Raw genomic sequence first — 57671 nt, 5'->3', positions numbered from 1 at the left:
TCGTATGGAGAGAGTGCCGCGGTCGCCTCGAGGTGCTTCTGGTGCACCGCCCCCGGTACGACGACTGGTCCTTCCCCAAGGGGAAGGTCGAGCGCAATGAGTCGGTGCGCACCTGCGCGGTGCGGGAGGTCGCCGAGGAGACCGGCGTGCGGATCGCGTTGGGCCAGCCGCTGGAGACCGTCCGCTACAAGATGTCCGACGGGCGGCGCAAGCGCGTCTACTACTGGGCGGCGCGCGAGTTGGGCGCCGATGAGCCGGGTGCGCGCGCCCGCGCCGCGGTGACCCCGGCGTCGGCCCGCGAGATCGACGGCGTGGCGTGGGTGCGCGTCAAGAAGGCCCGTAAGCAGTTGACGCATGCGATGGACCGCGATCTGCTGGGCAGCCTGGTGGACCTGTGGGAGGACGGCAAGCTCGACACCTGGACCTTCGTCCTGGTGCGCCACGCCCGTGCCGTCAAGCGCTCGGTGTGGAGTCGGCACAGGCCGAAGAGGGTGCGGGACAAGGAGGCCGACGAGGCCACTCGTCCGCTCACGCACGACCAGGGCGAGGTCCGTGCGCGCGCGCTCGTGCCGGTGCTGGCCGCCTACGGCGTCGGGCGGGTCGTGTCCAGTCCGTGGCGGCGTTGCGTGGATACGGTGGCGCCCTACGCGGAGGCCGCCGGGCTCGACGTCGTCGCGGAGCCCGCTCTCACGGAGCTGGCGCACGCCGAGTCGCGCAAGGCCGCCAGGAGGGTCGTCTCCGACGTGCTGCGCCGCCGGGACGCGCCGGTGGCCCTGTGCACTCATCGGCCGGTGCTGCCGTCCGTCATGGAGGTGATCTCCCGGCACGCGCCGGGCAAGCTTCTGCGCTCGGTCCCCGACCGCGATCCGTGGCTGAAGACGGGGGAGATCATGGTGGTGCATCTGGCGCGGCGCCCGCGCGGCAGGATTCGCGCCGTGGCCATCGAGAAGCAGCGGCCGGTCCTGTCCGAGGGGCGCTGACGGGCCGCTCCGGCCGGGACGGGCCGGAGACGGGCCGGCGGCTTCGGGGGAGACCCCGAGATCGGTCGAGTTCCGCGTCGAGATCGGTTCAGTTCCGGCTCGAGATCGGTCGTACGGGCGGCCCGCTCTCGTCGTCGGCTCATCACCGCTCCGCGTGCCGTCGAATCTCGGACGGCGTGCGGAGCGCCGCGATCGGCCTCTCCTCGCACAAGGTGGGAGGCAGGACTCGGCGCAGCCTGTCGAGGAAGGCCTCGCCGTCGGCCACCTGCGCCGGCGTCGCCCGCTCCACGTGGGCCCCGGCGTCCTCCATCGCCGCCTGACGCCGGTACTGCGCCGCGAGCACGGCGTCGCCGTCCTCCAGGTACTTGATCTCGCCGTCGATCTCGTAGACGAGCATGAGGACCCGCCAGCCGAGGTCCGCGTAGAAGGTGCCGATCCCGGTGAGAACGGGCATCTGCGGTTGCGGCGCCGTGATCCCGCCGATGAGGCACAGCCTGCGGGCCTCGGTCTCCCATACGGATTGGCTCCACGGTGTCGCGGCCATGACGACGGCGCGCGCCCGCCGCACGCCCCGCTCGCGCGGCCGGGCGTCGAGTCGTTCGAGCAGAGCCTCGCGGAACTCCGCGGCCCCGGCGTCGATCTCGTGGCGACGGTTCCAGGGCCTGTCGCCGGCTCCGGCCGCGATCGCGAAGAGCGAGTCGACGACGGCGAGCCCGCGGTCGGGCGGGAGGAATCGGGCGCAGTCCTCGGCGGTGCGCTCCAGCGAGGTGACGCGCAGGCCGTCGAGCTCGACGACGTCGGACTCGGAGAGCTCGTAGCGGTGCCGGACGAACGGTCGGGTCCCGAGCGCTCGACGGTGGTCGCGCGGCCCGAGCTCGCGCGAGGTCGGCCGGTTGGCCGGACGCCTCCGGGAGCCGCGTTTGAGGCCGGCGGCGTTCCAGCTCACGACGAGGTGGACGGCGGCGGGCTCGTGGAGCGCACGCCCTCCATGGAGGAGCGCGGCGGTCTCAAGGGCGATGACGCCGTCGAGCCTCTCCCTGCGGACTGCGCGCAGGAGGACCTCGCGGATGTCGCGACGAGTGGAGAAGACGGGGGCGTCGGGAGCGGCCGGCACGTAGGTGCTGCGGCGTACTCGCTGAAGCTCACCGGTGGCGAGACGATGCTCGATCTCATTCGGAGTGGGGCGGTCCTGAGAGGACCTCGGGGCGGGGCGCATCATCGGGCTCATGCTTCGAAGGTGCCCGACGACGGGGGATTGCGCCAGACCTCGACGCCGGCCTGTGGATAACTGCGGTCTCCAGACGGGTTATCCACAGACCCGTGCCGTGGTGCGACCGATCTCGGTGCGGAACCGGACCGATCTCGACGCGGAACTGAACCGATCTCGGCGTGCGACTCGGCCGGTCAGCCGGCGATGAAGCTGCCCATGAGGCGCGCGATCGCGTACACCGGGGCGCCCAGCGCCAGGATCGGCACGATCGCGCTCGCCACCGCGGCGCGCCCGCCCGGCACCCAGCGGTGCGTCCACAGCACGCGGTTCGAGGCCGCCATGAGCACGCCCGCCACGAAGCCGACGATCACGCACGCGGCGGCCGACTGGAGCTCCCGCTGAAGGCCGACGTGGCTCGGCCCGAAGAAGCCCACCGCCGCCAGGACGCCTCCGGCCACGCCGGCCACGAGCGCGGGAACCGTCAGGGTCAGCGCCTCCAGGACGGTGGCCCGCACCTCGAGCACCGTCAGCAGCGCCCCGGAGAACAGCGCCAGCGCGCAGGGGACGATGACCGCCGGATCGGCCAGGCCCGGGGCGAGGGCGCACCAAGCGGCGCCCGAGACCATGATGAGACTGCCCGCGACGGTGGCGGACAGGTCCTCCACGAGCTCCCCGCGACCGTCCTGACGAGCCATCTGGGCGAGGAAGGCCGCCAGCACGCTGAGCGCCATGACCACGCCCGCGGCCCCGTAGTCCCCGCGCAGGGCGACGACGACGGCCGCGGTCAGGCCGGTCAGGGCGACGATGCTGGTGGCGCCCTGGTCGTGCTGGGAGCGGACGAGGGCGGGCCAGCCCTGCGCGGTGAGCGGCACGAGCAGGCAGATGACGATGAGGCGCACCCACGTCGGCAGCGCGGCGGAGACCGCCAGCAGAATGGGGACGATGCCGGCCATGGCCAGACGCGTCCAGGCCGGGTCGACCAGCCCGGGCTCGATCGGCCGGTGCCCGCCGCGGCGGGTGCCGTACGCGCCGTGCTGCGTCGTCGCCTCGAGCGGCGACACGGTGCCCGGGGAGAGCGGGGAGGCGGGAGCGTCCTGGATGTTCACGATAGGCATCGTCCCACACCTGATGCACGAGCATGTGGTTCACTGACATCCCGAACCCCGGCGGAGCGCGGAAGGAGTCCGGAGCATGCGCGTCATCATGTTCACCCGCGAGAGTGATGTCGCCGTTGTCCTCCCGTCGGCGTCCTTCCTCGACTCCCATGTCGAGTGCCGCCCTCCCACGCCCGCCTGCTACGGCGCGATCGATGACGCCGACGTCGTCATGATCGATGCCCGCGGGGACCTCATGCGGGCACGGGCCCTGTGCCAGTTGCTGTCCGGACCGATCGACTGCCCTCCGATCATTCTGGTGATGGAGGAGGGCGGCGCCGCCGTCGTCCAGCCCGACTGGGGCGCCGCCGACTTCGTCATGGCCGATGCGACCCCGGCCGAGCTGTCCGCGCGCCTGCGGCTGCTGCGCGCCCGGGTGATCGCTCCCGCGCCGGTGGGCGACGATCAGATCGAGGTCGGCGACCTCATCATCGATGTGACGGCCTACACGGCGCGTATCCGCGGTACGATCCTCGACCTGACCTACAAGGAGTTCGAGCTGCTGAAGTACCTCGCCCTCAACCAGGGCCGGGTGCTGACCCGCGAGGTGCTTCTGCACGAGGTGTGGGGAGAGGACTACATCGGCGGCTCGCGCACGGTCGACGTCCATGTCCGCCGCCTGCGCGCCAAGCTCGGCACCGAGCACGATCACCTCATCGGCACGGTTCGCAACGTGGGCTACCGCCTCGACGCCCCGGACGAGGGGTAGGCGGCGGGAGTCTCGGCGCGAGGATCGACGACGCTGCCCCAGCGTCCCGGACGAGAGGCGGGCGGGACGGGCGCCGCGCCTGGTGGGGCCCGCCGCCCGGAGCGTGACGCGCCCGCCGGGTTGCGCGCTCAGCGGACGGCCGCGATGGCCTCAAGGCTCCTGATGCCGCCGATGCCGCCGTCGTCCGACGAACCGCGCGTCCGGTCGACGACGCGTCCGGGGCGGCCGACTTCCGGCGGGCGGCGAGGCACCTGTACCCTGGGATCGACGTCGGGCCGCGACGGGCCCCGGGCTCCACCTGAAGCCGCCGCGAGCGGCATACGCGCCGACTGGCGCTCTCCGGCCCGACGTCCCCCTCAGTCGGTCCGGCGCCGTCGCGGCCGCCGCAGTCTCCGTGCGTCGAGTCGGTCATTCCTGCGCGAGTCCGACGCCGCCGCCGTCCGACTCGCGCAGGAATGACCGACTCGTGGTTCCGGCGCCCGCCTGCGCCGCCGTCGCCGTCATTCGCGACTGCCGTAGTCTGCGACCATGGCTTTCACGCTTCCCGACGACCTCGCGCCCGAGATCTACCCGCTGGCCTGGCTGGTCGGCACGTGGCGCGGCTACGGCGTCCTCACCTACGGCGAGACGGTGCCCGAGCAGGCCGTGGTCCAGGAGATCACCTTCGATCACGACGGCGGTCCCTACCTGCGCCAGGTCACGACGATCTGGACCGTGGACGCCACCCGCTCCCAGGATCTCGACTTCGAGACCCCCGGGCTCCAGGGCGCCTCGCGTCTGACCCCGGCCCGGATCTGGGCCACCGAGACCGCCTACTGGCGGCCGGTCGGGCAGGAGGCCCCGGACGCCGGCGGCACGGACGACGCCGGTGACGCCGACGGGGTTGCCGGGACCGGCGACTCCGTCGCCGCAGGCAGCGCGGATGGCATCACGGGCGGCACGGACGCCGCTGCTCACACGTCGTCGAGGACCCCCGTCACCCGACTCGAGCTCGTCTCGGCGGACCCGGCCGGGCACGTCGCCGTGTGGGAGGGCTGGATCCAGGGGCCGCGCGCCCAGATCGGCACCCAGGCCGTGGGACGCACCCGCACCGCCGCCCCGGTCACCGAGATGACCCGCATGTTCGGGCTCGTGGGCGGCGACCTCATGTGGACTCAGGACATGGCGGCCTTCGGGGTCGAGGAGCCGACGACGTACGCCTCGGGACGGCTGGGTCGTGTCGAGGCCCCCGGGCCCTCCGATGGCCCCGAGACCGACGGGCCCGCCTGATGCGACGCTCCCCGCTGCTGGATCGCCCCGGCGCCTCGCCCAACGCCGAGGGCGACCCCGACGAGCTCGTTCCCGCCCACTACGGCGACCCCTTGCGCGAGCAGGGCCTCCTGGAGTCCGGCGCCGGGGTGACCGCCCTGGCCCGCGATGTCGTCGCCGTGACCGGCCCGGACCGCCTGAGCTGGCTCACGACCCTGTCCAGCCAGGCGCTCACGGGCCTGACGCCCGACGACGGCGGCGTCGAGACGCTCCTCCTGGACGCCCGCGGGCGCATCTCCCACGCGCTCGCCGCCCTCGATGACGCCGAGACGCTCTGGCTCGTCACCGAGGCGGGACGGGGCCCCGCACTGGTCGAGTTCCTCGAGCGCATGCGCTTCATGCTGCGCGTCGAGGTGGTCGTGCGCGAGGACGTCGCCGTGCTGGCGGCCATGGGGGACGGCCCGGCGCGGTTGGAGGCCGCGGCGCGCGAGGCGCTCGGCGCCGCCGACGCCGCCGACGCCGCCGACGCCGGTGCCCCCGGTCCACAGGTCGATGCCGCCGACGCCGCCGGCCCACGGGGCCACGCCGCCGACGCCGCCGGTCCACGGGGCGACGCTGGTGCGCCTGGTCCACGGGCCGATGCCGGTGCCCCCGACCCCGATGCATCGACTCCGGGACCCCGGCAGGACTCGCGGGCCCCGTCGGCACCGTCGGACGGCCCGGTCCCGCTGGACGCGACGCCGGGGGCCCCCGCCGCCGCTCGCCCGGGCGTGTGGCGCGACCCGTGGCCCGGTGTCGTCGAGGGCGGCACCAGCTACGACGTCGGGCTCACCCGCCCCCACCCCGGCTCGACCTATCGGGCCGGCTTCGTGCTCGTGCCCGTCGAGGCCGTCGGCGCCGTCGTCGATGCCTTCCTGGCGGCCGCCCCCGGGCGCGGTCCGGCGGGGTCGTTGGCCTGGGAGGCGCTGCGCATCGAGGCGGGACGGCCCCGGTGGGCGCGCGACGTCGATGAGCGCGCCATCCCGCACGAGCTCGACTGGCTGCGCACCGCCGTCCACCTGACCAAGGGCTGCTACCCGGGACAGGAGACGGTCGCCCGCACCCTCAACCTGGGGCGACCACCGCGTCGTCTGACCATCCTCCAGCTGGACGGGCTCGCCGGCCGGTTGCCCGCGCCGGGGGCCGTCGTGAGGCTGGGGGAGCGGGCCGTGGGGATCGTGACCTCGGTGACGCGGCACCACGACTACGGACCGATGGCCCTGGCCCTGCTGCGCCGGGGCGTGCCCGCCGACGCCGCACTCACCACTGATATCGCGGATGCGGCGGATATCGCCGACGCGGCTGAGGGGTCTGAGAGATCTGACGCGGTTGAGGACCCCGAGGGCCCTGCCGGGGACGACGCCGGGTCCCGCCGCGGGGCCGCGGCGACCACGCGCGTGGACGCCGTTCAGGAACTGCTCGTCTCCCCCGAGGGCAAGGCGCAGGCCAGTCCGGCCCGGCGACCGGGGGCTGGACTGCGCAGGGGTCTGCTGCACTGAGTCCGGTGACGTCCGCCGGGGCTCACTGAGCTCGCCGGGTTCGCCGGGCTCACTGAGCCCTCCGGGGCTCGCCGGGACCTCTCAGTTCCTCCTCACGATGCGCTGTCGGGCGACCGGTAGAGTGACATCGTGATTCCTCTCCTCCTCGCCGACCACTATCTGGCTCTGGCCGTGACCTGGATCTGGCGCCTCGCCCAGGTCGTCGCCGTCGTCCTGGGCGCCTGGGCCCTCGTCAGCACCCTCCGGCGCCCCGATCAGCACTTCGTCGCCGCGGACAAGCGCACCAAGGGATTCTGGCTCGCCGTCAATGCCGCAGGACTGCTGGTCGTCGTGCTCATGGGGATGAGCTCGATGTTCGGCCTGCTCGGCGTGGTCGCGAACGCCGTCTACCTGGCGGACGTCCGCCCGGCCCTGGACTACTACAAGCCCGTGCGGGTGCGGGTGCGCATCCGCAGGCGCGGCCCGGACGGCCGGGGACCCGGCCGCGCGAACGGCGGGCGGCGCTGATGCGCGCGGTCCTCCAGCGGGTCGCACGCGCGGCGGTGCGTGTCGACGGTGAGGACGGACCGGTGACCGTCGGGGAGATCACCCGGCCCGGTCTGCTCGCGCTCGTGGGGGCCACGCACGACGACGGTCCCGCCCAGGTCGCCACGGTTGCGCGCAAGATAGCCGAGTTGCGCCTGTTCGACGGCCCGGGCGAGGACGGCGGCGCCCCGGGGCATGAGGTCTCCGTCACCGACCTGGGTGCGCCGGTGCTCGTCGTCTCCCAGTTCACGCTGTACGCGGACGTGCGCAAGGGGCGGCGGCCCTCCTGGAACGCGGCGGCGCCGGGCCCCGTGGCCGAGCCGCTGGTGGGCGCCGTCGTCCGGGCGCTGCGCGAGCGCGGCCTGGAGGTGGCCACCGGGCGCTTCGGAGCCCACATGCTCATCGACATGGAGGCCGACGGGCCGGTGACGGTGCTCGTGGAGGCGTGAGGCGCGGGGTGGTGAGGAGGCCGACGGTGCGGTGCCGGGGCCGACGGGCCGGTGACGGTGCTCGTGGAGGCGTGAGGCGCGATCCTTCCGCCCGCTCGCCGCGGACGGTTGGACGGGGCGACGCGTGCTGAGCCTCATGCTGCCGCCGTCGGTGATCGGCTGCGAGATCAGGGGCGATGCCGCCGAACCGCTCTTCCCGCAGGAGCGGTCGTACCTGGAGCGGGCGGTGGAGGGGCGGCGCGCCGAGTTCGCCACGGTGCGCCTCTGCGCGAGACGGGCGCTGCGCGGGCTGGGCCTCGACCGTCCCGTCATGGTTCCCGGCCCGCATCGCGAGCCCTCCTGGCCGGACGGCGTGGTCGGGGCCATGACTCACTGCGAGGGCTACCGCGCGGCCGCGGTGGCCTGGGCGCGGGATGCGGACGCCATCGGGATCGACGCCGAGCCGAACGGTCCGCTGCCGTCGGGGGTGCTGGACATGGTGGCCTCCCGCGAGGAGCGGGAGCATGTGCGAGGCCTGTGCCAGGGGCGTCCCGGCCTCGCCTTCGACCGTCTGCTGTTCAGCATCAAGGAGAGCGTGTACAAGGCCTGGTTCCCCAGAGAGCGGAGCTGGCTCGGATTCGAGGACGCCGAGGTCGGGATCGATCCGGAGGGGGCCTTCGTCGCCCGGGTGCCGCTCGGCGAGGCGGACGACCTGCGGCTGGCGGGCCGGTGGGAGCTGTCGGACGGAGTGCTCGTCACGGCGCTGGTCGTCCCGGCGGGGTGCTGGCGCGCGGGCGTCCGGATCCCCCTGTAGGCCCCTCTCGGACTGCGCATCCTGCCCGGCCCGATGGCGTGCGGGCGCCCGGATCCTCCGCGGATCACCGAGCCGCTCCCGTCGCTCGGCTGATCGTCCTATCCGATCCCTCCGCTCCGCCCGAACCCGACCACTGGGTGAACAGGCATTGACAGGCCGTTAAGACAGGTTATACACACCTGACGAATAGCGAACGAAGGGTACGAGAATGGGACTCAAGGACCTGCTGCAACCGGTTCGCGGGATGCTCGTGGTCGGCACGGCTCTTCAGGCGGTGGGGGCCGTGGTCGGCCTCCTCCCGATGGTGGCGATCGTCGAGCTCGTCGACGTCCTCGCGATTCGAGGGGAGCCGGGGCGCGCATGGACGTGGGTGTGGGTGGCCGTCGGCGGTTTGGCGCTGCGGATGGTGCTCGTCGGCGGTGGCGTGACGCTCAACCACTTCGCCGACTCCCGATTCGGCTCCGAGCTGCGCATGGGACTGAGCCGTCAACTGGCCCGCATTCCCATCGGGGAGGCCCAGGCCCGCTCGTCGGGCGAGGTCAAAAGGCTGATCACCGATGATGTGGCCGCCATGCACACCCTCGTGGCCCACGCCGTCGGGGACATGGCGGTCACGATCGTGACGGCGGTCGCCGCACTGGTCGCCCTGCTGCTCTACTCCTGGCCGATGGCGCTGCTCGCCCTGGTCCCGGTCCTCGGATTCGTCGTCGCCTTCGGCGCGATGATGGGCAAGGCCGTCTCCCAGTTCGACGACTACGACCGGGCCAGGACGCGAGTCAACACGGCGACCGTCGAGTTCGCGCGCGGAATCGCCGTGGTCAAGACCTTCGGTCAGGTCGGCCGGGCCTCCTCGCAGTACCACGCGGCGGTCGACGACTACGCGACGTTCTTCGGCCGTTGGATGGGGCCGATGATCAATGCCTCCGCCGCTGGCCTCGCGATCGTCGCGACGCCGACCGTGCTGGCCGTCATGGCATGCGGGGGTCTGCTGTTCATGAGGCTGGGGTGGACCGACATCATCGGTCTCGCCGCGGGGCTCGTCTTCGGCGTGGGCCTGGCGGTCCCGCTCACGCAGATGGAGGCCTACGGGGTCAAGCTGCGCAGCAGTCGGGAGGCCGCCGACCGGATCGGGAGCTTCCTGTCGATCGGGCCCATGAGCGTTCCCGCCGAGCCGAGGGCGATCCAGGGGCGGGGCGTGCGGATGCGTCAGGTGTCGATGCGCTACCGGGAGGACGGCCCCGAGGTCCTGTCCCGGGTCGATCTGACGCTCGAGCCGGGAACGGTCACCGCACTGGTCGGCCCCTCTGGAGCGGGCAAGTCCACCTGCGCCAGCCTCGTCCCGCGGTTCTGGGACCCGACGTCCGGAGAGGTCGTGGTCGGTGGCACCGACGTGCGCCAGGCCGATGCGTCGGCCCTGTACGACGCCGTCGGGTTCCTGCTCCAGGGCAAGGGCCTGGTGCCGATGAGCGTCGCCGACAACATCCGGCTCGGGCGTCCCGACGCCACTCGGGCCGAGGTGGAGGAGGCCGCCGCGCTCGCCAACGTGCATGATCGGATCATGGCCCTGCCGCACGGCTACGACTCGGTGATAGGGCGCGACGCCTCCTTCTCCGGCGGGGAGGGGCAGCGGATCGCGGTCGCGCGCGTGCTTCTGCACGATGCACCCGTCCTGGTCCTGGACGAGGCGACATCCTTCGCGGACCCGGAGAACGAGGTCGCGCTCCAGCAGGCCCTCGCCCACGCGGCTCGAGATCGTGATGTGCTGGTCATCGCTCACCGGCTGTCCACCATCGCGCACGTCGATCGCATCATCGTCCTGGAGGGCGGACGCATCGTCGAGAGCGGCCGCCACGAGGAGCTGCTGTCGGCCGGCGGTCTCTACCGCCGTCTGTGGGAGACCCAGCACGCACCGGATCCGGGTGGTGGAACGGGCGCCGATGACGGGGCGGCGGCCAGTGGATCGGAAGAGGGGGCCCAGTGATGACCGGCGTGTTCTCCACCATCGTCCGTCTGACGCACGGTCGGGTTCGGCTCCGGCCCTTCCTGGCCCTGGCGATCGCCTTCGCCGTGGCGCAGGGGTTGTCCTTCCTCGCCGTCATCCCGGTGGTCGAGGCCGCCATCGACCAGGACTGGGGGCGGGCCGGGAGTGCCGTCGCCGTCCTGGCGGGCCTCGCGCTCCTGTCGGCCCTGCTGTTCTTCTTCCAGGCGCGCAAAGGGTACAACACCTCCCTGATCCTCATGCGCGCCCTGCAGCACCGTCTCGGGGACCACGCCGCGCGTCTCCCCCTGGGCTGGTTCGACCGCGCCCGGGCCGGTCAGCTCGCGCAGCTGACCTCCAAGAGCGCCGAGGACGCGGGCGCGGTCACCTCGCACCTGCTCGAGCCGATCATCGCCGCTGTGGTCAGCCCGCTCACGGTTGTGATCGGGCTGCTGCGGTGGGACTGGCGGGTCTCGCTGGCCGGTGCGGCCTTCATCCCGATCGCGGTCCTGGTCGGATGGCTGGCCCCGCGGGTCACCGCGCGGGTCGATGCGCGTCTCGACCGCGACGCCGTGGACGTCAACGAGCAGGTGATCGACTTCGCCCTCGCCCAGCCTCTGCTGAGGTCCTCCGGCCGCGGCGTGGGGACCTACCCCCCTCTGGACGAGTCGCTCGCGCAGTACAGCCGCACCCATGACCGCGGGATCCGGATGACGATTCCCGGCATGCTCTTCAACACCATCGCGGTTCAGCTGTGGCTCGTGCTCCTGGTCGTGGTCACGCTCTCCGTGACCCTGGGGGCGGAACCGACGGCATTGCCGGGTGCCGTGGCGATCGGTCTGCTGATCGCCGCGGTGCGGTTCGTCGATCCGTTGACCGAGCTGTCCGAGCTGGCGAACGCGCTGCGCGGGGCCAACGACGCGCTGGCCCGGATCGCGGAGGTCCTGGACACCGTGCCGCTGCCGGAGCCCGAGAGGCCGGCGGTCGTCGCCGACCGGGACCTGGAGGTCGAGTTCGACGACGTCGGCTTCCGCTACACCGAGGATTCTCCCGAGATTCTCACGGACCTGTCATTCAGCGCCCGCCCGGGCACGATGACGGCCCTCGTCGGCCCGTCGGGCGCCGGGAAGACCACCATTCTGCGGCTACTGGCCCGTTTCTACGATGTCAGCTCCGGTGCCGTGCGCCTCGGTGGGGTCGATGTGCGGGATCTGGGGTCGGATGCCGTGATCGACCGCGTGGCGATCGTGTTCCAGGACGTCTATCTGTTCGAGGGGTCGATTCGCGACAACGTGCGGCAGGGGCGCCCTGACGCGAGCGACGAGGAGGTTGAGAGGGCGATCTCCCTGGCGCGCGTGACCGAGATCGGTGAGCGCCTTCCCGAGGGCCTCGATACGCAGGTCGGCGAGGGCGGCGCAAGACTGTCCGGCGGCGAGAGGCAGCGGGTGTCCGTGGCCCGAGCACTGCTGAAGAACTCTCCGATCGTCCTGCTCGACGAGGCGACTGCGGCTCTGGACGCCGAGAACGAGGCCGCCCTGACCGATGCCTTCTCCGCCCTGGCGCGCGGGCGGACCGTGATCGCCATAGTCCATCAGTTGGAGACGATCCGGGGCGCCGATCAGATCCTGTTCGTCGACGAGGGCCGGATCGTCGAGTCCGGCGATCATGCTCGCCTGATGGCTCAGGATGGCAGGTACGCGAGATTCTGGCGGGCCAAGAGGAAGGCGGTCGGCTGGAGGCTCGACGGCGGCGCCGAGCGGGAGGCCGGGTAGGAGGAGGGCCCGGGGCGCGGCGCCGCCGTCGGACTCGCCCGGGGGGTCATACGGAATGCGCAGAGGCTGCGCATCCGCCGGGGGAATTCGCTGTTCGGTTACGGATCGATCACGTGCTTGACTCTCGGAAGAAAAGAGAATTAGGATGGCCTTACATAAATGATGGTGATCATGTTCATGGAGGTTTCCGTGTGAGAGTGGTTCGCTGATTCTGGTGCAGGGGAGCGCGTTCTCCTGCGTGTCCGGCGGTTGATTCATATTCTGCGGGGTGCTGCGTTCTGCGAACGGCGCCGGCCGCTATTCTGCCGCACTATTCGCGACATATAATTGTTCGTAATCGTCCTCTATCGAACTGTATCAGTCTTATATTCGTGCAGCGTCCCCCGTCGGGACCGCGGCAGGCGGAGTCGGGGCGCAGGACGTCCCGGAATGGCGGTCGCGCTGCTCCTCGGCTTCCAGCGATGCTGATCGCCGGTGTCGTGCGCACGATGTGTTGTCCCGGTTTCAGCGAGCGCCCGCGGCGAGCCGATGCCGTGTCGCCGACCGGGCTTGTGCGGAGCACGTTATCGCTCTTCATCTCCGGGCCGTGCCGTCGTGCTCCCGGCAGGCCCGCTCTCTCCTGGCCCGAGCCCCCTGAACACATGTCCCTGACCCGATAGGAGAAACATGATGGCCGACTCGACCGATCGACTCGTGCCGCCCTCCGCGCCGTTATCGCTGGATATGGTGCGCGATGATCTTGCTGAGGCGATGGGAATCGCTCCGAGCAGCATGTCGCTCGAGGATGATCTCATAGGTCTTGGTCTGGATTCGATTCGCGCCATGCGTCTGGTCGGCAGATGGCGCAGGCGGGGCGCCAGTATTCGTTTCGCCGACTTCGCCACGTGCACGACGCTGGCCCAGTGGTGGGCGGTTATCGACGCGGCCCGCCCCGATGATCCGCCGGCGCCTTCCGCCGGGGTGCCGCGATCCGTTGGCGGGCTTTCCGACGGGGCCGGCGGAGAGCCCGGCGAGGGAGGCCTCCGCCCCGTGGAGGGCCCGCCGGTGGACGAGTCGGCCCCCTTCCCCCTGACGCCGATGCAGCACGCGTACTGGGTCGGCCGGAGCGACGACCAGGTGCTCGGTGGTGTCGGTTGTCACGCCTACCTGGAGTTCGACACGGAGGAGAGGATCGATCCGGCTCGGCTCGAGGCCGCGGGGCGGGCGCTCGTCGCCCGGCACGGTATGCTGCGCGCCCGCTTCCTCGAGGACGGAACCCAGCGTATCGCCGAGGATGACGCCTGGCCGGGCGTGAGAGTCCATGCGGTGCAGGGTCGGCACGAGCTCCTCGAGCTGCGGGAGCGCCTGTCCCACCGTCGACTGGACGTCTCGAGGGGCGAGCTCTTCGACATTCAGCTCAGCCAGTTGCCCGACGGGCCCTCCCGCGTTCATATCGAGGTGGACTTCCTCGCTGCTGACGTGATCGGCCTGCGAATCCTGCTGGACGACTTGGCCGTGCTCTACCTGAACCCGGATCGGCCGCCCGAGCCGCTCACCTACTCCTTCGCCCGGTACCGGGCTGAGCACGAGGAGCGCCAGCGCGTCGAGCGCGAGCGTGATCGCCAGTGGTGGCGAGCGCGGCTCGCAGAGCTACCGGGAGCGCCGCAACTCCCCTTCGCCATCGATCCGACGCGGATCGAGCGCCCTCGTTTCCGCCGTCGTCAAGCGTGGCTCGACCGGGCCGCATGGGACGCGATAGTCGCGACCGCCCGCGCGCTGTCCCTGACTCCGGCGATGGCGCTGGCGGCGGTGTACGCCGAGGTGCTCGGGCGCTGGAGCGGGCACCAGCGCTTCATGATCAATCTGCCGGTGTTCGCCCGGGATGAGTCCGTGCACCCAGACGTCGCACGGCTCGTCGCCGACTTCACCGATCTCATGCTGCTGCCCGTCGATACGACGGATTCTGTCCCCTTCGTCGAGCGCGCCCGTGCGCTGCAGCGGGAGTTCCGGGATGCCGCGGGTCACATCGCCTACTCCGGGGTCGACGTGCTGCGCGACCTGACCCGGTCCGGACAGGCGGCGAGCGGTTCGGTCGTGTTCGCCTGCAACCTGGGCAACGAGTTGATCACCGGCAATGTGAGACGGGCCTTCGGCCGACCGGGCTTCATGATCACTCAGACGCCCCAGGTATGGCTCGATCATCAGATCAACGAGTACCCCGAGGGGCTGCATCTGGCCTTCGACGCGGTCGAGGAGCTGTTCCCGCAAGGCGTGCTGGACGCGATGTTCGACAGCTACCTCGATCTGCTCACCCGGCTTCCCTCCCTCGACTGGACGCAGCCCGTCACGATCGATCTTCCACCGGACCAGCGAGCGGTCCGCGAGAGGGTCAATGCCACCGGCGATGGGGTTCGCGGCGGGCTCGTGCACGGCGAGTTCTTCCGGCGGGTGCGCAGCGAGCCGCAGCGCACGGCGCTGATCTGCGGCGATGCCGAGGTCTCCTACGGCGAGCTCGCCGAACGGGCGCTGACAGTGGCGGGGGCGCTGCGCTCGGCCGGGATCGTCAATGGCGATGCCGTCGCGGTCACCATGCCTCGCGGCACCGACCGGGTGATCGCCGTCCTCGGCATCCTCGCCGCCGGTGCCGTCTACGTCCCGATCGGCATCGATCAGCCGCGGCGAAGGCGCGCCCTGATCCTGGAGCGGGCCGGTGTCGTTCTGACCGTCGTGGCCGACAGCAGTCCCCTGCTCGAGGCCGAGCCCGCACTCGAGCTCGGCCGGGCGCTGCTCGCCCGGCCTCTGCCGGAGCCGGTTCCGCAGGAGGGCGATTCACCGGCCTACGTCATCTTCACCTCCGGGTCCACCGGTGAGCCCAAGGGGGTGGAGGTCGCCCACGAGGCCGCCTGGAACACCATCGACGACGTCGCCACCCGTTGGCGCGTTGGAGCCGATGACCGGGTCCTGGCCGTCTCCGCCCTGGAGTTCGACCTGTCCGTGTTCGACGTCTTCGGCATGCTCGGTCGCGGCGGCGCGCTCGTGCTGGTCGAGGAGCACGAGCGCCGGGATGCCAGGTCCTGGCTGCGTCTGTGCGAGCGGCACTCGGTCACCCTGTGGAACTCGGTGCCGGTGCTACTGGAGATGCTGCTCGCCGCTCGACCCGATCGCCTCCTGCCCAGGAGCCTGAGACTCGCCGTCGTCTCCGGGGACTGGGCGGCCGCCGACCTTCCCGCCAGGCTCGATGAGGCCTCCGCCGGTGGCTGCGAGCTCTACGTCCTCGGGGGCGCGACCGAGGCCTCCATCTGGTCCAACATCTTCCCCGGGCGTCTGGTGGACCCGGAGTGGACCTCGATACCGTACGGGCTTCCCCTGCGCGGTCAGCGCTACCGAGTCGTCGATGAGGTCGGCCGCGACTGCCCCGACTGGGTCAGTGGCGAGCTCTGGATCGGTGGCGCCGGAGTCGCCGTCGGTTACCGGGGCGACCCGGCCCAGACGAAGTCCCGTTTCGTGACGACCGATAGCGGTCGCTGGTACCGCACGGGCGATATCGGGCGCTACTGGCCGGATGGGACGCTGGAGTTCCTGGGCCGGGTGGACACCCAAGTCAAGGTGCGCGGCCATCGCATCGAGATGGGGGAGATCGAGACCGCGATGGAGACCCTGCCGCAGGTGCGCGCAGCGGTGGTCGTCGCCCCGGGGGAGCGAACGAGCCGTAGGCTCGTCGGATTCGTCACCCCGGCCTCGGTGGACCTCGATCGGCTCACGGAGCACATACGCCGGCGCCTGCCCTCCCACGCGTTACCGGCGCTCCTGCTGGCGGTGGATGATCTGCCGCTGACGGGCAACGGCAAGATCGACCGCGCGGCTCTGACCGAACGGGCGTCGAGCCGGTTCGCACGGGAGGGATCGTCCCCGTCGTCCCCTCCGCGAGGACCGGTCGAGTCCGAGGTCGCCGCCCTGTGGGCGAAGCTGCTCTCCGCCCCGAGCGTATCCCGCGGGGATGACTTCTTCGCTCTCGGTGGCGATTCCCTCATCGCCACCAGGCTCGTCGCGGATCTCCGCAGGCTGGGCTATGGCGGTGCGACGCTCAGCTCCCTCTTCCGACGTCCCGTGCTCGCGGACTTCGCCGCGGTACTGACCACCGACGAGGGGACGGGGGCCGGACGGCCCATCGTCGTCGCCGATCCCGAACGACGTTATGACCCGTTCCCGCCGACCGAGGTCCAGCGCGCCTACCTCATCGGCCGTTCGGATCGCTTTGCCCTGGGCGGGGTCGGATGCCACCTCTACACCGAGCTCGATGGGGACATCGATCTCGGCAGGCTCACCGAGGCCTGGAATCTGCTGATCGCCCGTCACGACGCGCTGCGGACGGTTTTCGACGACAGCGGGGCGCAGCGCGCGCTCCCCACGGTCCCGCGGTTCGAGATCCGTCTGGTCCAGGACGCCGCACAGTTGCGGGAGCAGATGTCCGCGCAGGTGCTCGACCCGACCAGATGGCCCGTCTTCGACGTGCGGGCCTGTCGGATGGACAGCGGGATCCGTGTCGGAATGAGCATCGACAACATTCTGCTGGACGCCCTCAGCGTCATGATCCTCCGCGCGGAGCTGGACGCCCTGTACGCCGCCCCGGCCGCCGCGCTGCCACCGGTCGACCTGACCTTCCGCGACTACCTCAGCGCGATGAGGCCGTCGGAGGCCCAGCTGGATGACGCGCGCCGGTACTGGGAGGCTCGTCTGCCGACGCTCCCGCGGGCGCCGCGACTGCCCCTGGCCGCGGATCCGGACGAGGTCGACAAGCCGGTCTTCGTCCGGCGGCAGGAGGCCCTGGACGAGGATGAATGGGGCCGCCTCCAGGCCTTCGCCCGCGGTCACGGGCTGACGCCGTCGGTCGCGCTGGCCTCGGCCTACGCCGAGACCCTCGCCGCCTGGAGCGGCCGGCCCGAGCTGACGCTCACGTTGACGCTGTTCGACCGGCGGGATATCCACCCGCATGTCAATCGCGTCCTGGGCGACTTCACCTCCTTGCTGCTGGCGGCGCACCGTGGTGGGGAGGACAGGCTCTCCGCGGCGCGGGCGCTTCAGACGGACGTCGCCGAGGCGCTCGACCACAGCGAGGTGTCCGCGGCCTGGGTCCTGCGCGAAGTCGCTCGACGCGCCTCGGGCACGGCGCTGTCCATGCCGGTGGTCTTCACCAGCATGCTCGGCGTCGCCGGACCCGAGCCGATGGCGCCTCCGTTCGGAACCGAGTCCTGGGGCCTGTCGCAGACTCCCCAGGTCTGGATCGACTGCCAGGTGGGCGAGGACGACGGCCGTCTGGCGCTGCGCTGGGACGCGGTCGAGCAGCTGTTCGCCCCGGAGGTGCTGGACGCCATGTTCGCCATGTTCGTTCGCCTGGTGCGCGCACGCGCCGATGGCGACTGGTCCGCTCCGCTGGAAGCCGTCCGCTCTGCTGATCAGGGGCTCCCGGGGCCGACGGCGCTGAAGGGCGCGGATGGCACGGGTGACGCGGATGACGCGGGTGACAGGGCCGTGACCGACGTCCCCGGGCCGCCCCGCGCAGGTCATGAAACCGTGGTCGCCGCGCTGTGGGCCGACCTGCTCGGCGTCCGGGTGCTCGATCGGACGGCCAACTTCTTCGCACTGGGGGGAGACTCCCTGACCGCGACGAGTCTGGTCGACCGGGTCGAGCGCGTCCTCGGTGCCGAGCTGTCCCTGCGCGCCTTCTTCTCCTGCCCGACGGTCGCCGGCTGCGCCGCCGCCATCACGGCGACCGGGGCCGCGCACCCGCTCGCCGATGTCGAGGAGGGGGAGTTGTGAGGCGCCTGACCATGACGGGCGACGGCCCGTGGTGCATCGGGTGGATCGTGCGCGGCTCGACGGCCTCCGACGACTCACACGGGACTGGCGGGCCGCGGATCCCGTGGCCTTATGATCTCGGGCGTTCCCAGCTCCGCAGTGAGATCAGCCCACATCCGGGAGACGGCCATGCCCCATTGGGCCGTCGTGCGCTGGGAGGCGGGGGCGGCGATCTCCTCGCGCAGCCTTCTCAGGGCCTCGCGGACGGCCTGCGGCCACATACCGGTGAAGATCTCCCGGTATATCGAGCACTCCTCCGCTCCGAGCAACTCGGTGCTGGCGACGTCCAGCCGATCGTCCGGCGGGCCGTCGAGGACCAGCCTTCCGTCGCCGTCCCTCGGCGCGTGCATCCTCGGGTTCCACAGAACAGGGCCGTAGGCGTCGGCCAGCGTCAGCACCCCCGCCTCGAACCCGATCGCGAGCCGGTGGGTCAGCAGTGCGTGATTGTCCCGGTCGGCGGGACTCACCTGGTTCTGCACCCGCAGACTGACCGGGATGCCGGCGACAGCGGCGTGCAGCATCTGGAAGGGTTGCGCCGTCCTCATGCTCCCGACGACCGCAGGGGGCGGCGTCATGGGAGGGGAGAAGGCCCACGGCCGGGCGGCGCCCAGCGCGCGACCGATCACGTCGAGCAGCGGGTACAGCAGCTGGACGCTGCACGCGGCGTCCACGAACAGGGCGGGCTGCTGATCCCGCAGCCGACGGGCGGCGTCCAGGAAGGTCCTGACGGGCGCCAGATCGGGATAGAGCGTGTTCACGTGGTGCACCGCCCCGCCATCGCGTGCGGCCCGCAGGCACCCCCGGATCTCGTCGGGATGCAGCGGGTGCTCCTGGAGCACGTGGATGCCGCGTCGCAGCAGGGCCTCGGCGATCTCCGCCCCGGGACCGCCATTGACCGCCGAACCGATCACGACGCATGCGATGTCCACGTCGTCGCCGACATCGTCCGGGGAGTGCAGCACCGGCACTCCGTACCGTTCGGCCAGCGCGGTGGTCGTGCCGCTCCCCCGCCCGAGCACGCCCGTGAGCGTCAGTCCGGGATCGGAGGCGACCGCGTCCAGATAGATCCTTCCGAAGGCCGTTCCGGCGACCACAACCCTCATCGCTGCTCCCGTCCCTCGAGGTCCGGCCGGATGCTCGAGCTCCCCGGCGAGGGCCCGTGCAGCGTCCTCCATCACGAGCACCAGAACCCCTCGAGGAGCCCGCTCCATGTCCAGTGACACGAATCCTACCCCTGATACCCCTGAGAGCGCTGAGACCACCAAGGCCGCTGAGGCCGCTGAGGCCACCGAGAGCGCTGAGAGCGCTGAGAGCGCTGAGAGCGTCGCCCTGATCCGAGAGCTCGAGGCCGCCGGTGTCGAGCTGTGGGAGGACAACGGGCGCATTCGCTTCCGCGCCCCGAGGGGGGCGCTGACCGAGGCTCGCAAGGAGGCGCTGCGCGCCGATCGCGACGGCGTCATCGCCGCTCTGCGCAAGGCCGCCATCCCGGTGTCCGCCGTCCCGGATCCGCAGTCGCGGTACGATCCCTTCCCCCTGACCGATGTCCAGTCCGCCTACCTGTTGGGCAGGTACGACGCCTTCGGGCTCGGCGGGGTCGGCTGCCACAGCTACTCGGAGGTGCACTACCCGACGCTCGACCCGGGCCGGACCGAGGACGCCTGGAATCGGCTCATCGCGCGCCATGACATGCTGCGCTGCGTCCTGTCGACGGATGGTCACCAGCAGGTCCTCCCCGAGGTCGCGCGCTACCGGATCGCCGTCGATGACCTGCGCGGCCGATCGCCGGAGGAACGCCTCCGGGCGCTCGGGGCAACGCGCGCCGAGCTCGATCATCGCATGGCCGACCCGGCCGCATGGCCGCTGTTCGAGTTGCGGATCACCCGCACCGATGACGAGGACATCCTGCACGTCTCGTTCGACTCCCTCATCGCGGACTGGAGCAGCGCGGCGCTGCTCATGCACGAGCTGGAGACGCTGGTCGCCGATCCGGCGGCCGAGCTGCCGACTCCGGCGATCACCTTCCGCGACTACGTGCTGGCCGAGCGCGAGCTCCGCGACGGTGCGCGCCACCAACGGGACCGCGACTACTGGTTCGGGCGGGTGGACGATCTGCCGTCCGCCCCCGACCTGGGCTACCTGGATCGGGACGGCGGCGAGGCGCGGTTCGCCCGCCACCACCGGCGACTTCCCCGTGCCCAGTGGCGGGTGCTGTGCGAGGCGGCCGGACGCAACGGCCTCACCCCCACTGCGGCAGTGCTGTCGGCCTACGCCGTGGTCCTGCAGAGGTGGAGCGGGAACTCGCGCTTCACCCTCGACCTCACCCTGCTCAACCGTCTGGATCTCCACCCGGACGTCGGTCTGGTCGTCGGGGACTTCACCTCGGTGAGCCTGCTCGCCGTCGAGCGCCCGGGCCGGTCCTCCTTCGCCGAGTACGCGGCGGCCGTCCAGGCCCAGCTGGCGGAGGACCTGAACCACCGCCTGTGCTCCGGTGTCGAGGTTCTCAGGGAGGTCGCCCGCAGGCGGGGCAGGGAGGCCGCCAGGATGCCGGTGGTGTTCACCAGTGGCATCGGTGCGGGACCGCCCGCCTCAGCGACCTCCGGACGGCAGGGGGAGGGACTGACCCAGACGCCGCAGGTGGCTCTGGACTGCCAGGTCGCGGACGACGAGGAGGGACTGCGCATCGACCTCGACACCCGCGTGGGCGCCCTGCCCGATGGACTCGTCCCCGACCTGGCCGACGCCCTGCTCGATCTGCTGTCGCGTCTGGTGGAGGAGGAGATCTGGGCCGGGCGGGTCTCCTCGGCCGAGCTGGTCCCGCTTCCGACCTGGCAGCGCGCGGAGAGGGCGGAGGCCAACAGGACGAGCGCTCCCATCGAGGCGCGGCCTCTGCACGCGGCGGTCCTGGATCAGGCGCGCCGCGCGCCCGGAGCGCCGGCGGTGATCACCTCCGCGGGCGAGATGACCTACGCCGACCTACTCGGTTGGGCCGGGGCGGTCGCCGAGCAGCTACGGTGCGCCGGCGTCGGGCGGGGCGACCGCGTCGCCGTCATCATGGACAAGGGGGCCGAGCAGGTGGCCGCCGTTCTCGGCGTCCTCCTGATGGGGGGAACCTACCTGCCGATCGACACCACCTCGCCCGCGCCTCGCAGGCGGCACATGATGGCGGCGGCCCGCGCCTCGGCGGTGCTCACCCAGGAGTGGGTCGATCCAGGGGTCGATGCGGCGATCCGACTGGTCGTGTCCCGACCGGACAGGGTCCCGGGGCTCCAGGAGGTCGTGGAGGACTCATGCCGCACCGATCCGGCCGAGCTCGCCTACATCATCTTCACCTCCGGCTCCAGCGGTGTTCCCAAGGGCGTCATGATCACGCACGCAGCGGCCTGGAACACCGTGGCCGACATCAACGCGCGGTTCGCGATGGGGCCCGCGGACAGGGTTCTCGGGCTGGCCCAGCTCGGCTTCGACCTGTCCGTCTTCGATATCTTCGGCCCGCTGTCGGCCGGCGGGACGCTGGTGCTGCCCGAGGCCGGTCGTCGGTCCGACCCGTCGCACTGGGCGACCCTGATCACCGAGCACCGGGTGACGGTGTGGAACAGCGTCCCCGCCCAGATGCAGATGCTCGTCGAGTACTGCGGGCACGGCGCGCGCGAGTCGGGAGCCCCGACGACGCTGCGGCTGGTGCTGCTCTCGGGGGACTGGATCCCGGTCACCCTGCCGGACCGCGTCCGCGACCTGACCCGGGGCGCGACGGTGGTCTCCCTCGGCGGTGCCACCGAAGCGGCCATCTGGTCGATCCACCATGTCATCGACGATCCGGTGCTGGCGGACTGGGCGTCCGTGCCGTACGGCCGTCCCCTGACCAACCAGGCCTTCCGGGTCGTTGACGACGAGGGCAGGGACGCGCCGGTGTGGATGGCGGGCGAGTTGTGCATCACCGGCAGCGGACTCGCCCGCGGATACCTGGAGGACCCCGGGCTCACGGCGGAGCGGTTCCCGCGACTCCTCGGGCGGAGGTGCTACCGCACCGGGGACGTGGGGCGCTACCTGCCCGGTGGCGAGATCGAATTCCTCGGACGTCGGGACTCCCAGGTCAAGGTCAGGGGCCATAGGGTCGAGCTCGGTGAGATCGAGGCGACACTGCTCGCGGTGCCCGGGGTGGGCGCGGCGGCCGTCACCGTCGCGACCGGGGCGACCGGGAGCCGGATCCTGCTCGGGTTCGTCGAGCCGGAGCGTCGCAGCATCGACGCCGAGGCGCTCGGGGCCTACGCGCGCCGGGTGTCCCGGACGGTGGAGCGGACGCTCCCGGCGCCCGAGGCGCACGGCGGCCCGCGGACGAGCGGCCCCGCCGTGGAACGTGACGGCTCCGATGCCGATGCCACGGCGCGGTGGCTCGATCGGGTGGTCGCCGTGGCGGCCCACCGCGCGGTGTCCGACCAGGTCGCCCGCGACGAGCCGTCACCCGTGCGCATCATCGAGATCGGTGGCGGCACGGGAACGATGGCCGCGGCGGTGCTGCCGGTCCTGGCCGGCTTCGACGTCGATTACCTCCTCACCGACGTCTCACCGCGCCTCCTGGAGGGGGCCGCGGCCCGCCTGCCCCCCAACGCGCGCAGTGCCCGGCTGGACATCGCCGGCGACCTGCGCGAGCAGGGCTACGGTCCCGCGATCGCCGACATCGTGATCTCCACGGGTGCCCTCGGCCTCTGCGACGACCCGGCCGCGGCTGCGAGGCGGGCCCTGTCGCTGCTGAGGCCCGGGGGGATCCTGATCCTGACCGAGCCGGCGTCGCCGCATGGCGAGGGCGGCGACGCCGACGGGAGCGGCGGGGGCGCCGGGGTCCCCGGCCGGTCGCCGCTATCGCCCGGGGCCTGGCGCCGGCTCCTCACCGACGCGGGCTCCGAGGTGGTCGTCGAGCCCGCCGTCCCCGAGGGCGTCGGCGCGGCCGTCCTCGTGGCGGTGGCCGGAGCGGACCGCGCGCCGTTGTGGGCGGACGCGCTGCTGGCGCACCTTCGCGAGAAGCTGCCCGCGTACATGGTGCCCGAGCGCCTCCAGATCGTCGAGCGCCTGCCCCTGACCGCGAACGGCAAGGTCGACCGGAGCGCACTCGTCTCCTGGGATCCGGCGCAAGTCGCCGAGACCGGGACGGGACGCCCGGCCGATGAGCTGGAGCGCCGCCTCGCCCGGTTGTGGTCCGGACTGCTGGGCGTGGAGCGCATCGGGCGTCAGGAGAGCCTCTTCGAGCTCGGAGCGGATTCCCTGATCATCGCCAGGGCCGCCGGCCGCCTTCGCGAGGAGGTCCCGGAGGCCGGGGAGTTCGAGTTCGACGTCCTGCTGCGACTCATGCTGAATGAGCCGACGCTGGAGGCTCTCGCGGGCCTGCTGCGCGCCGGACCGACCACGCAGAACGTGCGGCGGGAGACGGCCGGGGCTCTCGCGCGCGTCCCCGACCCGCGGGCGGGTGCGCGTGCCGAGGGCAGTAACGCCCTTCTCGTCCCGTTCGGCGGCGAGGGCGGGGACGGCCCGCTGCGGGTGATATTCCACGCTGCGCTCGGGACCCTGGACACCTTCCAGGCCCTGGGCGGACTGCTGGTCGAGCAGGGCCTCGGACCGGTCATCGGGATCGCGGTGGCCGACTGGGACGACTACTGCGCAGTGGAGCCGGCCGAGCTGATATCCCGGCTGGCCGACGACTACACCGATCGACTGCTGTCCCGGTCGAGCGCGCGGTTCCAGCTGATCGGTCACTCGCTGGGGGGACTGCTGGCCGTCGAGGTCGCCCGGCGGATGCTGGAGTCCGGTGTCCCGGTGGCCGACCTGACCCTGATCGACAGCGTGCCGACTCTCGTCTCGACGGACGACGAACTGGCGCTCGAGGCGGTGTTCGTCCCCAATCTCAAGCTCGATCCCGGTGAGGTGGTACTCGGGGGAGTCGATTCGGCGGATGTCTTCCGCGCCTTCATGATGGTTCACGACCGCAACGACGGTCACGTCCCCGATGGAGCCCTGTCCCGGGTGGGGGGAGACCCGGGGCTGGACGCCGTCGCAGCGGCATTCCGCGAGCGCGCCGCGATTCCCCAGGAGGAGAGGCTCGCCGCCTACGCGCGGGCGTCGGAGGCGCGCGCCGGCGCACCAGTGGAGCCCGAGCTCGTGCCCGCGCTGTATCAGGTGTTCCGGCACAGCCTGCTCGGCTCCGTCGTCCGGCTGGATCCCTACCTCGGCGACCTGACTCTGCTGCACGCCTCCCAGCGGCAGTCCTTCGGGATCATCCCCGGGATGGAGGGGCTGTCGGTCCCCTACTGGACGGACACGTGCCTGGGGGAGCTGACCGTGATCGACATCGAGGGACATCATCTGTCCTGCATCGAGGAGCCCCACGTGACGAGGGTCGCCGACCTGCTCGGTCGCGCCGTGAGGGGGCGGAGGTGAGGGCCCGGACCGGCGCGGTGGGAGTGCTCGGCGGCTACGGCGACATCGGCGCGCACGTCGTGCGCGCCCTGCACGAAGCGGGGGTGGGGCCCCTGCGTGTCGGGGGCCGTGATCCTCGTCGTGCCGAGGCGCTCGTCGACGGCGACCTCGGCGGTGCGGGGACAGCGGTCGCCGTCGACATCGCGGACGCCCGCGCCCTGCGGGACTTCGCGGACGGGTGCCGGGTCCTTCTCAACGCCGCCGGACCGTCCCGTGCGGTCGGCGCTCCGGTGGCGCTCGCGGCGCGCGACGTGGGCGCGCATCTGGTGGACGTCGCCGGCGACGAGCCGTTGCACGGGGTCCTCACCGGTCTGTCCGGAGACGACGATGCGACGGAGGGCCGGGTCGACCTGCTGTCGGCCGGGATGCAGCCCGGTCTGACTGCGATTCTGCCCAGGTACCTCGCGGCCGCGTTCGCACGGGCGGAGTCGCTGACCGCCTGGTCGGCGATCATGGACCGGTTCACGCGGGCGGCCGCCGAGGACTACCTGGAGGGGACCGCCCGGCGTCTGAGCGAGCCGCTGGCGGCGTGGCGGAGAGGGCGCCGTGTATCGCGCGCTCTGCGTCGTGCGGACGAGCCGGTCGCGGTGCCCGGGACCAGCGCCCGATTCGCCGACGTCCCCATCATGACGGCGGAGTCGGAGCGACTCGCGGGCGACCTGCGGCTGGTCGACGGGCAGTGGCACACGCTGATGATCGAGGGGGAGGTCGGCGACCTGCTCGATCGTCTGCACACGATGGGGCGAGAGGAAGCCGCCGGGGCGCTCTGCCTCGCCAGCCGGATCGATATGGCGGGCAGGCGGCCGCTGGCGGTTCTGCTCGCCGAGGTTCGGGGAGAGCGCGTCGAGCCGCGGGGCCCGGGGATCCGCAGCGGCATGCTGCGCGGATCCGGGACGGGCGCCCTCGCCGGTGCCGCCGCTGCCGCTGCCGTCCTGGCGGTACTCGAGGACGAGGTCCCCGAAGGGCTGCACTACGCGGCCGAGGTCCTGGACCCGATCCGGGCCCTCGAACGGGTGAGCGCGGTGCCGGGGGTCGAGCTTCACGTCGTCGACGGGCCGATCGACCTGATGAGCATCGTCGAGGAGGGCGAGCTGTGAGCGAGGAGATCGACGCCGCCCGGGACGCGCGCGTCCGCATCATGGTGTTCGGCCGGCTGCCCGCCCGCACCGCCGCCCGGCTGGCCGAGGCCGGCGTCCGGATCACTCCGTCCGCCGAGACGGCGTGGGCGGCCCCCGGGGCCGCGGTCGGTCCGACTGATCCGGCCGATCTGATCAGGGGCGCCGATGGGGCTCCGCACCTCCTCGTCCTCCAGCCGCCCGTGGGGAGGGCGGAGTACACAGCGGCGCTCAGAGCGGCGCGGGCCACCGGCGCGGAGCTGAGGATCGTCGACCCGGTCCGCGGACGCGATTCCGTCGAGGACTTCGTCATGGCCGCCAGGACCCTGAACGATCGGGAGGGCATCGGCGTCGTGCGCGTCCGCTGCATGGCGGAGGAAATCTACACCGCCTTCCACATCATCACCGACGCCTTCGGCAGGCCCCGACGGCTCTCCCGCGCGGAGAGCGGGGTCCTGGAGGGGACGGCCGGCGGCACCCGGTTCGCGCTGCGAGTCGGTGGCGGCGCGTTGCGACTCGCAGCGGCCTCGTCGGCGGGCGAGCTGGTGCTCGTCAGCGAGGACGGTCCGCTGCTGTGGTGCGCGGATGAGTACGGCCCGGAGGCCGTGACCCCGGTGACGGGGCGGGCGTCGGCCCTCGCCGACGACAGAAGAAGGGCTCTGCTCCGCGAGCTGACCGTTCGCGGGTCCCCCGCCGACTCGCGCAGCCGCTCCCAGCAGGAGATCCTTCTGAGCGGAGTGCTGGAGGATGCCCGCGAGCTGTGCCCGGCCGGGACGTGGGAGGCCGGACGGAGCCGTCCGCCGTCCGCCGGTCGAGTGCACGCGGCCGACCTGCTCGCGCGGCCCTCGGACGACGTCCCCCTCCGGCTGCCCTTCTCGGACCTCGCTCGCTCCGCTGCCGAGGCCGCCGGAGCCGCTGCCGTGGATCCCCGGCGGATCGGTCGGCTGAGGGAGGCCACCGCCGTCGCCGACTCATACAGCCGGGCGGCGATGGCCCGTCTACTGCGACCGGTGCTCCCGGCGCGCTCCGCCGCCGAGGTCATCGACAGGCTGGGGGCGTCCAGGCGACATGCCTGGCTCGTGCGCCGCTGGCTGGCCGCCCTCATTCGCAGTCGGGTCCTGGAGGACGGCGAGGGGGTCCTCTCCCCGGGGGCGGCGCCCGACGACCCCGGGGAGAGGAGCCTCGCCGAGGCCTACAATCTCCTGGGGTTCAACCCGTTGATGACCCGGCTGCACACGGAGATCGCCGGTCGCCTGGGCGAGTTGATCCGCGATGAGACGAGGATCGAGGAGATCCTGTTCGCCCACCACGACATCGTCCCGGCGCTCACCGCATACCAGGACAACGTCGTCTCCCGCTATCTGAACGCCGCCCTGGCGGACGCCGTCGGCCGGGCCGTTCCGGCCGACCGGCCCCTGAGGATCGTGGAGCTGGGAGCCGGCGGCGGCATCTGCACGCGGGCCGTGCTCCGCGCCCTGGACGGGAGGGGGGTCGGGGCGGGCCGTCCGGACTACCTCTTCACCGACGTCTCCCCGGCGTTCGTCTCGGCCGCCCGGGATCGGCTGTCGAGGCCGGGACTGCGTTTCGGTCTGCTGGACATCAACGCCGACCTGGTGGATCAGGGGGAGGGCCTCGAGCCGGGGGGAACGGACGTGGTCGTGGCGGCCAACGTCCTTCACAACGCGGAGCACGTGGGCCGGACCCTTCGGCGCATCCGTCGTCTCCTGCGCCCGGGCGGCGTCCTGGCCGTCGTGGAATCGACTCGTGACTCCCACGCCGTGCTCACCTCGATGGCCTTCCTGCTGTCGCCCGCCGACGGCGAGAGGAGCGCCGACGAGGTGTTCCTCGACCGTCGCGCCTGGCGGCGCGAACTGGTCGGCGCGGGCTTCGCGCTCGTCTTCGACCTGCCCGATCCCGACGGCCCGCTGGATGCGAGCGGGCAGCACCTCGTTCTAGGAGCAGCGCTGTGAATGACAGTCGACCGATCACGACGTACCGGCCCCTGCCGGGCACCCGCCCGGCCAAGGTTCTCGCCGAGCTCGAGCGTCTCGCCGTGGTCAGGGCCGAGCTCCCCGGTGCGCTGGTGCGCGCGCTGGCCGTCGAGCCGGCTCTGCCTCTGACCGACCTGTCCGCGTTGCGCGGCATCGTGTGCACCGATGCCGCGGTCGTGCCCGAGGATGTCGAGGCCGCTCTGGGCGTCCCCGTCGAGCGCGCTCCCGTCGCGCCGGAGCCGATGCCCGACATCGATCCGCGCCATGTGGCGGAGGCGGCCGAGCGCGCGGCGGAGGAGGCCGTGAGCGGGATCGATACGAGCGCGGTGCTCGGATTCGACGAGGACCTCGACGGAGCGGCGCTCCTGACGATGCTGCACTCACTGGGCGTCACGCCCTCCGGGACGTCCTTTCACGCGGTGCTGGCCGCCGTCACCCCCGAGCACCGCGGTCTTATCGAGCGATGGGTCGCCGCCCTGACCGAGGACGGGCTCCTCGTCCGCGACGGGGACGTGCTGCGGGCATCCCGTGCGGTGGACGATGCGGACGTCGCAGAGGCCTGGGACGCGGTCGATCGGTCGTGGTGCCGGATCTTCGGGCCCCGGGCGGAGTCGGATCCGCAGCCTCCCCCGGGGGCCGGCTCACTGACGCTGGAGTACATCCGGGCCAATGCGGGTCTCCTGCCCGGACTCATGCGCGGCACGGTATCCGCCGTGTCCCTACTGTTCCCCGGAGGCGGTCTCGGCACTGCTGCCGCCATCTACCGGGAGTCCCCCGTCGTCCAGTACCAGGTGGCCGCCATCGCCGGAGCCCTCGCCGCGCTCGTGCGGGCGCTGCCCGCCGACAGGCCGCTGCGCGTCCTCGAGGTCGGGGCGGGCACCGGCGCCACCACCGAGGGGGCTCTGGCCGCCCTGGAAGGGCATCCTGTCGACTACCTGTTCACGGATCTCGGCCCGTCGTTCCTCGAGGCGGCTCGGAGGCGCTTCGGACCGGCCGGGGTGAGAGTGGCGGTCTTCGACATCGACGGTCCCGATGACCAGGGGATCGCGGGCGAGACGTTCGATGTGGTCCTCGCGGGGGGCGTTCTCAACAACGCCCGCGATACCGACCACTCGTTGAGGCTTCTGGGCCGGCGCCTCGTCCCGGGCGGCTGGCTCCTGATCTCCGAGCCGACCCGGGAGGTGCAGTGGATCTCGATGACTCAGGCGTTCCTGATGACGACCGCGGCCGATGACCGCCGAATGACGGATTCGACCTTCCTCTCCCACGACCAGTGGAGGGCCGCCTTCGATCGCCTGCCCGACATGTCCCCGGTCCTCGACCTGCCGCCCGCGTCCCACCCCCTGGGCGCCATAGGGCAGCGCGTGTTCGCGCTGCGGAGGGCGGGGGCGGGACGGCCCCCCGCCGGGGAGGCGACGGCATGAGCGATGCGAGTAGCACGGGCGGCATGAGCGGTGCGAGCGGAGCCGAGGCGCCGTGGAGCCGCTGGCTGCGATGTCGGGATCCGCGTCCGGGGGCTCCGGTGCGGCTCGTCTGCCTGCCCCACGCCGGCGGCTCGGCCAACGGGTATCTGCGTTGGTCGTCGCCCCTGGCCGGGAGCGTCGAGGTGCACGCGGCCCAGTACCCCGGGAGGGAGGATCGCTTCGCCGAGGCGCCCCTGTCGCGCATGGAGCAGTTGGCGATGCCTCTTGCGGATGCGCTCGCCGGCTGCGGATGGAGAGACCGTGGGCTCGCGCTGTTCGGTCACAGCATGGGCGCGATGCTCGGCTACGAGGTGGCCGTTGAGCTCCAGGAGCGCGGTTGCCCGCCCGATTTGGTCATCCTCTCCGGCAGCAGGCCGCCGTCCCTCCACCGGCCGGGCCACCTCCACCGGAGCAGCGACCGGGAGCTGCTGGCGGACCTGGTCCGTCTCAACCCGGCCAACACCGAGGCCCTCGGCTCACGAGAGCTGATGAGCGTGCTGCTGCCGACCATCCGTGCGGACTACCAGGTCATCGAGACCTACCTGCCGCGTCCGCACCCACGACTCCGCTGCCCGCTGCTGGTCATGCTCGGCGAGGAGGATCCCGAGGTCTCCGCGGCCGAGGCGCGGGGATGGGAGTCCTGCACGGCCGGCCCCGCACGGGTCGTCGTCCTGCCCGGTGACCACTTCTACCTGGACGCCGACCGCGACGCCGCGCTCGCGCACATCGGTCGAGCGCTCGCCGCGCTGGGCTAGTCCTCCGCACTGGTCCCGCGCCCTCCCGTCGCCGGCTCCGGCCGGCCACAGGCCCCGTCTCCTTCGATCCTTATGCGAACCCTACGAAAGGTGCCCTCTCATGATCCCAGATGACCCGGCCCGGGCCGCCGTCGTGCGCTCGACACCGGACTTCGTCGGATGGCCCGACGACGTCGCGCGCCACTACCGCGAGGTCGGGTGGTGGGCGGGCCGGACGCTCGGCGAGGAGCTGCGCGGATGGGCGACTCGCGCCCCCGACCACACGGCGGTCGTCTCCGGCGACGACAGGTGGACCTATCGCGAGCTCGACCTGCGGGCGGACGTCGTGGCCGCCCGACTCGAGGAGGCGGGGATCCGGCACGGTGACGCCGTGGTGCTGCAGTTGCCCAACAGCGCGGCCTTCGTCGCGATCCTCTTCGGGCTCTTCCGGCTCGGTGCTCGCCCGGTCATCGCGCTCGCCGCGCACCGGCGGTCGGAGGTCGAGCACTTCTGCAGGACGACCGACGCCACCGCGTACCTGTGCGCGGACGTCGTGGATGGCTTCGACCATCGGGGCCTGGCCGACGAGATGCTGGAGACGGTGCCCTCCCTCCGCACGGCGCTGGTCGTCGGGGATCCGGGGCATCACCGTCGCCTCAGCACCGCGCCGCCCGCGCCCGGCGAGCGGATCGGAGTGGTCGAGAGGGCGCGGCCCGGCGACCTCGCTCTGCTCCTGCTCTCCGGCGGCACCACCGGGCAGCCGAAACTGGTGCCGCGCACCCATGACGACTGGTCCTACAGCGGCCGTGCGATGGCCGAGGCCATCCCCTACGAGTCGACGACGGTGACGCTGGTCAGCCTGGCCATAGGCCACAACTGGCCTCTGACGCACGGGATGCTGGCGACGTTCCACGCGGGCGGCACCCTCGTGCTGGCGGAGACACCGGATCCGGTCGACTGCTTCGAGCTGGTGGAACGAGAACGGGTCACCGACACCGGGCTCGTTCCGGGCACGGCGCTCCTGTGGATGGACGAGGCGCCCTGGACCCGGGCCGATCTGTCCTCTCTTCGCCGGGTGGCGATCGGCGGCAGCAAGCTCGATCCCGAGCTCGCTCGACAGGTGGAACCCGTCCTGGGGGCGCGTCTCCAGCAGATGTTCGGCATGGCCGAGGGTCTCATCGGATTCGTTCGCGATGATGATCCCGAGGAGATGCGGATCCGCAGCCAGGGGAGGCCCGTCTCCCCCGGGGACGAGATCCGGGTGGTCGACGCGGACGATCACGACGTGCCGGAGGCCGAGGTCGGGGAGATGCTGGCCCGGGGCCCGTACACGATCCGGAGCTACTACCGGGCGCCGGAGCACGATCGGCGATCCTTCACTCGCGACGGCTATTACCGCACCGGTGACCTCGTCCGCCTGCTGCCGGGCGGTTTCGTGGAGTTCGCGGGGCGCGTCAAGGACCAGATCAACCGGGGCGGGGAGAAGATCTCCGCCCAGGAGGTGGAGAGCCACGTGATGGCTCACCCCCGCATCAGGCAGGCGGCGGTCGTCGGCGTCCCCGACACCGTCCTGGGGGAGCGCTGCTGCGTCTGCGTCGTCCCGAGCGGGCGGGCCCCCGGGGTGAACGAGCTCAGGGCCTTCCTCACCGAGCGCGGACTGGCAGCGTACAAGATGCCCGATGCGTGCGAGATCCTCGACAGCCTTCCGGTGACCGCGCTCGGGAAGATCGACAAGGCGGCGCTGTCCGTCGCGGTCGGCGGGAGGGGCGACGATGAGTGATCGAGTCCTGGAGCTGCTGACCGGGGGCTGGAGGGCCCGTATCGTCTCCTCGGCGGCCCGCCTGGGGGCCTTCGACGCGATCGCCGAGGGCGCGGCCGGGGTTCCGGAGCTGGCTGTCCGGCTGGGCCTGCACGAGACCGCCCTGAGCAGGCTGCTCCGGCTCCTCGCCGGCCTGGACCTCGTCAGCGCGGTGCCGGGCGGCGGGGAGTACCGGCTGACCGAGGCCGGGGCGGTGCTGACCTCCTCGCACCCGTCGTCGCTGAGACCGCTCGTCGACCTGTACGAGGAGGACTACTTCGATGCGGCGTGGCGGGAGCTCGAGACGGGGCTGCGCGAGGGCGCGACGCCTTTCAGGGTCGCCTTCGGCGTCTCCGTCTTCGACTATCTCGCGACGCACCCGCAGGAGGCGTCCAGGTATGTCGAGGCGATCGGCGCCGGCGCTCCTCACGGGGCGGTGCTCGCCGACGCGGTCCACCTGGACTCGCCCCGCCTCGTGGTGGACCTGGGCGGTGGCGACGGCAGGATGCTCGCTGAGATCCTGGCCGCCGAACCGGAGGCCCGCGGTGTGCTCGTGGAGCGTCCGGATGTCGCCGCCCAGGCCGCTGACGCGCTGGTGCGCAAGGGCCTCGGGGACCGGGCGGAGGTCGTGGGCGGCGACTTCCGCACCTGCGTACCGGTCGGGGCCGACGTTTACGTCCTGTCCCGGGTGCTGCACAATTGGAGCGATGCGTCTTGCACCGCGCTGCTGCGCGACATCGGCTCGGCGGCGGCGCACGACGGAAGGATTCTGGTGGTGGAGCGGATGATTCGCGACGGCGGCGCGGCGACGGCGGGCGATGCGCTGGCCCTGCTCTTCGATCTGCACATGTTCGTCATGACCGAGGGACGGGAGCGCGCCGAGGTCGAGTACGCCCGTTTGGCGGGCGACGCCGGACTGGTCGCGCGCCCCGCGGTTCCGCTGCACATGGGATTCTCGGTGCTGCCCCTGCTCACCGACGTCGGGACCGCCTGATGCCCGCCTCCACGAGCGCCGCCGGGGGCGGTGGATCCGCTGGCAGGGGCGACGGGATCGACAGGATCGTGCTCGTGCACGGCGGCATGCACGGATCCTGGTGCTGGGAGCGGGTCGTCCCCCGGCTCGCCGGCGACGTCGTCGCCGTCGATCTTCCGGGCCGTCCGGAGGGGTCGGGGCCGGTCACCCTGGACGGCTGGGTCGATACCGTGATCTCGGCCACCGCACCCGCGGGGAGGTCCCTCATCGTGGGGCACTCCCTGGGAGGTATCTCGGTGCTCGCCGCGGCCGGCCGGGCACCGGAACGGGTTGGCGGCATCGTGCTGATCGCCGCAGTCGTCCCGCGGCCCGGGCAGTGCTACTGGGACCTGCTGCCCGGGCCGCTCGCGCTGTTGCGCCGCGTACTGGGCATCGGGGAGGACGAGCTCGTCCTCCCGAGCGCGATAGCCCGGTACATGCTCTGCAGCGGCCTGTCACGCGCCGATCGGGAACGGATCCTCTCGCGGCTCGTCCCGGAGTCCGGGGCCGTTCTCGGCACCCCGGTCGACTACCGGCTCGCGGACGGCCTCGACGTGACATACGTCCACACCCGCCGTGACCGGATGATCCGCCCCTCGTCGCAGCGGCGCTACGCCGGGCTGCTTCCCGCCGGCACCCGTCGGCTGCGGCTCGACAGCGGCCACTGCGCCCTGTACGCGCGGGCCGACGAGCTGGCGGGGATCATCAACGGGCTGGCGGGCCGGGGACCCGGCGAGGGCCGTGCGCCCCGTTCCACGAATCCGGGATGATGGCGACCCGAGCGCGGCGAGCTCGTCGTCGTCGGCATTGCCGCCGGTGCACACGACGGCGCAGGGGCCGCCGCGCGTGGAACGCGCGGAATCGGCCATGAGACCGGCCAGCCCCGTGGCGCCGGCGCCCTCGGCCAGGGTGTGGGCGTGGATCGACATGAGCCGCACGGCATCCAGGATGTCGTCGTCGCCGACCAGGATGAAGTCGTCCAGAGCGCGGCGCAGGATCGACTGGGTGAGTGCGAAGCTCGCTCCGACCGCCAGGCCCGCCACGCGCGTGCGGCTCGGGACGCTCACCGGCAGGCCGGCCCGCCAGGCGTCGTGGGAGGCGGGCGCGGCGGCGGACTGGACACCGACGATCCGGCACCGCGGGGCCAGGGCGTCGCGTACGAGGCAGGCCCCCGCCGCCCCCGAGCCGGATCCGACCGGGACGTAGACGGTCCTCAGGTCCCGGTGGCGGCGGAAGAGCTCCAGGTACGCGGTGGCGTGCCCGAGGACGATCGCCGGCTCGTCGCCCGGCGACACCAGGCGCATGCCCTCCGCGGCGGCGAGGCGGCCCGCGTGGGCGAGCGAGTCGCACATCGTGTCGCCCTCGACGACGACGCGGGCGCCCAGGGCCCGAACCGCCGCCACCTTGCGGGCCGGGGCGCTCACCGGCACGACGACGGTGACGGGCGCCCCGCTGCGCGCCCCCGCCCAGGCCAGGGACTGGGCGTGGTTGCCGGTGGAGGCGGTGACCACGCCGCGGCGCCGCTCCTCCTCGTCGAGCGAGGCCATGAGCGCCACCCCGCCGCGCACCTTGAAGGCCCCGGTCGGCTGGATGTTCTCGTGCTTGACGACGACCTCGACTCCGGCCGCCGCGCTGAGCAGGGGGTAGGACCAGGCGGGGGTCTCGGGCAGAACCGCCGAGACGGCCTCGAAGGTGCGCACGACGGCCCCGAAGTCGAGACTCACGGGGGCGGTGGCGCCCGGGTCGGGGAGGCCGGAATCGCCGTTGTCCGGGGCAGAGGCGTCCGGGTCGCTGTGGCCCGGGGCGGGGATGCCGTCGCCCGGGGCGGGGGCGCTGAGATCGGGGCCGCGGTCGGGCCCTGCGGCGGCGGGCGCGGCGGACACGGCTGCGGGTTCTGCGGCTTCTGCGGGCTCTGCGGATTCTGTCATGGCCCTCATGGTCAGGGTCGCCGGCCTATCGGTCCAATGAATGTTTCGTCCCATACCCATCGATGCGCGACATACGTGCGGCGCATGTGCGACATACTTGGTGGCCGTGATCGACGTGCAGCAGCTGCGGGCCCTCGTCGAGCTCGCGCGCCTCGGTACCGTCTCGGCCGCCGCCGAGTCCCTGGGCTACAGCCAGTCCGCCGTGTCCCACCAGCTCGCCGCGCTGTCGCGGGCCACCGGTGCCGTGCTGCTCACCCGGGCGGGGCGCGGCGTCCGCCTCACCGAGGAGGGGCGGACCCTGGCCGCCCGCGGACGGGAGGTCATCGACCTGCTGGAGCGGACCGAGCGCGAGGCGGTCGCCATGGCGCACGCCGAGGAGGGGCGGATCCTCCTCGCCGCCTTCCCCTCGGCGGTGGCCTCCCTGGTCCCGGGCATCCTCGCCGTCGTCTCCCGGCGGCATCCGGGCCTGGAGATCGAGCTGGTCGATGCCGAGCCGCCCGAGGCCCTGGACTCCCTGCGTCGCGGGCGGGTCGATGCCGCCCTGTCCTTCTCCTACATCGACGACGACGCCGGTGAGGATCTGGAGACGGTCCGCCTCCTCGACGACGTCCTCTACCTCGTCACCCACCCCCTCGGCATCGAGGACATCGCCGACGGCGCGCAGTGCCGCTGGGTGACCGGGTGCGCGCGCTGCCACGAGCAGCTGATCGCCGTGGGCAGGGCCAATGGCTTCACGCCGGAGACCGCCTACGCCAGCGACGACTACGTGGCCGTCCAGGCGCTGGTGGCCGCCGGCGTGGGGGCGGCGCTCCTGCCCGGGATGGCGCTGAGCGCCTACCGGCACCGGGCGGTCAGGGTGCGCCCGCTGGCCGAGGAGCACCGCCGGATCGAGATCGTCACGCGCGCGGAGAGGCCCCGTCCCGCCGTCATCGACGTGCTCGTCGAGGCCTGCCGCGAGGCCGTGCGTCGCACGGACATCCTGCGGCCCGAGCCGCTCGACGCCGTTCTCTGCGTGCCGACGGAGCGATCCGCTGGTGTTCTGCGACACGTTCACGAGTGAATTTCGTCGATGCGTTGACGGACCGATATCAATCCGTTACGCTACAACTCGTATCGAATCGCAGCTCCGATTCCTGTTCTGAGCGCCCTGATCCTTGTCCTTGAACACTTGATCTAAGGAATGTGAAGCAATCCATGCAGCACCGCGAGCACTATCGCCATGTTATCGTGACGGGCTCCAGCCGTGGTATCGGTCGGAGAATCGTCGAAACATTCACCGCCCTCGGTGATCGGGTGTCCTGCTGCGCGCGCAGTGAGAGCTATGACGGGCCCACCACGGACGACGGCCCTTTCTACGCCCCGTGCGATGTGAGTGATCATGCGGCGGTGCGCGCATTCGTCGATACCGCCGTCGACCGCCTGGGCCCGGTGGACGTCCTGGTGAATAACGCGGGCATCGTCCGCGACAGGTCGATCGCCCTGATGACGCCCGAGGAGTGGGACGAGGTCGTGAGGACCAACCTCTACGGCGCCTTCAACTTCTGCAACGCCGTTGCGCTGCCGATGATGCGCGGGGGCGGGGGAGTGATTCTCAACATCTCCTCGGTCGCCGGTGTGACGGGCAATCGGGGGCAGGCGAACTACAGCGCGGCGAAGGGGGGAGTCAACACCCTGACGCGAACGCTGGCGCGGGAGCTCGGGCCGTCGGGGGTCCGGGTCAATGCGATCGCACCCGGGTTCATCGAGACGGACATGACGGCGAACCTGCCCGAGGCCGCGCGCACGACGGCCCGGTCCACGATCCCGCTCGGACGCTTCGGCACCGTCGACGAGGTGGCCTCCGTGGCCGCCTTCCTGTGCAGCCCGGAGGCCGGGTACATCACCGGGCAGGTCCTCAGGGTCGACGGCGGGATGGTCCTGTGAACGAGAGCCCCGCTCCCGCGACTCGGCCTCCCCGTCATCCCTCTCCCGTGGCCGTGCCGACGCTCGTCGAGCACACGGAGGAGGGATTCACCGCTCGGCAGTCGACGCCGTCGCGATCGCCCTACCAGGACGGGCACTACCCGGATATGCCGATCTATCCGGGGGTGTTCTTCATCGAGAGCGTCGTCAATGCCTCGCGCGCCTATGTCCGGTTGCGCGGGATCGAGCCTGGGGCCGTGTCGCTCAGCCGTGTGGAGAATGTTCGATTCGTCTCCCCCGGAACGCCCGGGGAGTCATTCACGGTTGTTGCGCGACTGGAGGATCCCGGCGGGGGGCCTGGGACCCGGCGCGTGTCGGCCTCGTGCCGCGACGAGCGCGGGCGCGTGCTCGCGGAGATGGCCCTCCGGCTCGCTCCCGACGCCTGAAGGATCTGAAGGAGATGACGATATCATGACCGATGCCTCCGCATTCATCCCCCACCGCGGCGCGATGATGTTGATATCCGCCGTCCGGGACGTGTCCGTGAATAGCCGGAATGATGGGAATGGCGCGAACGACGGGGCGGGACCGAGTGCAGAAACCGTTCATGACGTGACGCTGGACGAGCCCTGCTACGCCCAGTGGGGCCTGACGGAGGGACCGTGGCCCAGGACGCTGATGACCGAGTTCCTCGGTCAGACGGCCGCTCTCCTGTGCGCGTGCGCGAATGCCGGGAGAACGGAGCAGTCTCCGCTTTTCGCCCGCGCGGAGAACGCGATTTTCCTGGGGGACGCATTCCCGGGGGACAGGGTGATCGGCCGAGCGACGATCGAGCGGACGATCGGGCCCGCGTCATTCGTCAGGGCGAGCGCCCGAGTGGGGGACCGAGTCCTGTGCACGATCGACCAGGCGACCATTTTCTACACGGAGAAGTCCGGCACCAGTCGGACGAGAACAACAAAGGAGAGACACCATGAGTGACAACAACCTCGACGACCAGCTGCGGGAGCTCATCGCCGACGTGCTCGAGATCGAGCCCGAGGAGATCACCGATACCTCCCTGTTCGCGGAGGAGCACGGGGCCGACTCCCTGCGGGCGATCGAGATCCTCGCGAGGATCGAGAAGACGTTCGACGTCGAGATCCCGCAGGATGAATTGTCGAGAATGGTCAATCTGGAGTCCGTGCGGGCGATCGTCCAGGAGCACGCGAAGGCCTAGCCCCGGCGTGACCACGTGACCATGTTGAACGACTCGGTAGTCGTCTCCGGGCTGGGCCCCGTCTCCAGCATCGGTATCGGACGAGACGCCTTCAGGCGGGGGATCGAGGAGGGACGGGTCGGCACGGGACCGATCCGGAGCTTCGACACCACGGGATTTCCGTACGTGAATGCGGGCGAGGTCGTCGACTTCGATCCGCGCGCGATACTCACAGCACTCGACGAGTCCGAATGGGGCCGCAGCTCCCTGCTGGCGGCCTCCGCCGCGAGACTCGCCTTCGAGGACGCCGGCGGTCCGGCGGAGCTCGATCCGGAACGCTGCTCCAGCGTCATCGGAACGACCAGCGGCGAGTCGCAGGAGATCGAGGCGCTCGTGGCCGCGTGGGTCGATGACCCGCAGGCGCCGATGGACAGCGCCGACGCCAGCCGGGTGGCGCCGTCCAGCCTCGCGGACGCCGTGAACGCGGAGCTGGGGTTCGGGGGCGAGGCGATGACGGTCTCGACGGCCTGCTCGGCCAGCAACTACGCGGTGGGGTACGCCTACGACCTCCTGATGTCCGGTGAGGCGGACGCGGTCATCGCCGGCGGCGCCGACTCCGTGTGCCGGTGGGCGCACGCGGGCTTCTACCGGCTCGGCGCCATGACCCAGGACGTCTGCTCGCCGTTCGACGAGCACAGGAGCGGCATCCTGACGGCCGAGGGGGGAGCGGCGCTGTTCCTCGAGCGGCGGTCCCAGGCCGTCGCGCGCGGTGCGCGGATCTACGCGACCGTCAGGGGCTACGCGCTGTCGTGCGACGCCTCGCACATGGTGTCCCCGAATCGGGAGGGGATCGTGCGGTGCATGAGGCTCGCGCTCGAGAATTCCGGGACCCGTGCCGAGGACGTGGACTACATCTGCGCCCACGGGACGGGCACCGCCGCGAACGATCTCACCGAGGGCATGGCGGTGAAGACGGTCTTCGGGGACGACCCGCCGCCGATCAGCTCGATCAAGTCGATGCTCGGTCATTCCATGGGCGCGGCGAGCGGATTCGGCGCGATCGCGTCGGTGCTCGCCCTCCACGAGGGATTCCTGCCCCCGACGGTCAACCACCGGCAGACCGATCATCGCCTGACGGGGCTCGACGTGGTCCCGAATACGAGCCGGCCCGCGCATATCGGGGTCGCGCAGAACAACGGATTCGCGTTCGGGGGGAACAACGCGATCGTCATCTTCGGGAAGGAGGACCGAGCCTGATGGGACAGCCGATGAGACAGCAATCGGGGACGACGGGGGACGCCGGCCTGACGGTCCTGTCGATCTCAGGGGTCCTCCCCGGGCGGGCGCGGTTCTCCGACTTCCTGGAGCCGGTGCCCGCGGACGGCGACCGGCCGGACCGGATCCACGACTTCGACCCGGTCGAGCGCCTCGGCCGGAAGGGGATCAAGATCCTCGACCGGGTCACCTGCCTGGCGCTGGCCGCCTGCGGGGAGGCTCTGACGCAGGCCGGTCTCCCGGCGCCGGAGAGCTCGACCGATCGATTCGGCGTGGTCTCGGCGACGACCAACGCGAGTCTGAAGTCCGTGACGGGCTACAGCCGCGCGACGCTGGTCGAGGCTCGCCCGTACCTGGTGAACGCGATGCTGTTCCCGAACACGGTCATGAACTGCGCCGCGGGGCAGGCCGCCATCCGCTTCGGGCTGCGAGGGCCGAACGCGACGATCGCCGGCGCCGACCTCGCGGGCATCCAGGCCCTCCACTACGCGCGGAACCTGGCCAGGCGGGACTACCTCGACCACGTCATGGTGTTCGGCGCCGAGGAGATGACGGACGAGTACCGGGCCCTTCACGCCCATTCGCGGGCATCGGCCGCCCGGGCGATCGAGGGCGGCGTGGCGGCGGTTCTGACCGCCCGACCCGATGCGGCCGGTGCTCGCCTCGTCTCCTCCGCCGTCGTGACGCGGATGGCCGCGCGGGGCGAGTCCTCGCGGGACGCCGTCATGAGGTGCCTGAGGGCCGCGGGGGCGGACGACGTCGACCTCGCCGTCAGCGTGGCCCCCCTCGAACGGGACGCGGCGTCGGCGCTGGAGGCGACGGTGCCGGCCGTGCTCGACCTGACGGAGCGGGCGGACTTCCTCCGCTCGGGTCAGGGACTGCTGGGGCTGGGGGTCGCCGCGGCGATGCTCGCCTCCCGTGAGGGGCCCCGGAGGATCGCGCTCGTCGGTCAGGGCAACGGCGACCAGTTCGGTGCTGTGCTGGTCGAGGGGACGGAGGAGCCGTGACGGTCGTGATCTCGCGCACGGCGATGACGAGCTGCCTGGGGGATGCGGAGAGCACGTGCGCCGGGCTCCTCGCGGGCGCCTCGGGCGAGCGTCGGCTGGGAGGGGAGCCCGCCGGGGAGAGCACGGTGTCCTACGGCTACCCGGTGGGCGAGCAGCCCCGGAACAGCGCATGGCCCCTGCTCGCGCCCGTGCTGGCGTCGGTGTGCCGGGGCCTGCCGCGCGAGGACCTCGAGGGCGTCCGAGTGATCGTCGGCACGGGCATGCACGAGCAGCGCCTGACGGAGGTCTCGGCGATCGGGTCGGGGAGGACCCAGGTGGCCGCGTTCCCCGAGGAAGCAGTCGTGCGCTCGCGGGCCGGAGAGGAGGTCCGCCTGCCCGTCACGGTGCTGACCGGGGCGTGCTCCGCCTCCGGGACCGCGCTGACGATGGGCGCGGATCTCATCGACAGTGGCATGGAGTCCCGGGTCGTGGTGGCCGGCGCGGACGTCATGGCGATGGGGATGCTGGGGATGATGGGGCGCGTCAACCGCGAGTCCCCCCACAGGCTCCGCCCCTTCGACGCCGAGTCGCGGGGAGTGCTGCTGGGGGAGGGCGCGGCCGCGGTGCTTCTCGAGGCCCGCGGGCGGACCGGAGGGCGCCCGGCGCGCGCGGAGCTGCTGGGCGCGGCCATCACCTGCGACGGGTACCACGAGACCGCCCCCTCGCCCGAGGGCATTGCGCGATGCGTCGCGCTGGCCCACGAGCGGGCGGGGGTGCGTCCACCGGACATCGACGTCGTCATGGCGCACGGGACCGGGACGCGCCTGAACGACCCCACGGAGGCCCGGATGCTGAGCGCGGTCTTCGAGGGCGCCTCCCCGCTCGTCTCGGCGATCAAGGGGGCGACGGGGCACACCTCCGGCGCCTCGATGCTCATGAGCCTGATCGTGGCGCTGGTCGCGATGCGCCGGCGGCTCGTCCCGCCGGTCGTCGGCCTGCGCGATCCCCTGGACGAGGCCTCGGGCCTCCGGTTCCCGCCGGACGGCGGGGCCCCGCTGAATGACGGGGGCGCCGTGATCGCGCAGGTCGAGGCGTTCGGGTTCGGGGGCGTCAACTCGGTGTGCGTCGTGCGCTCCCCCGAGGGCGACGAGAGGGGCGAGTCGGCATGAGGCGGGCACCCGGTTCGGGGACGGCGCGAGTGCTCGGGGCGTTCGTGTACGAGCCCGGCGCGCCGGACGCCGCGACGGGCGCGCCGATGCCGGATCCCGACAACGCCAGGGACTGGCTCGGTCGCCGCGGTCTTCTCGGGAAGAACCGCGCCACCCGGATGGCGCTCTGCGCCGCTCACGGGCTCACGGTCCTGCGCGGGGCGGAGGCTCCCCCCGGTGGTCGGACGGGCGTCGTCGTCTCCTCCAACTTCAGCAATGCCGATGTCGTCATCAGGGACGCCAGCAGGCTCTACTGGGAGGGGGAGGCGGCCCTCAGCCCGGTGGACGCCCCGACGCACTCGGCGAACATCATCGGGAGCAGCCTGGCCATTCGCCACGAGTGGCGCGGGCCGAACGTGAGCGTGTGCTCGGGGCGCCGCGCGGGCGCGGAGGCGCTCGAGATCGCGTCCCTGCTGCTCGCCGCCGGACGATGCGATCGTGTCGTCGTCCTCGGCGTCGACGACGCGGTGCCCGCGCCGTTCCTCGCGATGGACGAGAGCGATCGGCCCCTGGCGGCGGCGGTGCTCCTCGGCCGGGGGAGGACGCCTTCGGCCCCGTCGCCGGAGCCGCGGCACGACGACGACGCGCTCCTCCCGCGCTACCACGGGGCGCGCCACGTGCTCGAGGCCGCGCTCGACGCGGCGTCGTCCGATCTCGGTGATCGGCTGCTGGTGTGATGGGCGCGTACCCGCCGCTGATCGGGGTCCACGGTCTCAACGACGACGGCAGGACCTGGTCCCCGCTGGCCGAGCGGAGCGGACTGGAGATCACGCCGTTGGAGGCTCCGTGGAGTCGTCCCGGGCCCGCCCGCCTCGACTTCCCCGCGATGAGCGGGCTCATGGACGAGGCGTGCGGCGCGGCCCGGCGCGGCGGGGCGTTCGGGATCATCGCCCACTCCCTGGGCGCCTCGGCGTGCCTGCGCTACGTCGCGGAGCGCGGTCCCTGCGACGGCCTCATCGGGATGATCCTGGTGTGTCCGACCTACGTCAGGCGCGCCGAGGTGGGACGGGCCTCGGAGCGCCGGGAGCACCGACGGCGGTTCGACGCGGTGCTGGCGGAGCGCCTGCACACCGAGCGGGCGGATCTGCGGGCGGATCAGGGCCGGGAGACGACCGACGCCATGGTGCGCGTTCTGATCCGGCAGGTCCCCGACGGCGAGCGCGAGGCCTCTCTGGCCTTCGTCGAGCGGACGACCGCGGCCCCGCTCGAGCGGCTGAGGATCCCGGTGCTCATCGTCGGCGGCGACCTGGACCCCGGAACGACGGATGCCCAGCGCCGCGAGCTGTGCGACCGACTCGCGCACTCGCGCCTGGAGGTCCAGGAGGGGCAGGGGCACTTCTGCCACGTCAGTGCCCCGGGACGAGTCGCCGCGCTGGTCGAGGAGTGGATGACGACCCGGATCGGTGAGGGCGTTCCCGGAGCGCTCGAACCGCGTGAGGCGAATGAGGGCGCGCCCGGGGAACGGCAGGGGAGACACGGCGGCGACGTTCGTCAATAGGCATGGAGCAGCGTGAATGAGCGCGAACAAGCATGAAGGAACACGAGGCAATACTCAGAAAGGGGCAGAGGCGATGAGTGCGTCTTCTCGAAGTGATGCTCGCCCGCTCAGCGAGGGTGCGAATATCGAGTCCTGGATCGGTTTCAAGCACTTCTCGTACTTGGCGGAGGGCGCCGTGCAGGACTTCCTGCGGGAGACCGGCATGTCTCAGGACGACATGCTCCGCGAGACGGGCGAGAGCGTCGACATCGTGGAGTTCTCCCTGAGGCTCCCGTCCCCCCTGTACGCGGACTCCCGCGTGTCGCTCCACGTCGAGGGGGAGCGCGCCGATCCGTCGAGGCCGCCCGCGGACGCTCTGCGCGTGCGCGGCGACAGGGTGTCGGCGGAGGCGTCGGCGCGGTGCCTGGAGGGGAGGGCGGGACTGCGCGGGTGGTCCCGCGAGGAGCTCGACGCGATGCTCTCGCGCGCGGCGCAGGCCGGACCGGAGGTCTCATCCACCGCGTCCATCATGAGGGGTGCCGCCCCCGGCCTCCACGACTGGCTCTTCACCGTCCCCTACCCGTACTGCCGGGCGAGCAGCGTCATGCAGTTCGACGGATACGTGAGGCTGGTGGAGGACTCCGTCGAGCGGTTCCTGCGCGCCCAGGGGGTGTCGGTCCGCCGCCTGCTGGTCGAGCGCGGGTGGATCCCGGTCGTGACCCGGTGGAGTCTCACGATCGACGAACCGGTCCTCATGGAGGAGGAGCTGGTCATCAGCACCGACGTGACGGGCGTCTTCAAGGGGTTGCTGTGGGACAGCGACATCGGCTTCCACGTCGTGCGCGACGGCGAGAGGGTCACGGTCGCCCGGGCCTCGATCACGCACGGATACGCCATCACCCGCGGACGCCTCTCCGGGACGATGGCCGCCTTCGACGACGAGCTCCTCCACGCGTTCGGGCAGTCGGGGGAGTGATGTCCGATGGCGATTCCCCGGGTCTACTTCAGTTTTCGGAGCCCGTACAGCTGGCTGGCGCTGGAGAGGCTGAGCGCGCGCGGGCTGCGCGACGCCTTCGAGTACATCCCGTTCTGGGAGCCGCGTGCGCGTGTCGCCGAGGCGCTGGCCGCCATCGGGGGCGGTACCCACTACAGGCAGATGAGTCGTGCCAGGCATCTGTACATCCTGCAGGACGTCAAGCGCCTGGCCGCGGCGCAGTCCATGCCCATGGTGTGGCCCGTCGACAAGGACCAGTGCTGGGACCTCCCCCACCTCGCCTGGCTGGCGTGCCGGCGGAGCGGACGGCAGTGGGAGCTCTACGACCGCCTCATCGAGCGTCGCTGGGGGAGGGGCGTTGACATCTGCGTGGAGGAGAACATCGCCGACGTCCTCTCCGACTGCGGGCTCCAGGGCGCGACGCTCGACGGCTTCTACGCGGACGACGACCTGGTCGCCGAGGGGGCCGGGGCCCTGAAGCTCGCCTACGACGACGACGTGTTCGGCATCCCCTACTTCAAGGCCGGGGTGCACCGCTTCTGGGGGCAGGACCGCCTCGACGCCTTCCTCCAGCACCTGGGGATGGCCGACGACGGAGCGCCGGACGGGGACGACGCGCGAACGGATACGGCGAGAGGGCGTCGATGAGACGCGGCGGTGGGACGCGGGTCGCCGGCCTGATCGGAGCGATGGTGCTGGCCCTGTTCATGGTCGTCATGGACAACAGCATCCTCAACGTGGCACTGCCGTACCTGTCCTCGCCGGAGGGCGGGCTCGGGGCGGGGGTGGACGAGCTCCAGTGGGTGATCAACGCCTACGTCCTCTCCTTCGGCGCCTTCATCTTCGTGTGGGCGGTCATCGGGGGCAGGCTCGGGCAGCGTCGCACGATCCTCGCGGCCACGGCCCTCTTCGGGGTCTTCTCCATGCTGGCCGGCCTCAGCACGTCGCCGCTGGTGCTCATCATCCTGCGCGCGCTCATGGGCGTGGCGGCTGCGGGCATGCAGCCGACGTCGCTGAGCATCATCAACACGGGCGTGCCGGAGAGCCTGCGTGCGCGGGCGATCGGCCTGTGGTCGGCCGCGGCGGGGCTCGCCGTGGTGAGCGGCCCGATCTTCGGCGGCCTGCTCCTGGAGCACCTGGGCTGGCGGTCGATCTTCTTCATCAACGTGCCGCTGTCGTGCCTGCTGCTCGCTCTGACGATCGTCTTCGTGCCCCGGGGCCTCGACGCGGAGAGCCCCCGCGCCTCCGTTCGCTCCGTCGTGCTCCTCATGGCCGGGATGTTCCTCCTGGTCTACGGGATCACCGAGTGGGGCGACAACCCCGATCAGCTGGTGCTGCCCGCGCTGCTGGTCGAGGTGGGCGTCCTCCTGTGCCTGGTCTTCTTCCTGCTCCAGGAGATGAGCGCGTCGCCCGTCATGCCGGTGTCCATGGTGTTCGGCAAGCGCACCGCCGGGGCCTCGGTCTCCCTCGCGCTGGCGATGATGCTCCTGATGGGCAACGTGTTCGTCATGATGCTCTACCTGCAGCTGGTCCGGGGCTATGACGCGCTCACCGTCGCGTACACGCTCCTGCCCGTCGGGATCGCCCAGCTGCTGATCTCCCCCGTGGCGTCGTCGTCGATCAAGCGCATCCACCCCCGCGTCACCGTCCTGGTCGGATTCGCGCTCACGGCCCTGGCGTTCCTCGGGTACTCGCGCTTCGACGAGCGCACCGCGATGTGGCTGATCCTGGTGGTGTTCTTCGTCCACGGCGCCGGGGCCGCGCTGGTCGTCCCGGTCGCCACGGCGACGTTCATCGTCGGGGTCCCGGAGCGGATGTCCGCCAGCGCCTCGGGCGTGAACACGGCGATCCGCCAACTCAGCACGGCCCTCGGCGTGGCCGTGTTCGGGTCGGTGCTCTCACCCTTGTACACCGACCGGCTCCGGGCGTCCGGGGTCCTGGGAGCGGTCGACGCCCCGGCGGGATCGGACGCCTCGATCACGGTGACGCTCCAGGCGGCCAGCCGGCTCGATCCGGGCCAGGCCCTCAGACTCGTTCAACAGGCCGAGAGAGCCTTCGTCGGGGCGATGCAGGTCAGCTTCCTCGTCGGGCTGGCGCTCGCGTGCGCCGGGCTCGTGGTATCGGTGGCCATTCCCAGGGGACGCGCGAAGAGCGAGGCCCGAGGCGGGGGCGGCGCCCCGGGTGGACGGCATGCCGCTCCGGCCGCGCACGGGCGGACGGCTCCTGCGCTCCGCGCGGCCCGTCGCCGCCATGCAGTTCCGGCTGCGTACGGGGGGACGTCGTCACGGGCCGCCGTCGGGGCGGCGCCCGGTGCTGCTCCGGCTGCGTACGGGGGGACCTCGTCACGGGCCGCCGTCGGGGCGGCGCCCGGCGCTGCTCCGGCTGCGTACGGCCGGGCGGCTCCCGCGCCCCGCGCGGACCGACGCCGCCATGCGGCTCCGGCCGCCTACGGAAGGATGTCATCATGAGGACGGGCATCGGCAGGATGCTGAGGATCACCGGTGCGACGGCGGAGGAGGTGGCGGCCTCCAGCCCCGCGGATGCGCTGATACCGGAGCCGACGGACCGGTGGGTGCGATGCATCACCGTGAGGGCGAGCAGGGCCGTGGTCTATCGGTGGCTGTGCCAGTTCACGGTCGCGCCTTACAGCTTCGACGTCATCGACTTCTTCGGGCGCAGGAGCCCGGGACGCCTGACCCCCGGGGCGGACGAGCTGCGGGTGGGGCAGAGCTTCCTCATCTTCTCGATCACCGGCTTCCGGCCGGAGGAGTACATCGCCGGATTCTCCCGACCGGAGTTCCGGGGCTCCTACGGCGAGATATCGGTGTCCTACTCGGTGGAGGAGACGGCCGCGGGCACGACGCGGCTTCGAGCCAACGCGTGTCTGGGCGAGGGCCTCGGGCCGGTCGGGAGGACTCTCCTGGCCGCCGGCGACCTGGTGATGTCGACCCGGCAGTTGTACAGGATCCGCAGGCTGTGCGAGCGAGCGCAGTCGCGCGGGCGAGAGGGAGGACGGATGCGATGAGCCCTCATGAGAACAGATCCCTGACGGCGCCCGAGAGGGAGATGCTGGCGCAGGCGGTGCTGAGGCCGTCCGACACCTCCTTGAACGCCCCTCTCCTGTTCGACGTCTCCGGCTGCGGCGCGGAGCGCCTGTGCCGCGCCGTGACGCGGGTGATGGCGGGCCACCCGTCCCTGCACAGCGTCATCGTGAACGACGCCGACGGCGACGCGGTGGCAGCGGTCGTCCCCGTCGGGCGGGGGTGCCGGGTGGAGCGCGTCGATGCGCTCGACGACGATGCGGCGGTCTCGCTGATCCGCGCGCTGGCCGACGTCCCCTTCAACCTCGCGGGGGACGAGCCGCTGGTGCGCGCGCGGGTGTGGACCTGCGGTGAGCGGGCCTACCTGGGGCTCGTGCTCAGCCACGTCATCGTGGACTTCACGGCGATGGCGCGGATACTGCGGGACATCGGCGACGCCTACGAGGATCCGGGGATGACTCCGGGGCCCGGGACGGCCCCGACCCGGGCGGACCGGGTGGCGGGAGCCGAGGACTACTACCGCCGTCTGGTGCGGGACAGGAGCGAGGGGCTGGACAACGGCCTCGTGCCGGGCCGGCGGCCCGATGCGCCCCTGCCGGGCCGTGTGGCCGTGTGGAGGCCGGGGCGGAGATGGTCCCAGGCGCTCGACACCCTCGCGTTCACCCACCGGGTGGCGCCGGTGACGGTGGTGCTGGCCTGCGTGGCGGAGGCCGTGCGCGCCCTGGGGATCGCCGGCGAGCCGGTGGTCTCGATGAGCTTCTCCAACCGGGCGCCGGGTGATGCATCGGTGCGCAACACGGTGAACGTGCTCCCGCTGGAGGTCCCGTTGAACGGCGGGAGCGTGGGCGAGCTGTTCCGCCGGACGCACGCGCTGGTGAGGCGGGCGACGCGCTTCGAGTCGTTCTGCCTGAGGGACGCCCTGCCCGTGCTGGCGCCCGACGGCTACCGGGGATCGACCTCGGCGGACGTGGCGGTCACCTTCTACCAGGAGCCGATGGTCTTCCGGACGGGGCCCCTGGTGCACCGGCGCGTGGTCGTGGAGCGGTCGCAGGTGAAGTTCCCGCTGGGGATATCGGTCTCCAAGGATGCCGATGGCTACTGCTTCGAGCTCGACATCGCCGACGCGCTGTCCGAGTCGGATCCCGAGGCGATCCTGCGCACCGTCTTCGAGCACGCGCTGAGGAGCCGGCGGGAGGAGCCGGAGGCGCGTCTGCGGGACCTTCCCCGGGACGAGCTGTCCCACCGCCTGCCCAGCGCCGTCCCGGTCGAGCGCACGATCCCCGAGATCGTGCGGGAGGCGGCGCGGCGCTTCGGACCGAGCACCGCGCTGTCGGACGAGCGCAGGCGCGTGACCTACGACGGGCTCATCGACGAGGTCGATCGGGTGGCCGCGGCCGCCGAGGCCGAGGGGCTGGGGCGGTACGCGGTCCTCGTGGGGGCCCCGTCCGTCGACTACGTGGTGACCTTCCTGAGCATCATCATGTCCGGGAGGATCGCCGTCCCCCTCGCCGAGGACGTGCCCGCGCGACGACTCGACAGGATCCTCGCGGTTCTCGGCGATGACGTGAGCGCGCTCCGCCTGCCGGGCGCCCTCACCATCACGCCGGGCATGACGGAGCTCTCGATGCCCGGGGACCGCCGGCGCGGGACCGGCGAGGAGGCGGCCCGACCCGGCCCGCCGGCGCTGGACGACACCGCGTACATCATCTTCACCTCCGGCACCACCGGGGAGCCGAAGGGGGTCATGGCCACTCACCGGTCGGTCGGACGCCTGTTCCCGGACGAGCTCCCCCGCGAGGCGGCGTCCCCGGGCGTGTGGCCGCAGTTCCACTCGAACGCCTTCGATCTGTCCGTCCTGGAGATCCTGGGGTCGCTCTCGACGGGAAGCGAGCTGGTGGTCGTTCCGCGCGATGTCCGCCGCGACCCGGCCCGGTTCGCCTCGCTCATGATCGAGCACTCGGTGACGTGCATGGTCCAGACCCCGACCGCCCTGCGCAACCTGCTCGCCGTGCAGGACGGGGAGCGGGCCCTGAGCCGGCTCACGGCGGCGATGGTGGGCGGCGAGCCGATGAGGTCCGACATCGTCGAGAACTGGGACCGCCTCGCCCCGAAGGAGGCCTCCCTGTTCAACATCTACGGGCCCGCGGAGACGGCGATCTGGATCAGTCACGAGCGGACCGCCGGCATCTACCAGGTGCCCAAGGCCCCTCCGTTCTCGGTGGGGCGCGCGATGGAGGACGTGTGCGTCCGGGTCTGCGACGAGACAGGCAGGACCGTGCCCTGGGGCAGGCCCGGTGAGCTCCAGATCGGCGGCGTCTGCGTGAGCCCCGGCTACGTCGGCATGCCGGAGCTGACCCGGTCGCGCTTCGTCACGGATGACGACGGGCGACGGTTCTACCGGTCCGGCGACATCGTGACGATGAGTCGCGACGGGCGGATCTACATCCGCGGGCGCGGGGACGGCCAGGTCCAGGTCCGGGGCCACCGGGTGGAGACCGCCGAGATCGACGCCGTCCTGGGCACCGGGAACCTGGTGCGGGCGAGCGTGACCGTGCCCCGCGAAGAGGGCGCCGAGGTGGCGCTCTACACCTTCGCGGTCCTCGTCCCGGGGCAGTCGGAGCAGTCGGTGTGGGACGTCATCAGGCGGACGCTCCCCGGGTACATGTGGCCGCGCCGCGTCATCATCGTGGAGCGCCTGCCGCACACCCCGAACCACAAGATCGACTCCGCGGCCCTCCTGGAGATGCTCCCGGCGCCCGCCGCGGATGACGGCGTCCCGGTGGGGGAGGAGCCGCCGGCGGACGCCGGTGTCCGGGAGCGGGTGTCCTGGGCCTGGGACACGGTCGTCGGAGGGGCGAGCGACTCCCCCGATCTCAGCTTCTTCGATCTCGGGGGGACGTCGGCGCAGGTCCCGGTTCTCGCGAACCGCCTCGCAGGACTCTTCCCCGACGCCGTCATCACGACGACGACCGTCTTCGAGGCGCCGTCGATCGATCAGATGGCGGCCAGGCTCGAGGCCGGGACGGCGGGACCTTCGCCGCGGCGACGGGGCGGACGCCCCGATCGCAGCCGGCTGAGCCGCCGTCGCAACCAGTCGAGAGGAGACATCGATGAGTGATGACATCGCCATTGTGGGACTGGCGGGCCGGTTCGGCCCGGCGGCCGACGCCGCGGCCTTCTACGAGTCGCTCCTCGACGGCCGCTGCCTCCTGCACCGGGACGACGGCGGCCCGCCGCGCTCGGCGGGCGCATCGGCGGGAGCGGAGCCCGGGCAGCCCGTGCGGCCCGGGCGGGCTCCGCAGGCCGAGCGGCCCGGCTTCGTCCCGGTCTCGTGCTCGATGGAGGACTCGCTGTCCTTCGACGCGAGCGCCTACGGCTTGACCCGCAGGGAGGCGGCGGTGATGGATCCCCAGCACCGGGTGCTCCTCGACGTGGTGAGAACGGCCGTCGAGGACGTCGGCGAGTCCCTGGCCGACGAGACCGTCGGGGTGTTCGCCAGTGCGGCGCTCAGCTCCTACATGGCTCATCACCTGCTGGCCCTGCCCGAGGGGGAGCGCCCGCCGGAGTACAGCCTCCTCCTCGGCAATGACAAGGACTTCGTGGCCTCCCGGATCGCCTACCTGATGGGGTTCACGGGCCCGGCGGCCGTCGTCCAGAGCGCCTGCTCGAGCTCGCTCCTGGCGATGCACACCGCGACGATGTCCCTGCTCGGCGGCGAGTGCACGGTGGCCGTGGTGGGCGGGGTGAGCATCGCCTACCCGCGCGCGAGGGGATACCTGTACCAGGAGGGGGGAATCCTGTCCCCGACCGGATGCTGCCGGCCGTTCGACGCGGCGGCCGACGGGACGGTCAGAGGGGACGGGGCGGGTGCGGTCGTGCTCATGCTCGGAGACGATGCCCGCGAGCGCGGCGTCCCCGCCTACGCCGCCATCGAGTCGGTGGCGGCGAACAATGACGGGAGCCGTCGTGCCGGGTACACGGCTCCCAGCCCCTCCGGGCAGGCCGAGGTCATCCGCGCCGCGCACGAGCGCGCCGGGACCCTGGACGGACGAGTCGGCTACGTCGAGGCGCACGGCACGGGAACCCCTCTGGGCGATCCCATCGAGGTCCGCGGCCTGAGCCAGGTGCTGGCCCCCAGCGCCTCCGGCGCGCCCGTGAGACTGGGGTCGCTCAAGGCCAACGTCGGCCACCTCGACGTGGCGGCGGGCATCGCGTCGTTGATCAAGGTCGCCCTGATGCGGCAGCGCGGGGAGATCCCCCCGCAGATTCGCTTCGAACGGCCGAATCCCGAGCTCGGGATCGAGCGCACCTCGCTGGTCATCGGCGCGGAGCGGGCCCCGTGGCCCGAGGACCGGCCGTACGCCGGGGTCAGCGCGTTCGGCATCGGCGGGACCAATGTCCACGCCGTCGTCGGGCCGTGGACCGGCAGGACGCGGGACCGCGCGCCGGTGCCCGGGCCGGACCGTCGTGAGATGCCCGTTCTCATATGGGGCGGGTCCGAGAACCGGCCCGGCGCGGGGCCCTCGGGCCCGACCCCTTCGCAGCACCCGACTCCCCCGCGGCGGGGCCGGCCGTCGTCGGAGGACGTGATCTCGCTGTTCGCGGAGTTCGTGGACCCGCCGGTGTCGGCGGACACCGACTTCTTCGACGCCGGCGGGGACTCGCTGGGCGCTGTTGAGCTCGTGGAGCAGGTCCGCAGGCGCTGGGGCGCCTCCTCCTTCACGATCAACGATTTCGAGGCGGCGCCGACGCCGGCCGGGCTGCTGGGGGCCCTGGACGTCCCGGGCGACGACTCCTCGCGACTCGTGGAACTGCGGGCGGGGCGCGCGGGCAGCCCCGTCCTCGTCCTGGTCCACCCGGCCGGCGGGACGGTCTCGCGCTACCGCGTCCTGCTCGGCAGCGTCCCGGGAGACTGGACCGTGGCGGCCGTGCCGTTCATCGCGCCGGGGGTCTCCGGGCCGCCGTCCGTCAACGACCTGGCCGTGCACTACTCGCGGCTGGTCATGGAGCGCTTCGGGCGGGCATCGGGCGACATCGTCCTCGGCGGATTCTCGCTGGGGGGAAATCTGGCCCACGAGATGGTGGCGGTCTCGGAGCCCCTGGCGAGGAGGACGCTGAAGGTGATCATGCTCGATGCCATGACGCCGGAGTCCTACCCGGACTCCCCTCCCCCGGAGGAGACCCTTCTGAGGGCCGGCCGGGCGGTCATGGACGGACAGGAGCCGACGGCCGTCGACGCCGAGTCCGCGATGACGGACATCTGGCGGGTGACGACGTCGTGCCTCTACGGGTACCGGCCGTCCGCGACCATCGCGACGCCGGTCTCGGTGATCGCCGCGGAGGCCGTCTCACCGGTGCTCGAGTCCCTGGGGATCTCCCCGGAGCCGGCCGTGCGCTGGGAGCGGTGGTGCGCCGGGGGCGTGACGGTCTCGACCGTCCCCTGCGACCACTACTCGATGCTCTCCGACCGGGCATCGATCGACCGCGTCGGCGTCATCCTCGCCGAGATCCTGTCCGCATACGACGAACACGACAACGGGAGTCTTTGAGAACCATGGAAACCTTGATCTTCAACCCGGCAGCGGAACGCCTCAGAACCCTGGAGGAGGTGCGCGTCCTGCGGGAGGGGCTCGCGCGGCCGCCTCGGGTCCGGCTGATCGCGTTCGAGCAGGCGACGATGCTGCAGGAGGTGCAGGCGTCCTCCGTGCTGGCGCTGCATCGGAAGTTCTTCGCCGACTGCGGCATCGAGGCGGACACGACGATGCTCCCCGCGAGCACTGAGCAGGACGTGCTGACCGGCGAGATCGTCCGGGCGTGCGAGGACGAGTCGTTCCACGGCGTCACGATCCTGCTTCCCGCGCCCGACACGATCGACATGGCGGTCGCGATCAATACGATCGAGCCCGCCAAGGAGATCGAGGGGATGCGCTGGGACAACATCTCCGCCTACCTCCCGGGGAGCCCGGACGAGCCCCGGCTCCCGCTCATCATCATCGACGTGATCAGGACCGTGATCGCCGCCGCCCCGGCCCCCGTCGAGCCCGACGCCCAGTGGGTCATCGTCGTCGACCGCCCGGCCATGAGGCGCAACCTGATCACGAAGGTGCTGGCCCACGTGGGGCCCGGTCAGGTGTGGCCGCGGGACGCGGATATCCGCTTCATCCCCAGTGACAGCGAGGTTCTGCCTCAGGCCTGCCGCGCCGCCGACGTCCTGCTCGTGGCCGCGGAGCAGAACCCCGGGGTGATCACCTCGGGGTGCGTGAAGCCCGGAGCCGTCGTCGTCGACTTCAGCGCATCGCTGGTCGCCGTCCACGAGGAGAAGGACGGCACCAGGCGGCCGGTCTACCAGGGCGCCGTTCGCCCCGAGGCCGCGGAGAACGTGGCCTCGTTGTACTGCCCCGCCCCCAGGGGCTGCGGTCCTCTGCTGCTGGCCGGCCTCGCCCGCAACGCGGTGCTCGCCGCGGTGGCATCGGGGCGGGATCGGGGATGACCGGCTCCGGGAGTGGGAGGAGAGCGCTCCCATGGCTCATGCTGGCGACTCTCTCGGGAGCCGTGCACGCACTTTTCTCGGCGATCTGGGCGGCGGGCAGCGGACTGCTGCTGTCCACGGTGGGGCAGGTCGCCCGGGAGATCTCCGCGCTCGGGCCGTCCAGGCGGGCCCTCCTACTCGGCGTCATCGCCGCGGCGAAGGCGGGCGTGACGGCCGTCCCCCTGGTCGATGCCGCCCTGCGGTCGTCCGACGGCGCCTTCCGGGCGCTCATCCGAGGCGGCGAGCTCGTCGCTGGCGTCTGCCTCGCCGTCTACGGCGTCGTCTCGATGGCGGCGAGCGCCGTCGGGCTGATCGGGGCGATGAGCGGGGCGCAGCAGTCGCCCGCGGATCTCACGGCGCTCTGGGGGCACCTGGGGATCTGGGACCTCCTGTTCGCGCTGTGGGGCGTGGGGATCCTCGGATACCTCAGAACAACGTCAACGACGAGAACGATGAACAAGGAGGCAGCGTCGTGCTGAACGAACCCGTCGCCGTCGTGTTCCCCGGGCAGGGGAGCCAGAAGCCGGGCATGGCGGAGCACCTGGTCGAGCGGGCCCCCGACCTGTGCGCGCGGTGGATGGACCGCGCCAGTGCCATCCTGGGCTGGGACGTGGCGCGCATGTGCTCCGAGGGCAGCGCGTCCGACCTGCGCCGGACCTCGGTGACGCAGCCCGCGGTCTTCACCGTCAGCGTGATCACGTGGCGGCTGCTGCACCGATCGGGCCTGCGTCCCTCGTTCGTCGCCGGGCACAGCCTCGGCGAGTACAGCGCCCTGGTGGCCGCCGAGGCCCTCGACTTCGACGACGCCCTGCGTCTGGTCGCCGAGCGGGGCCGTCTGATGGAGACGGGGGTGCCCGCCGACGCGGGGATGATCGCCGTCATCGGTCCGACCATCGAGGAGGTCGACCGGATGTGCGCGGATCTGCAGTCGCAGGGGGCGCTGGTCGAGGTCGCCAACGACAACGGCGGCGGCCAGGTGGTGCTGTCGGGAAGCGCCGAGGGCCTGGACCGGGCCAGGGCGCGCGTGAGGGGAGAGGGGGCGCGCTGCGTCGATCTCGCCGTCGGCGGGCCGTTCCACAGCTCGCTCATGTCGCGGGCGGGCGAGGGGCTTGCCGAGGTCATCGGGCGGACCGGGTTCAGGGACCCGGTCATCCCGGTCATCGCCAACGTGACCGCCCGACCCGTCGGCGGGGCGGAGGCCATCGGGGGCCTGCTCGTGCAGCAGATGACGGGGCGAGTCCGTTGGCGCGAGACCCTGCAGGAGCTCCGCCGGGACGGGGTCCGGACGCACGTCGAGTGCGGTCCGGGGCGTGTGCTGTCCTCCCTCGCGCGGCGGGAGCTCGGTGCCTCGGTCGACATCGGATCGACCGACTCGGCCGCGAGCACGGCGGCTCTGATGAGCGATCTCTGATGGGCGCATCCGCCACGATGGTGGGGTCCGAGGGGAGGCGGACGTGATGAGCCGCGACACGATCGTGTGGCTGAGCGTCGTCCTGTTCATGGTCCACGAGTTCGAGGAGATCATCTTCATCCGACCGTGGCTGTCGAGATTCCGGGACGACCCGCGTGCGCGCAGGCAGGCGTTCTGGGGATTCCGATCATTCAGCACGCCGACGTTGGCCGCCATGATCTTCGAGGAGTTCGTCCTGTTCTCGCTGATCGCGCTGGTGAGTGTCGTGACGGGGTATCTCCCCCTGATCGCCGGCTTCCTCATCCCCTACGCGCTCCACCTGCTGGGGCACGTGCTGGAGGCGCTCCGCCTGAGGATGCGGACGCCGAGCGCCCTGACGGCGGCGCTCACCCTCCCGTGGTACGGGTACGCGATCTGGGCGCTGGCGTCCGGCGGCAGGGCGTGGGAGGCGATCGCGTGGGCGGTCGGGCTGTCCCTGGTGATCTCCGCCAACTTCGATCTCATCTACCGTCTGAGGCCGCGCCTGGAGAGGCGGCTGTTCCCGGAGGGCGGGCCGCTCGGCGTCGTGGCTGGGGAGTCGTGAACGGGCGATCGTGACGAGACAGCAGTGAATAGTGACGAGACAGTCGTGAACAGCTGACCGCATGCCCGCTGGTCGTGCGGTCGTGGCGCGGTCCTCCGGCCGTGCTGTTGCGGCGCGGTCCTTCGGCCGTGCTGTTGCGGCGCGGTCCTCCGGTCGTGCCGAGACTCGTACCCGATCCGGGGCGAGGTCCGTGCCTCCGTCCGGCGACGCGGGCGGAGGGAACTGAGAGGAGTGCACATGAACACGATGAAGGCCGTTCGTTTCGACGAGTACGGAGGGACGTCGGTCCTTGAGGTTCGGGACGTTCCGGACCGTGCGCCGGAACGGGGGCAGGTGCGCGTCAAGGTCGCGTACGCCGGGATCAACCCCGGGGAGGCCGTGATCCGCGAGGGCGTCATGAAGGAGTACTTCCCCGCGAACTTCCCGAACGAGGGTCAGGGAAGCGACTTCAGCGGGGTCGTCGTGGAGACGGGCGACGGCGTGACCGGAGTCGCCGTGGGGCAGAGCGTCATCGGGATGAGTGATGAGCGCAGTGCTCAGGCCGAGTTCGTCACCATCGACCAGGGGCGTGTGGTGCCCCTGCCGGATGGCGTCGACCCGGCGGTCGGAGCGTGCCTGTACGTGGCCGGAACCACGGCGTGGGCGCTGACCGACGCCCTGCAGCCCCGTGCGGGGGAGACGATCGCCGTGTCCGCCGCTGCTGGCGGCGTCGGCTTCCTGGTGTCGCAGCTCGTGCGCCGAGCGGGCGCCCGGGTCATCGGCATCGCGAGCGACGCGAGCGCGCCGGCACTGGAGGAGATCGGTGCCATCCCGGTGCCGTACGGCGACGGGATGCTCCAGCGGATGCGCGACGCCGCTCCCGGGGGCATCTCCGGCCTCGCCGACTGCTTCGGGGGCGGCTACGTGAAGACCGCCATCGACCGCGGCGTGCCGCCGGAGCGGATCAAGACGATCATCGACTTCGAGGCGGTGCAGCGCTTCGGGGTTCAGATGGTCGCCATGGCCGGGGTCGAGGACCCCGGTCGGGTCGTGGCGGAGCTGGCGGACCTCGTCGCCGCCGGGGAGCTCCGGGTACCCATCCGGGCCTGCTACCCCTTGACGGAGGTGCGTGCCGCTTACGACGATCTCGCCTCGAGGCACGGGGTCGGCAAGATCGTTCTGAAAGTCGATGGGACGGCGCCGAGTGCGGCGTCGTGACGTCGTGATGGCCTGATCGGCTCGGCCCGGATGGGCCGGCCCTGCTCGGCCTGGTCTGGTTCGGCTCTGTTCGGTCGGTCCGGTCTGTTAGTCCGGTCGGCCTGGTCTGGTTCGGCCCGGCCCGGTCGGCCCGGCCTGTTAGTCCGGGCGGCCCGGCCCGGTCGGCCCGGGCGGCCCGGTCTGGTCGGCCCGGGCGGCCCGGTCTGGTCGGCCCGGGCGGCCTGGCCGGCCCGATTGATGGCGGGTCCCGACGGACGGAGCGGGTGCGACGACATCCGCGAGCAGGTTCGCGGGCCCGTCTCCCCCGGCCGGCTCGGGTCGCGTGCGTGCCGTCGGGCCGCCCCGGTGATGCGCCGGGGCGGCCCGACATCATGCGGATGGTCCGGAAGAGGCGGCGGACCGATCTCGAGCCGGAACTGAACCGATCTCGGCGGAGGAGGGGAGAGGAGCGGGGCCGATGGACGATGGGTGTCCACCGGCCGGTGGACACCCGTGTGGTCCGGGCGGTCGCTTCCGGGGCGGGGAGCGGCGGCGAAGACTTAAGGCCATGACAACAACGACAGCGGCGACGACCGCGACGACCACGACCACTGCATCGACCGCCACGGGCACCGAGGCCACGGCGCCCGCAGCGGCGACCACCTCGGCGGCGAGGGCGCGGATGGCGCGCACCGCGATCAGTATCAACCGACTCACCAAGTCCTACGGGGACAAGGAGGTCCTGCGCGGTCTCGACCTCACGGTCCCCGCCGGCTCCGTCCTGGCGTTGTTGGGGCCCAATGGTGCTGGTAAGACGACGACTGTGGAGATTCTGCAGGGGTTGCGTCGTCGTGATGGTGGTGCTGTGTCTGTTCTGGGGGAGGATCCTCAGCGTTCTTCGCGTTCTTGGAGGGCTCGTATTGGTGTCGTGTCTCAGGCCTCGACCGATATGGGGGATTTGACGGTGACTGAGGCGGTGGGTCATGTGGCTCGGTTCTACGGTGATCCGGCTGATGTCGCCGGTACGGTTGAGCGGGTGGGGTTGGCCGATGATGCCGGTACTCGGGCCTCGCGTCTGTCGGGTGGTCGGCGTCGTCGGCTCGATGTGGCCCTGGCCATCGTCGGTCGTCCGGAGCTGCTGTTCCTCGATGAGCCCACCACCGGATTCGACCCGGAGGCCCGCCGCGAGTTCTG

At 71.9% G+C, this 57671-nt stretch carries 43 protein-coding genes and 3 pseudogenes (1 of these 46 running past the window's edge); 42 read left to right on the top strand and 4 right to left on the bottom strand.

Annotation, left to right across the window (positions count from 1 at the left end; translation table 11 throughout):
- On the top strand, positions 1-980 hold the 3' portion of the coding sequence (locus tag G448_RS0108555) for an NUDIX hydrolase (RefSeq protein WP_026407647.1). It extends 49 nt beyond the left edge of the window; only the last 980 of its 1029 coding nucleotides appear in the window; its start codon lies off the left edge, out of view; it ends in the stop codon at positions 978-980.
- 142 nt (positions 981-1122) lie between these two features.
- Here G448_RS0108555 and G448_RS0108550 read toward each other — a convergent pair whose 3' ends face one another.
- Both G448_RS0108550 and G448_RS0108545 read right to left on the bottom strand, forming a co-directional pair.
- Positions 1123-2208: a hypothetical protein gene (locus G448_RS0108550; RefSeq protein ID WP_156910983.1), complete on the bottom strand. Its 1086-nt coding sequence runs from the start codon at positions 2206-2208 to the stop codon at positions 1123-1125.
- Positions 2209-2384: 176 nt separating this feature from the next.
- Positions 2385-3296: a tellurium resistance protein TerC gene (locus G448_RS0108545; RefSeq protein ID WP_390882911.1), complete on the bottom strand. Its 912-nt coding sequence runs from the start codon at positions 3294-3296 to the stop codon at positions 2385-2387.
- Between the two features lie 85 nt (positions 3297-3381).
- On the opposite strand from G448_RS0108545, the gene G448_RS0108540 reads away from it, so the two are divergent.
- From G448_RS0108540 to G448_RS15850, 9 genes are all read left to right on the top strand, one after another.
- Complete coding sequence (locus G448_RS0108540) at positions 3382-4053, top strand: winged helix-turn-helix transcriptional regulator (RefSeq protein ID WP_026407644.1); 672 nt, start codon at positions 3382-3384, stop codon at positions 4051-4053.
- A 528-nt stretch (positions 4054-4581) separates the two neighbouring features.
- Positions 4582-5322 carry a heme-binding beta-barrel domain-containing protein gene (locus G448_RS15860; protein ID WP_034494830.1) on the top strand — a complete coding sequence of 247 codons (741 nt, stop codon included), beginning with the start codon at positions 4582-4584 and terminating at the stop codon, positions 5320-5322.
- Positions 5322-6839, top strand: coding sequence for a CAF17-like 4Fe-4S cluster assembly/insertion protein YgfZ (gene ygfZ, locus G448_RS0108530; RefSeq protein ID WP_026407643.1), 1518 nt, complete (start codon positions 5322-5324; stop codon positions 6837-6839). Before G448_RS15860 ends, ygfZ begins: the two co-directional genes overlap by 1 nt.
- Before the next feature lie 129 nt (positions 6840-6968).
- Positions 6969-7346 (top strand): DUF2516 family protein, encoded by a 378-nt coding sequence (locus G448_RS0108525; protein WP_034494828.1) that lies wholly within the window; start codon positions 6969-6971, stop codon positions 7344-7346.
- Positions 7346-7813, top strand: a complete 468-nt coding sequence (gene dtd, locus G448_RS0108520; protein WP_026407641.1) for a D-aminoacyl-tRNA deacylase — start codon at positions 7346-7348, stop codon at positions 7811-7813. The genes G448_RS0108525 and dtd overlap by 1 nt, the downstream gene beginning before the upstream one ends.
- Positions 7814-7937: 124 nt before the next feature.
- On the top strand, positions 7938-8606 hold the full coding sequence (locus G448_RS0108515) for a 4'-phosphopantetheinyl transferase family protein (protein WP_026407640.1): 669 nt from the start codon (positions 7938-7940) through the stop codon (positions 8604-8606).
- 208 nt (positions 8607-8814) lie between these two features.
- Positions 8815-10587: an ABC transporter ATP-binding protein gene (locus tag G448_RS15855; protein WP_051268806.1), complete on the top strand. Its 1773-nt coding sequence runs from the start codon at positions 8815-8817 to the stop codon at positions 10585-10587.
- A complete protein-coding gene (locus tag G448_RS0108505; protein ID WP_026407639.1) occupies positions 10587-12356 on the top strand; it encodes an ABC transporter ATP-binding protein in 1770 nt (589 codons plus the stop codon). Before G448_RS15855 ends, G448_RS0108505 begins: the two co-directional genes overlap by 1 nt.
- A gap of 669 nt (positions 12357-13025) precedes the next feature.
- Positions 13026-18152: a non-ribosomal peptide synthetase gene (locus G448_RS15850; RefSeq protein ID WP_169720841.1), complete on the top strand. Its 5127-nt coding sequence runs from the start codon at positions 13026-13028 to the stop codon at positions 18150-18152.
- 74 nt (positions 18153-18226) lie between these two features.
- On the opposite strand, the gene G448_RS15845 is transcribed toward G448_RS15850, so the two are convergent.
- The gene (locus tag G448_RS15845) at positions 18227-19294 is read right to left on the bottom strand and encodes a Gfo/Idh/MocA family oxidoreductase (protein WP_034494826.1); all 1068 of its coding nucleotides are present in this window, start codon (positions 19292-19294) and stop codon (positions 18227-18229) included.
- 106 nt (positions 19295-19400) lie between these two features.
- Between G448_RS15845 and G448_RS19225 the strand changes: the two are divergent.
- From G448_RS19225 to G448_RS19210, 10 genes and pseudogenes are all read left to right on the top strand, one after another.
- Positions 19401-20657: pseudogene (locus G448_RS19225) on the top strand (condensation domain-containing protein); the annotation flags it as partial.
- A gap of 75 nt (positions 20658-20732) precedes the next feature.
- A pseudogene (locus tag G448_RS19220) lies at positions 20733-22329 on the top strand (amino acid adenylation domain-containing protein); the annotation flags it as partial.
- An 8-nt stretch (positions 22330-22337) separates the two neighbouring features.
- The gene (locus G448_RS19215) at positions 22338-24617 is read left to right on the top strand and encodes a thioesterase domain-containing protein (RefSeq protein WP_425393645.1); all 2280 of its coding nucleotides are present in this window, start codon (positions 22338-22340) and stop codon (positions 24615-24617) included.
- Positions 24614-25753, top strand: coding sequence for a saccharopine dehydrogenase NADP-binding domain-containing protein (locus G448_RS0108485; protein WP_026407637.1), 1140 nt, complete (start codon positions 24614-24616; stop codon positions 25751-25753). Before G448_RS19215 ends, G448_RS0108485 begins: the two co-directional genes overlap by 4 nt.
- Positions 25750-27741, top strand: a complete 1992-nt coding sequence (locus tag G448_RS17070; protein ID WP_051268801.1) for a class I SAM-dependent methyltransferase — start codon at positions 25750-25752, stop codon at positions 27739-27741. Before G448_RS0108485 ends, G448_RS17070 begins: the two co-directional genes overlap by 4 nt.
- The gene (locus tag G448_RS15835) at positions 27738-29186 is read left to right on the top strand and encodes a class I SAM-dependent methyltransferase (RefSeq protein ID WP_051268799.1); all 1449 of its coding nucleotides are present in this window, start codon (positions 27738-27740) and stop codon (positions 29184-29186) included. The genes G448_RS17070 and G448_RS15835 overlap by 4 nt, the downstream gene beginning before the upstream one ends.
- Positions 29183-29980, top strand: coding sequence for a thioesterase II family protein (locus G448_RS0108470; RefSeq protein WP_084436546.1), 798 nt, complete (start codon positions 29183-29185; stop codon positions 29978-29980). The genes G448_RS15835 and G448_RS0108470 overlap by 4 nt, the downstream gene beginning before the upstream one ends.
- A 100-nt stretch (positions 29981-30080) precedes the next feature.
- The gene (locus G448_RS0108465; protein ID WP_051268794.1) at positions 30081-31739 is read left to right on the top strand and encodes a (2,3-dihydroxybenzoyl)adenylate synthase; all 1659 of its coding nucleotides are present in this window, start codon (positions 30081-30083) and stop codon (positions 31737-31739) included.
- Complete coding sequence (locus G448_RS15830) at positions 31732-32751, top strand: methyltransferase (RefSeq protein ID WP_051268792.1); 1020 nt, start codon at positions 31732-31734, stop codon at positions 32749-32751. Before G448_RS0108465 ends, G448_RS15830 begins: the two co-directional genes overlap by 8 nt.
- Positions 32751-33539 carry an alpha/beta fold hydrolase gene (locus tag G448_RS19210; RefSeq protein WP_084436544.1) on the top strand — a complete coding sequence of 263 codons (789 nt, stop codon included), beginning with the start codon at positions 32751-32753 and terminating at the stop codon, positions 33537-33539. Before G448_RS15830 ends, G448_RS19210 begins: the two co-directional genes overlap by 1 nt.
- Here G448_RS19210 and G448_RS15825 read toward each other — a convergent pair.
- Positions 33510-34706: pseudogene (locus tag G448_RS15825) on the bottom strand (threonine ammonia-lyase); the annotation flags it as partial. The gene G448_RS19210 and the pseudogene G448_RS15825 overlap by 30 nt on opposite strands.
- 97 nt (positions 34707-34803) lie before the next feature.
- Here G448_RS15825 and G448_RS15820 point away from each other — a divergent pair.
- The 22 genes from G448_RS15820 to G448_RS15785 all read left to right on the top strand — a co-directional run.
- Positions 34804-35757 carry a LysR family transcriptional regulator gene (locus G448_RS15820; RefSeq protein ID WP_084436552.1) on the top strand — a complete coding sequence of 318 codons (954 nt, stop codon included), beginning with the start codon at positions 34804-34806 and terminating at the stop codon, positions 35755-35757.
- Positions 35758-35891: 134 nt separating this feature from the next.
- Positions 35892-36620: a 3-oxoacyl-ACP reductase FabG gene (gene fabG / locus G448_RS0108445; RefSeq protein WP_026407634.1), complete on the top strand. Its 729-nt coding sequence runs from the start codon at positions 35892-35894 to the stop codon at positions 36618-36620.
- 47 nt (positions 36621-36667) lie between these two features.
- Positions 36668-37045: an ApeI family dehydratase gene (locus G448_RS17065; RefSeq protein ID WP_156910982.1), complete on the top strand. Its 378-nt coding sequence runs from the start codon at positions 36668-36670 to the stop codon at positions 37043-37045.
- Positions 37046-37211: 166 nt separating this feature from the next.
- Positions 37212-37580, top strand: a complete 369-nt coding sequence (locus tag G448_RS0108435; RefSeq protein ID WP_156910981.1) for a hotdog family protein — start codon at positions 37212-37214, stop codon at positions 37578-37580.
- On the top strand, positions 37573-37818 hold the full coding sequence (locus G448_RS0108430; RefSeq protein ID WP_026407632.1) for an acyl carrier protein: 246 nt from the start codon (positions 37573-37575) through the stop codon (positions 37816-37818). The genes G448_RS0108435 and G448_RS0108430 overlap by 8 nt, the downstream gene beginning before the upstream one ends.
- A gap of 21 nt (positions 37819-37839) precedes the next feature.
- Positions 37840-39054 carry a beta-ketoacyl-[acyl-carrier-protein] synthase family protein gene (locus G448_RS0108425; protein WP_034494845.1) on the top strand — a complete coding sequence of 405 codons (1215 nt, stop codon included), beginning with the start codon at positions 37840-37842 and terminating at the stop codon, positions 39052-39054.
- 11 nt (positions 39055-39065) lie between these two features.
- Positions 39066-40079, top strand: coding sequence for a beta-ketoacyl synthase N-terminal-like domain-containing protein (locus G448_RS18995; RefSeq protein WP_169720840.1), 1014 nt, complete (start codon positions 39066-39068; stop codon positions 40077-40079).
- On the top strand, positions 40076-41227 hold the full coding sequence (locus G448_RS0108415) for a beta-ketoacyl synthase N-terminal-like domain-containing protein (RefSeq protein WP_026407630.1): 1152 nt from the start codon (positions 40076-40078) through the stop codon (positions 41225-41227). The genes G448_RS18995 and G448_RS0108415 overlap by 4 nt, the downstream gene beginning before the upstream one ends.
- The gene (locus G448_RS15805; RefSeq protein WP_084436543.1) at positions 41224-41943 is read left to right on the top strand and encodes a beta-ketoacyl synthase N-terminal-like domain-containing protein; all 720 of its coding nucleotides are present in this window, start codon (positions 41224-41226) and stop codon (positions 41941-41943) included. Before G448_RS0108415 ends, G448_RS15805 begins: the two co-directional genes overlap by 4 nt.
- Positions 41943-42764, top strand: a complete 822-nt coding sequence (locus G448_RS0108405; RefSeq protein WP_026407629.1) for an alpha/beta fold hydrolase — start codon at positions 41943-41945, stop codon at positions 42762-42764. The genes G448_RS15805 and G448_RS0108405 overlap by 1 nt, the downstream gene beginning before the upstream one ends.
- Positions 42765-42837: 73 nt before the next feature.
- On the top strand, positions 42838-43719 hold the full coding sequence (locus G448_RS0108400; protein WP_026407628.1) for an acyl-CoA thioesterase: 882 nt from the start codon (positions 42838-42840) through the stop codon (positions 43717-43719).
- Between the two features lie 6 nt (positions 43720-43725).
- Positions 43726-44385, top strand: coding sequence for a DsbA family protein (locus G448_RS0108395; RefSeq protein WP_026407627.1), 660 nt, complete (start codon positions 43726-43728; stop codon positions 44383-44385).
- Positions 44382-46205, top strand: a complete 1824-nt coding sequence (locus G448_RS0108390) for an MFS transporter (RefSeq protein ID WP_026407626.1) — start codon at positions 44382-44384, stop codon at positions 46203-46205. Before G448_RS0108395 ends, G448_RS0108390 begins: the two co-directional genes overlap by 4 nt.
- The gene (locus G448_RS18395) at positions 46202-46762 is read left to right on the top strand and encodes a hypothetical protein (protein ID WP_051268783.1); all 561 of its coding nucleotides are present in this window, start codon (positions 46202-46204) and stop codon (positions 46760-46762) included. Before G448_RS0108390 ends, G448_RS18395 begins: the two co-directional genes overlap by 4 nt.
- Positions 46759-49896: an AMP-binding protein gene (locus G448_RS0108380; RefSeq protein ID WP_026407625.1), complete on the top strand. Its 3138-nt coding sequence runs from the start codon at positions 46759-46761 to the stop codon at positions 49894-49896. Before G448_RS18395 ends, G448_RS0108380 begins: the two co-directional genes overlap by 4 nt.
- On the top strand, positions 49889-52327 hold the full coding sequence (locus G448_RS17055) for a beta-ketoacyl [acyl carrier protein] synthase domain-containing protein (protein ID WP_051268781.1): 2439 nt from the start codon (positions 49889-49891) through the stop codon (positions 52325-52327). The genes G448_RS0108380 and G448_RS17055 overlap by 8 nt, the downstream gene beginning before the upstream one ends.
- Positions 52328-52332: 5 nt before the next feature.
- Positions 52333-53268 carry a tetrahydrofolate dehydrogenase/cyclohydrolase catalytic domain-containing protein gene (locus tag G448_RS0108370; protein WP_026407624.1) on the top strand — a complete coding sequence of 312 codons (936 nt, stop codon included), beginning with the start codon at positions 52333-52335 and terminating at the stop codon, positions 53266-53268.
- Between the two features lie 62 nt (positions 53269-53330).
- Entirely contained in the window at positions 53331-53786 is a 456-nt protein-coding gene (locus tag G448_RS18115; protein WP_245572258.1) for a hypothetical protein, read from the top strand.
- Positions 53780-54718, top strand: a complete 939-nt coding sequence (gene fabD / locus G448_RS0108360; protein ID WP_026407623.1) for an ACP S-malonyltransferase — start codon at positions 53780-53782, stop codon at positions 54716-54718. The genes G448_RS18115 and fabD overlap by 7 nt, the downstream gene beginning before the upstream one ends.
- Before the next feature lie 46 nt (positions 54719-54764).
- Positions 54765-55301, top strand: coding sequence for an HXXEE domain-containing protein (locus tag G448_RS0108355; RefSeq protein ID WP_026407622.1), 537 nt, complete (start codon positions 54765-54767; stop codon positions 55299-55301).
- Between the two features lie 237 nt (positions 55302-55538).
- The gene (locus G448_RS0108350; RefSeq protein WP_026407621.1) at positions 55539-56498 is read left to right on the top strand and encodes an NADP-dependent oxidoreductase; all 960 of its coding nucleotides are present in this window, start codon (positions 55539-55541) and stop codon (positions 56496-56498) included.
- Positions 56499-57159: 661 nt separating this feature from the next.
- Positions 57160-57671 (top strand): ATP-binding cassette domain-containing protein (locus G448_RS15785; protein ID WP_034494832.1); only part of this gene is annotated, 512 nt, incomplete at its 3' end.

This window comes from Actinomyces gerencseriae DSM 6844 (assembly GCF_000429265.1).
Classification (GTDB): Bacteria; Actinomycetota; Actinomycetes; order Actinomycetales; family Actinomycetaceae; genus Actinomyces; species Actinomyces gerencseriae.
The sequence above is the reverse complement of the archived record's forward strand: the minus strand, read 5'-3'. Positions and strand labels throughout refer to the sequence as shown.

Excerpts from the sequence above, each read along its gene's own strand:
- G448_RS0108550 (WP_156910983.1), bottom strand. The coding sequence starts at position 2,208 with ATGAGCCCGATGATGCGCCCCGCCCCGAGGTCCTCTCAGGACCGCCCC.
- G448_RS0108540 (WP_026407644.1), top strand. The coding sequence starts at position 3,382 with ATGCGCGTCATCATGTTCACCCGCGAGAGTGATGTCGCCGTTGTCCTC.
- G448_RS15860 (WP_034494830.1), top strand. The coding sequence starts at position 4,582 with ATGGCTTTCACGCTTCCCGACGACCTCGCGCCCGAGATCTACCCGCTG.
- ygfZ (WP_026407643.1), top strand. The coding sequence starts at position 5,322 with ATGCGACGCTCCCCGCTGCTGGATCGCCCCGGCGCCTCGCCCAACGCC.
- dtd (WP_026407641.1), top strand. The coding sequence starts at position 7,346 with ATGCGCGCGGTCCTCCAGCGGGTCGCACGCGCGGCGGTGCGTGTCGAC.
- G448_RS15855 (WP_051268806.1), top strand. The coding sequence starts at position 8,815 with ATGGGACTCAAGGACCTGCTGCAACCGGTTCGCGGGATGCTCGTGGTC.
- G448_RS0108505 (WP_026407639.1), top strand. The coding sequence starts at position 10,587 with ATGACCGGCGTGTTCTCCACCATCGTCCGTCTGACGCACGGTCGGGTT.
- G448_RS15850 (WP_169720841.1), top strand. The coding sequence starts at position 13,026 with ATGGCCGACTCGACCGATCGACTCGTGCCGCCCTCCGCGCCGTTATCG.
- G448_RS15845 (WP_034494826.1), bottom strand. The coding sequence starts at position 19,294 with ATGAGGGTTGTGGTCGCCGGAACGGCCTTCGGAAGGATCTATCTGGAC.
- G448_RS0108470 (WP_084436546.1), top strand. The coding sequence starts at position 29,183 with ATGAGCGATGCGAGTAGCACGGGCGGCATGAGCGGTGCGAGCGGAGCC.
- G448_RS0108465 (WP_051268794.1), top strand. The coding sequence starts at position 30,081 with ATGATCCCAGATGACCCGGCCCGGGCCGCCGTCGTGCGCTCGACACCG.
- G448_RS15830 (WP_051268792.1), top strand. The coding sequence starts at position 31,732 with ATGAGTGATCGAGTCCTGGAGCTGCTGACCGGGGGCTGGAGGGCCCGT.
- G448_RS19210 (WP_084436544.1), top strand. The coding sequence starts at position 32,751 with ATGCCCGCCTCCACGAGCGCCGCCGGGGGCGGTGGATCCGCTGGCAGG.
- fabG (WP_026407634.1), top strand. The coding sequence starts at position 35,892 with ATGCAGCACCGCGAGCACTATCGCCATGTTATCGTGACGGGCTCCAGC.
- G448_RS0108430 (WP_026407632.1), top strand. The coding sequence starts at position 37,573 with ATGAGTGACAACAACCTCGACGACCAGCTGCGGGAGCTCATCGCCGAC.
- G448_RS0108425 (WP_034494845.1), top strand. The coding sequence starts at position 37,840 with ATGTTGAACGACTCGGTAGTCGTCTCCGGGCTGGGCCCCGTCTCCAGC.
- G448_RS18995 (WP_169720840.1), top strand. The coding sequence starts at position 39,066 with ATGAGACAGCAATCGGGGACGACGGGGGACGCCGGCCTGACGGTCCTG.
- G448_RS15805 (WP_084436543.1), top strand. The coding sequence starts at position 41,224 with ATGAGGCGGGCACCCGGTTCGGGGACGGCGCGAGTGCTCGGGGCGTTC.
- G448_RS0108405 (WP_026407629.1), top strand. The coding sequence starts at position 41,943 with ATGGGCGCGTACCCGCCGCTGATCGGGGTCCACGGTCTCAACGACGAC.
- G448_RS0108400 (WP_026407628.1), top strand. The coding sequence starts at position 42,838 with ATGAGTGCGTCTTCTCGAAGTGATGCTCGCCCGCTCAGCGAGGGTGCG.
- G448_RS0108395 (WP_026407627.1), top strand. The coding sequence starts at position 43,726 with ATGGCGATTCCCCGGGTCTACTTCAGTTTTCGGAGCCCGTACAGCTGG.
- G448_RS0108390 (WP_026407626.1), top strand. The coding sequence starts at position 44,382 with ATGAGACGCGGCGGTGGGACGCGGGTCGCCGGCCTGATCGGAGCGATG.
- G448_RS18395 (WP_051268783.1), top strand. The coding sequence starts at position 46,202 with ATGAGGACGGGCATCGGCAGGATGCTGAGGATCACCGGTGCGACGGCG.
- G448_RS0108380 (WP_026407625.1), top strand. The coding sequence starts at position 46,759 with ATGAGCCCTCATGAGAACAGATCCCTGACGGCGCCCGAGAGGGAGATG.
- G448_RS17055 (WP_051268781.1), top strand. The coding sequence starts at position 49,889 with ATGAGTGATGACATCGCCATTGTGGGACTGGCGGGCCGGTTCGGCCCG.
- G448_RS0108370 (WP_026407624.1), top strand. The coding sequence starts at position 52,333 with ATGGAAACCTTGATCTTCAACCCGGCAGCGGAACGCCTCAGAACCCTG.
- G448_RS0108355 (WP_026407622.1), top strand. The coding sequence starts at position 54,765 with ATGAGCCGCGACACGATCGTGTGGCTGAGCGTCGTCCTGTTCATGGTC.
- G448_RS0108350 (WP_026407621.1), top strand. The coding sequence starts at position 55,539 with ATGAACACGATGAAGGCCGTTCGTTTCGACGAGTACGGAGGGACGTCG.